The sequence below is a fragment of the Vibrio sp. Vb1337 genome (genome assembly GCF_033338715.1).
Taxonomy (GTDB): Bacteria; Pseudomonadota; Gammaproteobacteria; order Enterobacterales; family Vibrionaceae; genus Vibrio; species Vibrio alginolyticus.
This window is the reverse complement of the sequence record NZ_JAWOTD010000020.1, coordinates 1-57,671: the sequence shown is the minus strand read 5'-3', so window position 1 is coordinate 57,671 and position 57,671 is coordinate 1. Positions and strand designations below refer to the sequence as shown.

54 protein-coding genes (1 of these 54 running past the window's edge) are annotated in these 57,671 nt (G+C 46.5%); 20 read left to right on the top strand and 34 right to left on the bottom strand.

Translation table 11 applies throughout. From position 1 onward, the window contains the following. Positions 1-262, bottom strand: the beginning of a protein-coding gene (locus R7E42_RS19045) for a YifB family Mg chelatase-like AAA ATPase (protein WP_005383862.1). It extends 1,262 nt beyond the left edge of the window; only the first 262 of its 1,524 coding nucleotides appear in the window; its start codon is at positions 260-262; its stop codon lies beyond the left edge, outside the window. A 465-nt stretch (positions 263-727) separates the two neighbouring features. Between R7E42_RS19045 and ilvG the strand changes: the two genes are divergently transcribed. The 5 genes from ilvG to ilvA are packed head-to-tail and all read left to right on the top strand — an operon-like array spanning position 728 to position 7,026. Then, complete coding sequence (ilvG, locus tag R7E42_RS19040) at positions 728-2,374, top strand: acetolactate synthase 2 catalytic subunit (RefSeq protein WP_005378960.1); 1,647 nt, start codon at positions 728-730, stop codon at positions 2,372-2,374. Positions 2,375-2,385: 11 nt separating this feature from the next. Next, positions 2,386-2,670 (top strand): acetolactate synthase 2 small subunit, encoded by a 285-nt coding sequence (gene ilvM / locus R7E42_RS19035; protein WP_005378958.1) that lies wholly within the window; start codon positions 2,386-2,388, stop codon positions 2,668-2,670. Positions 2,671-2,682: 12 nt separating this feature from the next. Next, a complete protein-coding gene (gene ilvE, locus R7E42_RS19030) occupies positions 2,683-3,621 on the top strand; it encodes a branched-chain-amino-acid transaminase (RefSeq protein ID WP_005378953.1) in 939 nt (312 codons plus the stop codon). 13 nt (positions 3,622-3,634) lie between these two features. Then, entirely contained in the window at positions 3,635-5,476 is a 1,842-nt protein-coding gene (gene ilvD, locus R7E42_RS19025) for a dihydroxy-acid dehydratase (RefSeq protein ID WP_005383859.1), read from the top strand. A gap of 2 nt (positions 5,477-5,478) precedes the next feature. Next, a complete protein-coding gene (gene ilvA, locus R7E42_RS19020) occupies positions 5,479-7,026 on the top strand; it encodes a threonine ammonia-lyase, biosynthetic (protein WP_017635600.1) in 1,548 nt (515 codons plus the stop codon). A 54-nt stretch (positions 7,027-7,080) separates the two neighbouring features. Here the strand turns inward: ilvA and punR are convergent, their stop codons facing one another. After that, a complete protein-coding gene (gene punR / locus R7E42_RS19015) occupies positions 7,081-7,983 on the bottom strand; it encodes a DNA-binding transcriptional activator PunR (protein ID WP_017821565.1) in 903 nt (300 codons plus the stop codon). 152 nt (positions 7,984-8,135) lie between these two features. Between punR and punC the strand changes: the two genes are divergently transcribed. After that, the gene (gene punC / locus R7E42_RS19010; RefSeq protein ID WP_115386380.1) at positions 8,136-9,341 is read left to right on the top strand and encodes a purine nucleoside transporter PunC; all 1,206 of its coding nucleotides are present in this window, start codon (positions 8,136-8,138) and stop codon (positions 9,339-9,341) included. Positions 9,342-9,385: 44 nt separating this feature from the next. Here the strand turns inward: punC and R7E42_RS19005 are convergent, their stop codons facing one another. Next, positions 9,386-10,162 (bottom strand): transporter substrate-binding domain-containing protein, encoded by a 777-nt coding sequence (locus R7E42_RS19005; protein WP_005378944.1) that lies wholly within the window; start codon positions 10,160-10,162, stop codon positions 9,386-9,388. A 115-nt stretch (positions 10,163-10,277) separates the two neighbouring features. Between R7E42_RS19005 and R7E42_RS19000 the strand changes: the two genes are divergently transcribed. Further along, a complete protein-coding gene (locus R7E42_RS19000; RefSeq protein WP_064354428.1) occupies positions 10,278-11,018 on the top strand; it encodes an amino acid ABC transporter permease in 741 nt (246 codons plus the stop codon). A gap of 80 nt (positions 11,019-11,098) precedes the next feature. On the opposite strand, the gene glmU is transcribed toward R7E42_RS19000, so the two are convergent. The 23 genes from glmU to R7E42_RS18885 all read right to left on the bottom strand — a co-directional run bounded on the left by glmU (position 11,099) and on the right by R7E42_RS18885 (position 31,348). Continuing rightward, positions 11,099-12,460: a bifunctional UDP-N-acetylglucosamine diphosphorylase/glucosamine-1-phosphate N-acetyltransferase GlmU gene (gene glmU / locus R7E42_RS18995; protein WP_017635597.1), complete on the bottom strand. Its 1,362-nt coding sequence runs from the start codon at positions 12,458-12,460 to the stop codon at positions 11,099-11,101. Positions 12,461-12,609: 149 nt separating this feature from the next. Continuing rightward, positions 12,610-13,032, bottom strand: a complete 423-nt coding sequence (locus R7E42_RS18990; protein ID WP_005378937.1) for a F0F1 ATP synthase subunit epsilon — start codon at positions 13,030-13,032, stop codon at positions 12,610-12,612. Between the two features lie 18 nt (positions 13,033-13,050). Continuing rightward, positions 13,051-14,454: a F0F1 ATP synthase subunit beta gene (atpD, locus tag R7E42_RS18985; RefSeq protein WP_005383849.1), complete on the bottom strand. Its 1,404-nt coding sequence runs from the start codon at positions 14,452-14,454 to the stop codon at positions 13,051-13,053. 35 nt (positions 14,455-14,489) lie between these two features. Next, positions 14,490-15,356, bottom strand: a complete 867-nt coding sequence (gene atpG, locus R7E42_RS18980; RefSeq protein ID WP_005378932.1) for a F0F1 ATP synthase subunit gamma — start codon at positions 15,354-15,356, stop codon at positions 14,490-14,492. A gap of 44 nt (positions 15,357-15,400) precedes the next feature. Further along, complete coding sequence (atpA, locus tag R7E42_RS18975; protein WP_005378931.1) at positions 15,401-16,942, bottom strand: F0F1 ATP synthase subunit alpha; 1,542 nt, start codon at positions 16,940-16,942, stop codon at positions 15,401-15,403. Positions 16,943-16,955: 13 nt separating this feature from the next. Then, entirely contained in the window at positions 16,956-17,489 is a 534-nt protein-coding gene (gene atpH / locus R7E42_RS18970) for a F0F1 ATP synthase subunit delta (protein WP_017635596.1), read from the bottom strand. 14 nt (positions 17,490-17,503) lie between these two features. Further along, positions 17,504-17,974: a F0F1 ATP synthase subunit B gene (gene atpF / locus R7E42_RS18965; protein WP_005378929.1), complete on the bottom strand. Its 471-nt coding sequence runs from the start codon at positions 17,972-17,974 to the stop codon at positions 17,504-17,506. A 74-nt stretch (positions 17,975-18,048) separates the two neighbouring features. Continuing rightward, positions 18,049-18,303 carry a F0F1 ATP synthase subunit C gene (atpE, locus tag R7E42_RS18960; protein ID WP_002540812.1) on the bottom strand — a complete coding sequence of 85 codons (255 nt, stop codon included), beginning with the start codon at positions 18,301-18,303 and terminating at the stop codon, positions 18,049-18,051. A gap of 57 nt (positions 18,304-18,360) precedes the next feature. After that, positions 18,361-19,173 carry a F0F1 ATP synthase subunit A gene (gene atpB, locus R7E42_RS18955; RefSeq protein ID WP_005378922.1) on the bottom strand — a complete coding sequence of 271 codons (813 nt, stop codon included), beginning with the start codon at positions 19,171-19,173 and terminating at the stop codon, positions 18,361-18,363. Positions 19,174-19,181: 8 nt separating this feature from the next. Next, positions 19,182-19,571, bottom strand: coding sequence for a F0F1 ATP synthase subunit I (locus R7E42_RS18950; RefSeq protein WP_005378921.1), 390 nt, complete (start codon positions 19,569-19,571; stop codon positions 19,182-19,184). 189 nt (positions 19,572-19,760) lie between these two features. Further along, positions 19,761-20,642, bottom strand: coding sequence for a ParB/RepB/Spo0J family partition protein (locus R7E42_RS18945; RefSeq protein ID WP_017821562.1), 882 nt, complete (start codon positions 20,640-20,642; stop codon positions 19,761-19,763). Between the two features lie 24 nt (positions 20,643-20,666). Further along, the gene (locus R7E42_RS18940) at positions 20,667-21,440 is read right to left on the bottom strand and encodes a ParA family protein (RefSeq protein WP_005383838.1); all 774 of its coding nucleotides are present in this window, start codon (positions 21,438-21,440) and stop codon (positions 20,667-20,669) included. A 10-nt stretch (positions 21,441-21,450) separates the two neighbouring features. Continuing rightward, positions 21,451-22,086 carry a 16S rRNA (guanine(527)-N(7))-methyltransferase RsmG gene (rsmG, locus tag R7E42_RS18935; RefSeq protein ID WP_206225441.1) on the bottom strand — a complete coding sequence of 212 codons (636 nt, stop codon included), beginning with the start codon at positions 22,084-22,086 and terminating at the stop codon, positions 21,451-21,453. Further along, on the bottom strand, positions 22,086-23,981 hold the full coding sequence (gene mnmG, locus R7E42_RS18930) for a tRNA uridine-5-carboxymethylaminomethyl(34) synthesis enzyme MnmG (protein ID WP_005378901.1): 1,896 nt from the start codon (positions 23,979-23,981) through the stop codon (positions 22,086-22,088). The genes rsmG and mnmG overlap by 1 nt, the downstream gene beginning before the upstream one ends. Positions 23,982-24,458: 477 nt before the next feature. Continuing rightward, positions 24,459-24,893: an FMN-binding protein MioC gene (gene mioC / locus R7E42_RS18925; protein ID WP_005378900.1), complete on the bottom strand. Its 435-nt coding sequence runs from the start codon at positions 24,891-24,893 to the stop codon at positions 24,459-24,461. 100 nt (positions 24,894-24,993) lie between these two features. Beyond that, positions 24,994-26,355 (bottom strand): tRNA uridine-5-carboxymethylaminomethyl(34) synthesis GTPase MnmE, encoded by a 1,362-nt coding sequence (mnmE, locus tag R7E42_RS18920; protein ID WP_158173538.1) that lies wholly within the window; start codon positions 26,353-26,355, stop codon positions 24,994-24,996. Between the two features lie 130 nt (positions 26,356-26,485). Beyond that, positions 26,486-28,108 (bottom strand): membrane protein insertase YidC, encoded by a 1,623-nt coding sequence (yidC, locus tag R7E42_RS18915; protein WP_005383834.1) that lies wholly within the window; start codon positions 28,106-28,108, stop codon positions 26,486-26,488. Between the two features lie 2 nt (positions 28,109-28,110). Continuing rightward, positions 28,111-28,368 carry a membrane protein insertion efficiency factor YidD gene (gene yidD, locus R7E42_RS18910; RefSeq protein WP_005378822.1) on the bottom strand — a complete coding sequence of 86 codons (258 nt, stop codon included), beginning with the start codon at positions 28,366-28,368 and terminating at the stop codon, positions 28,111-28,113. Further along, entirely contained in the window at positions 28,335-28,658 is a 324-nt protein-coding gene (gene rnpA, locus R7E42_RS18905; protein ID WP_005394102.1) for a ribonuclease P protein component, read from the bottom strand. The genes yidD and rnpA overlap by 34 nt, the downstream gene beginning before the upstream one ends. 46 nt (positions 28,659-28,704) lie before the next feature. Next, positions 28,705-28,839 (bottom strand): 50S ribosomal protein L34, encoded by a 135-nt coding sequence (rpmH, locus tag R7E42_RS18900; protein ID WP_005378825.1) that lies wholly within the window; start codon positions 28,837-28,839, stop codon positions 28,705-28,707. Between the two features lie 242 nt (positions 28,840-29,081). Continuing rightward, positions 29,082-29,819 (bottom strand): amino acid ABC transporter ATP-binding protein, encoded by a 738-nt coding sequence (locus tag R7E42_RS18895; protein ID WP_005378827.1) that lies wholly within the window; start codon positions 29,817-29,819, stop codon positions 29,082-29,084. Then, the gene (locus R7E42_RS18890) at positions 29,816-30,487 is read right to left on the bottom strand and encodes an amino acid ABC transporter permease (protein WP_005378829.1); all 672 of its coding nucleotides are present in this window, start codon (positions 30,485-30,487) and stop codon (positions 29,816-29,818) included. Before R7E42_RS18890 ends, R7E42_RS18895 begins: the two co-directional genes overlap by 4 nt. A gap of 114 nt (positions 30,488-30,601) precedes the next feature. After that, positions 30,602-31,348 carry an amino acid ABC transporter substrate-binding protein gene (locus R7E42_RS18885; protein WP_005378831.1) on the bottom strand — a complete coding sequence of 249 codons (747 nt, stop codon included), beginning with the start codon at positions 31,346-31,348 and terminating at the stop codon, positions 30,602-30,604. 412 nt (positions 31,349-31,760) lie between these two features. Between R7E42_RS18885 and dnaA the strand changes: the two genes are divergently transcribed. The 6 genes from dnaA (at position 31,761) to R7E42_RS18855 (ending at position 39,582) form a co-directional block, all read left to right on the top strand. Beyond that, positions 31,761-33,167, top strand: coding sequence for a chromosomal replication initiator protein DnaA (dnaA, locus tag R7E42_RS18880; RefSeq protein WP_005378835.1), 1,407 nt, complete (start codon positions 31,761-31,763; stop codon positions 33,165-33,167). A 63-nt stretch (positions 33,168-33,230) separates the two neighbouring features. Continuing rightward, positions 33,231-34,331 (top strand): DNA polymerase III subunit beta, encoded by a 1,101-nt coding sequence (dnaN, locus tag R7E42_RS18875; RefSeq protein ID WP_005394106.1) that lies wholly within the window; start codon positions 33,231-33,233, stop codon positions 34,329-34,331. Between the two features lie 9 nt (positions 34,332-34,340). After that, positions 34,341-35,420: a DNA replication/repair protein RecF gene (gene recF / locus R7E42_RS18870; RefSeq protein ID WP_005378839.1), complete on the top strand. Its 1,080-nt coding sequence runs from the start codon at positions 34,341-34,343 to the stop codon at positions 35,418-35,420. A 13-nt stretch (positions 35,421-35,433) separates the two neighbouring features. Further along, complete coding sequence (gene gyrB / locus R7E42_RS18865) at positions 35,434-37,851, top strand: DNA topoisomerase (ATP-hydrolyzing) subunit B (protein ID WP_005378841.1); 2,418 nt, start codon at positions 35,434-35,436, stop codon at positions 37,849-37,851. A gap of 343 nt (positions 37,852-38,194) precedes the next feature. Next, entirely contained in the window at positions 38,195-38,611 is a 417-nt protein-coding gene (locus tag R7E42_RS18860) for a GreA/GreB family elongation factor (RefSeq protein ID WP_318072920.1), read from the top strand. A 533-nt stretch (positions 38,612-39,144) separates the two neighbouring features. Next, positions 39,145-39,582, top strand: coding sequence for an Hsp20 family protein (locus tag R7E42_RS18855; RefSeq protein WP_005378857.1), 438 nt, complete (start codon positions 39,145-39,147; stop codon positions 39,580-39,582). A gap of 127 nt (positions 39,583-39,709) precedes the next feature. Here R7E42_RS18855 and R7E42_RS18850 read toward each other — a convergent pair whose 3' ends face one another. The 4 genes from R7E42_RS18850 to glyQ form a co-directional block, all read right to left on the bottom strand. Beyond that, a complete protein-coding gene (locus R7E42_RS18850) occupies positions 39,710-40,963 on the bottom strand; it encodes a valine--pyruvate transaminase (RefSeq protein WP_017635592.1) in 1,254 nt (417 codons plus the stop codon). A 229-nt stretch (positions 40,964-41,192) separates the two neighbouring features. Further along, positions 41,193-43,277, bottom strand: coding sequence for an alpha-amylase (locus R7E42_RS18845; protein ID WP_318072919.1), 2,085 nt, complete (start codon positions 43,275-43,277; stop codon positions 41,193-41,195). 217 nt (positions 43,278-43,494) lie between these two features. Further along, positions 43,495-45,561: a glycine--tRNA ligase subunit beta gene (gene glyS / locus R7E42_RS18840; protein WP_213969039.1), complete on the bottom strand. Its 2,067-nt coding sequence runs from the start codon at positions 45,559-45,561 to the stop codon at positions 43,495-43,497. 13 nt (positions 45,562-45,574) lie between these two features. Next, positions 45,575-46,492 (bottom strand): glycine--tRNA ligase subunit alpha, encoded by a 918-nt coding sequence (gene glyQ / locus R7E42_RS18835; protein WP_005383818.1) that lies wholly within the window; start codon positions 46,490-46,492, stop codon positions 45,575-45,577. Positions 46,493-46,976: 484 nt separating this feature from the next. Between glyQ and R7E42_RS18830 the strand changes: the two genes are divergently transcribed. Continuing rightward, a complete protein-coding gene (locus R7E42_RS18830; protein WP_005378877.1) occupies positions 46,977-47,531 on the top strand; it encodes a TMEM165/GDT1 family protein in 555 nt (184 codons plus the stop codon). A gap of 160 nt (positions 47,532-47,691) precedes the next feature. Beyond that, entirely contained in the window at positions 47,692-47,952 is a 261-nt protein-coding gene (locus R7E42_RS18825; protein ID WP_005378878.1) for a hypothetical protein, read from the top strand. Between the two features lie 44 nt (positions 47,953-47,996). On the opposite strand, the gene tusA is transcribed toward R7E42_RS18825, so the two are convergent. Beyond that, positions 47,997-48,245, bottom strand: a complete 249-nt coding sequence (gene tusA, locus R7E42_RS18820) for a sulfurtransferase TusA (RefSeq protein WP_005378879.1) — start codon at positions 48,243-48,245, stop codon at positions 47,997-47,999. Positions 48,246-48,378: 133 nt separating this feature from the next. Between tusA and R7E42_RS18815 the strand changes: the two genes are divergently transcribed. Both R7E42_RS18815 and R7E42_RS18810 read left to right on the top strand, forming a co-directional pair. Continuing rightward, positions 48,379-48,561 carry a hypothetical protein gene (locus R7E42_RS18815; protein ID WP_005378880.1) on the top strand — a complete coding sequence of 61 codons (183 nt, stop codon included), beginning with the start codon at positions 48,379-48,381 and terminating at the stop codon, positions 48,559-48,561. A 168-nt stretch (positions 48,562-48,729) separates the two neighbouring features. Then, positions 48,730-49,674, top strand: coding sequence for a LysR family transcriptional regulator (locus R7E42_RS18810; protein ID WP_017821924.1), 945 nt, complete (start codon positions 48,730-48,732; stop codon positions 49,672-49,674). Positions 49,675-49,726: 52 nt separating this feature from the next. Here R7E42_RS18810 and R7E42_RS18805 read toward each other — a convergent pair whose 3' ends face one another. The 3 genes from R7E42_RS18805 to fadB form a co-directional block, all read right to left on the bottom strand. Next, entirely contained in the window at positions 49,727-50,707 is a 981-nt protein-coding gene (locus R7E42_RS18805; protein WP_005378882.1) for an MDR family oxidoreductase, read from the bottom strand. Between the two features lie 252 nt (positions 50,708-50,959). After that, a complete protein-coding gene (gene fadA / locus R7E42_RS18800; protein ID WP_006743176.1) occupies positions 50,960-52,135 on the bottom strand; it encodes an acetyl-CoA C-acyltransferase FadA in 1,176 nt (391 codons plus the stop codon). Between the two features lie 14 nt (positions 52,136-52,149). Further along, on the bottom strand, positions 52,150-54,321 hold the full coding sequence (gene fadB, locus R7E42_RS18795; protein ID WP_258480943.1) for a fatty acid oxidation complex subunit alpha FadB: 2,172 nt from the start codon (positions 54,319-54,321) through the stop codon (positions 52,150-52,152). A gap of 261 nt (positions 54,322-54,582) precedes the next feature. Here fadB and R7E42_RS18790 point away from each other — a divergent pair, with 261 nt between their 5' ends. The 3 genes from R7E42_RS18790 to hemG are packed head-to-tail and all read left to right on the top strand — an operon-like array spanning position 54,583 to position 57,247. Then, the gene (locus R7E42_RS18790; RefSeq protein WP_258480945.1) at positions 54,583-55,206 is read left to right on the top strand and encodes a YigZ family protein; all 624 of its coding nucleotides are present in this window, start codon (positions 54,583-54,585) and stop codon (positions 55,204-55,206) included. 46 nt (positions 55,207-55,252) lie between these two features. Then, positions 55,253-56,710, top strand: a complete 1,458-nt coding sequence (locus tag R7E42_RS18785; protein WP_005378893.1) for a TrkH family potassium uptake protein — start codon at positions 55,253-55,255, stop codon at positions 56,708-56,710. Between the two features lie 9 nt (positions 56,711-56,719). Further along, on the top strand, positions 56,720-57,247 hold the full coding sequence (gene hemG / locus R7E42_RS18780; RefSeq protein WP_054577148.1) for a menaquinone-dependent protoporphyrinogen IX dehydrogenase: 528 nt from the start codon (positions 56,720-56,722) through the stop codon (positions 57,245-57,247). Positions 57,248-57,671: the final 424 nt, after the last annotated feature.

Here is a 57,671-nt window from a genome sequence, read left to right as displayed (position 1 = left end):
CCAATGCAATAGGAAGATCAAAACGTCCTCCCTCCTTGGGTAGATCTGCCGGAGCCAAGTTCACGGTGATCCGCTTAGCAGGAAATTGAAAGTTAGAATTAATGATCGCACTGCGTACGCGATCTTTGGACTCTTTTACCGTTGTCTCTGGCAAGCCTACTAAGGTAAACCCTGGCATGCCGTTGCTGATATGAACTTCTACACTAACCGATGGCGCTTGCACCCCGACGCTTGCTCGACTATGAATGATTGCCAGCCCCATACGTTCCTCAATTTTTTTGAACACTCTGTAAACAAATGTTTTATCTAGTTGGTTATGTTATATACCGCGTCCCAATTGAGAGTTAATGTGAAAAAAGAATGACTTTTTGCTTGTCATGCAGCGGAATTGTGTGATACCACTAATGACGCAAACAATTTCGTAGAACATTACACAACATTTTTTAACGAAAAAAGAACGACAGACAGATGAACCTTTTCGCTCATATCAACGCACTGCTAGCCCTGATTATCGTGGTCATTATTGGCACCGCGCGGGGTATTGTGGGCGAAAGGTAACCACAAATTACAAAAAACCCCCGCACTGAAAAGTCCGGGGGTTTTTTTACAACTACAAGTTGTCATCTGTCTAACCCTCGGACAGTTTAACGGGAAGAATGGGAGTGCACATGAAGTGCAATAAATATGGCAATCGCTACGAGCCACAACGTAGCAAAGGAGGTTTACGATGACTGGTGCACAACTTGTCGTAGCCGCTTTAAGACAGCAAGGCATCGAAACCGTTTTTGGCTACCCCGGCGGGGCCATCATGCCAATCTATGATGCTTTGTATGACGGTGGGGTGGAACACATCCTATGCCGTCACGAGCAAGGGGCCGCTATGGCTGCTATCGGGATGGCTCGTTCCACTCAAGACGTTGCTGTGTGCATGGCAACTTCCGGCCCAGGAGCCACTAACCTTGTTACCGGCCTTGCCGACGCTTTCCTTGACTCCGTACCTCTAGTTGCCATCACAGGCCAGGTAGCTAGCTCTCATATCGGTACCGATGCATTCCAAGAAATGGATGTGATCGGAATGTCCCTAGCCTGTACTAAGCACAGCTATCTCGTGACCGAAATTGAAGATCTAGCTCCGACACTTGCCGAAGCCTTTGAGGTCGCAAAAACCGGTCGTCCGGGTCCTGTCATTGTCGATATCGCCAAAGACGTTCAACTCGCTCAAGCACCTACAGACCTTCTTCCTCCATACATAGCACCAGCAATCGAAGATGTCAGCGCTGAAGATATCAAACGTGCGCAAGATGTGCTGGCAGCATCTACTCGCCCAGTGTTGTATGTTGGTGGTGGCGTGCAACTTGCGAAAGCAACCGATGCAGTACGCGAATTTCTTCGCTTAAACCCAATGCCTGCAGTTAGCACATTAAAAGGCCTCGGTACCATTGAACGCCATGATCCTCACTATCTTGGTATGTTGGGTATGCATGGCACCAAAGCCGCCAACCTAGTGGTTCAAGAAGCCGATCTATTGATCGTGGTTGGCGCGCGTTTTGATGACCGTGTGACGGGTAAGCTCGATACGTTTGCACCAAATGCGAAAGTGATTCACATCGACATTGATGCTGCGGAGATTCATAAACTGCGCCACGCCAACGCACCATTACGTGGCGACATCAACACCATTCTTCCTCAGCTAGAGCTGACTCAAGATATCTCACCGTGGGTTCATCACAGTGAAAGTCTGCGCAGCGGCTTTAAGTGGCGTTACGACCACCCAGGCGAGTTAATCTACGCACCGCTACTGCTTAAACAACTGTCTGACATGATGCCAGATAGCTCAATTGTCTCGACCGACGTCGGTCAGCATCAGATGTGGGCAGCGCAACATATCCAGCCACGCGAACCACAAAATTTTATCACTTCTGCTGGCCTTGGCACCATGGGCTTTGGCTTGCCAGCAGCGATGGGCGCTGCAGTCGCACGTCCTGATGATCAGTCTATCCTTATTACAGGTGACGGTTCATTTATGATGAACGTTCAGGAATTGGGCACGCTGAAGCGTCGGCAGATTCCAGTGAAGATTGTCCTTCTTAATAACCAACGTCTTGGCATGGTTCGCCAATGGCAGTCATTGTTCTTTGACGGTCGCCACAGTGAAACCATTCTTGATGACAACCCAGATTTCGTGATGTTAGCAAAAGCGTTCGATATCCCGGGCAAAACCATCACCAAGAAAGAAGAAGTCGAACCTGCTCTCAAAGAGATGCTAGCGAGTGAAACTTCTTACATGCTTCACGTTTTGATTGATGAAGAAGAAAACGTGTGGCCATTGGTGCCACCTGGCGCATCAAACAGTGATATGTTGGAAAATACATAGGAGACAATCGCATGGACAGATATTTACTCGACATCAAAGCCGATGACAAACCGGTACTGTTGGAGCGCGTTCTACGTGTGATTCGTCACCGAGGCTTCGTGATCAAACAAGTCGCTGCTACGCAAAACCACGAAAGCAAAGTAGCCAGCGTCGAGATCATCGTCGACAGCGATCGACCAATCTCGTTTTTGATCAATCAAATAGAGAAGTTGTGGGACGTTCGTAAGGTTGAGGTGCTAAAAATCCGCAACGATGAACTGCCAAATCACAACTTACAACAACACGTAAGTGCATAAGGAAGGCAACAAATGGCAACGAAAACTGCAGATTTCATTTGGTTTAATGGTGAGATGGTTCCATGGGCAGAGGCGAACGTTCACGTTCTGACTCACGCAATGCACTATGGTACATCCGTGTTTGAAGGCGTGCGCTGTTACAACACACCAAAAGGCCCAATTGTCTTCCGTCACCGTGAGCATGCACAACGTCTAAAAGATTCTGCCAAGATTTACCGCTTTCCGATCCCTTTCTCTGTAGAAGAAATCATGGAAGCGACCCGCGAAACGCTGCGCCAAAACAAACTCGACAGCGCTTACATTCGTCCATTGGGTTTTGTCGGTAATGTTGGCTTAGGCGTATGTCCACCAGTTGGCACTGAGATGGATCTAATCATTGCAGCATTTCCTTGGGGCTCTTACTTAGGCGAAGAAGCGCTAGAAAAAGGTGTCGACGCGATGATTTCAAGCTGGAACCGCGCTGCGCCAAACACCATCCCAACTGCGGCTAAAGCAGGCGGTAACTACCTATCTTCACTACTGGTTGGTGGTGAAGCGCGTCGTCACGGTTACGACGAAGGTATTGCGCTAAGCGTAGATGGTTACCTATCGGAAGGGGCTGGTGAAAACATCTTCGTTATCAAAGATGGCGTAATCACCACACCACCAGCAACTAGCGCGATTCTACCGGGCATCACTCGTGACTCGATCATGACAATTGCACGCGATAAAGGCTACGAAGTACGTGAAGCGAACATTGCTCGTGAAGCCCTTTACCTTGCCGATGAAGTCTTCATGACAGGTACTGCGGCTGAGATTGTACCAGTGGCAACCATCGACAAGATTGAAGTGGGCACTGGTAAGCGCGGCCCTATCACTAAAGAACTACAAGCAGCCTACTTTGGCCTATTTGACGGCACCACGGAAGATAAGTGGGGCTGGTTAGACTATGTGTACCCAGAACAGAAGTAAGAAGGATTAGGAAATGCCAAAATATAGATCAGCTACCACCACACATGGTCGTAACATGGCGGGTGCACGAGCACTGTGGCGTGCAACGGGTGTGAAAGAAGAAGACTTCGGTAAACCAATCATCGCCGTTGTAAACTCGTTTACTCAATTTGTTCCGGGTCACGTACACCTGAAAGACATGGGTCAGCTTGTAGCACGCGAAATCGAAAAAGCTGGCGGTATTGCGAAAGAATTCAACACCATCGCGGTTGATGATGGTATCGCAATGGGTCACGGCGGCATGCTGTACTCACTGCCTTCACGCGAACTGATCGCAGACTCTGTGGAGTACATGGTCAACGCGCACTGTGCCGATGCCATGGTATGTATCTCTAACTGTGACAAAATCACTCCAGGAATGTTGATGGCATCTATGCGTCTTAACATCCCTGTTATCTTTGTTTCTGGTGGTCCAATGGAAGCGGGTAAAACCAAGCTTTCTGATCAGATCATCAAACTAGACCTTGTAGATGCGATGATCCAAGGCGCGGATCCAAAAGTGTCTGATGAGCAAAGCGAGCAGATCGAACGCAGCGCATGTCCAACGTGTGGATCGTGTTCAGGCATGTTCACTGCAAACTCAATGAACTGTCTAACGGAAGCACTGGGTCTTTCTCAACCAGGTAACGGTTCTATGCTGGCAACGCACGCAGACCGTGAACAGCTGTTCCTTAATGCAGGTCGTCGCATCGTTGAACTGACTCGTCGTTACTACGAGCAAGATGACGAATCAGCACTGCCACGCAACATCGCTACGTTTGATGCGTTCGAAAATGCGATGGCACTGGATATTGCAATGGGTGGCTCAACCAACACCATTTTGCACCTGTTGGCTGCAGCGCAAGAAGGTGAAGTGGATTTCGATATGGAAGATATCGATCGCCTATCACGCCAAGTACCACACCTATGTAAAGTGGCACCATCTACCCAGAAATATCACATGGAAGACGTACACCGCGCTGGTGGCGTCATGGCAATTCTTGGTGAGTTAGATCGTGCAGGTCTTCTACACAATGATGCGCGCACCGTGCTTGGCCTTTCGATGAAAGAGCAGCTGGCGAAATACGACATCATCCAAACTGAAGACGAAGAAGTACTTAAGTTCTACCGCGCAGGTCCCGCGGGTATTCGTACTACTCAAGCGTTCTCACAAGATTGCCGCTGGGATCGCCTTGATGACGACCGTGCGGAAGGTTGTATTCGTACTATCGATCATGCCTTTAGCCAAGAAGGTGGTCTAGCCGTTCTATCAGGCAACATCGCATTAGATGGTTGTATCGTTAAGACTGCTGGTGTGGATGAGAGCATTCATAAATTCACTGGCCCAGCCGTGGTATTTGAAAGCCAAGAAGACGCCGTAGAAGGCATCTTGGGTGGCAAAGTAAAAGCAGGCGACGTGGTTGTTATCCGTTACGAAGGCCCTAAAGGTGGTCCGGGCATGCAAGAAATGCTTTACCCAACCACTTATCTAAAATCGATGGGCCTTGGCAAAGAGTGTGCACTTCTGACTGACGGCCGTTTCTCTGGCGGCACATCAGGTCTTTCTATCGGCCACGCCTCTCCTGAAGCAGCAAACGGCGGTGCAATTGGCCTGGTAAAAGAAGGCGATATGATTGCAATTGATATTCCAAACCGTTCAATTTCACTCCAAGTGTCTGAACAAGAACTTGCTGAGCGCCGTGCAAAACAAGACGAACTAGGCTGGAAACCAGTTGACCGCCAACGTGAAGTTTCATTTGCACTCAAAGCGTACGCGAGTATGGCAACCAGTGCTGACAAGGGTGCAGTACGAGACAAGTCGAAGCTAGAGGGCTAGCAATGATGGAAGCTCAACCCGAAAAACAAGTGAACCAAACTGGCGCAGATTATCTGCGCCAAATCCTTCGCGCACCTGTTTATGAAGTAGCAACAGTGACGCCACTGCAAGAAATGCCTCGTTTATCTGCACGTATCGGGAATAACGTGCAGATCAAGCGTGAAGATCGCCAACCCGTACACTCGTTCAAATTGCGCGGTGCATACAACATGGTGGCGAGTTTATCTGAAGCACAAAAAGCCGCTGGTGTCATTGCAGCATCGGCAGGTAACCACGCTCAAGGCATGGCGCTCTCTGGTACTAAGCTAGGCATCAAAACCACCATCGTGATGCCTAAAACCACACCAGACATCAAAGTCGATGCGGTACGTGGCTTCGGTGGCAATGTAGTGCTGCACGGCAGCAACTTTGATGAGGCAAAAGCGGAAGCGGAACGCCTTTCTGATCTGCATGGGTACACATTTGTCCCTCCTTTCGATCACCCACTGGTGATTGCAGGTCAAGGCACCATAGGCATGGAAATGCTGCAGCAAAATGGTCACCTTGATTACATCTTCGTCCCTGTCGGTGGTGGCGGTTTGGCTGCCGGTGTTGCGGTACTTGTGAAGCAACTGATGCCAGAAATCAAAGTGATTGCAGTTGAACCTGAAGACTCATCTTGTCTTAAAGCCGCGCTGGATGCTGGTGAACCAGTGGTACTAGACCAAGTCAGCATGTTTGCCGATGGCGTCGCTGTAAAACGCATTGGCGAAGAGACTTTCCGTCTATGCCAGAAGTACATTGATGGCCATATTGCCGTCTCTAGCGATGAAATCTGCGCAGCCGTAAAAGACATCTTTGAAGACACTCGCGCCATTGCTGAGCCTTCGGGCGCACTTGCTCTGGCAGGTTTGAAGAAGTTTGCTGAGCAAAACAAATTGCAAGGTAAGAATCTAGGAACTGTACTGTCTGGTGCAAACACCAACTTCCACGGTCTGCGTTATGTTTCTGAACGCTGCGAGCTTGGTGAAAAACGTGAAGGTCTGCTTGCCGTCACCATCCCTGAGCGTCAAGGTGCTTTCTTTGAGTTCTGTAACCTCATTGGCGGCCGTGCCGTGACAGAGTTTAACTACCGCTACAACGATGACGCATTGGCAAATATCTTTGTCGGTGTGCGTTTGCAAGGCGGTCAGGAAGAGCTAGAACATATCATTCACGACTTACGTGATGGTGGCTACCCAGTGGTTGATTTGTCTGATGATGAAATGGCGAAGCTGCACGTGCGCTACATGATTGGTGGTAAGCCGTCTAAGCCGCTTAAAGAGCGCCTATACAGCTTTGAATTCCCAGAATATCCGGGAGCGCTACTCAAGTTCTTAAGCACACTCGGTACTCATTGGAATATCAGCTTGTTCAACTACCGTAACCACGGCGCTGACTACGGACGTGTTTTATGTGGTTTCGAGTTAGATGAAAGCGATTTAGCTCAGTTTTCTGCACATTTACGTGAACTTGGCTATCAATGCAAAGACGAGACAGACAACCCATCGTATAAGTTTTTCTTGTCATAAAACGCCACATTTCAAATATATCAAAGACAACACCTCGCATTAGCGAGGTGTTTTTTATGACTGTAACCAATCTTTATGTAGCTGATTAGGCGACCCAAGATAGTCCACCATCCACTGGATCAATTTATGATTATCATCTTTGCGCCATACTAAGCAGCAGTGACTGAGCGGTTTATCATCCGGCATGACCTTCTCCACCAGTACACCATCATTGATTAAGGGTGTTGCAATATGACGTGGCATGTAACCCACGCCCACCCCATTTTTTAAACATTCAATCGCACTATACCAATTGGGCAATAATAATCGGCGCTGTTGCGGATAATGGCCAGTATGGCGTTTTGGCAGCACGTTCGAAGTATCATCAAGACAGATCGCCGGAAATTGACTCACAAACTCTTCAGTAAGCACTTGTTGTCGAACGCAAGGATGAGCGGGTGACATTACAAATGCCCAATCTAATACGCCCATATCTTTGACTTCAAAATCTCCCCCAACGGGAACCGCAGATGTCGCGCCAACGACAATGTCGGCTCGACCTTGTGCTATGGCTTCCCAAGAACCATTGAAGACCTCCATATTGATCTGCAATTCAGCAAATTCAAACTCGCGATAAAAATCTTCCACCAAAGGTTTGAGTTTTTCTAACTTCACCACGTTATCTAAGGTCAGCTTTAACGTGCTTTTCCATCCTTGAGCCGCTCGCCGCGTTTGTGCTTTCACCTCTTCCATTTGACGCAGCAAAGAGCGCGCCTCGGCCATAAAAAGTTCACCCGCTGGAGTTAGCTCAACTTTCCTTGGTAAACGTCGAAACAGCACCACATCTAAATCTTGCTCGACCTGCCTTACTCCATAGCTGATGGCTGAGGGGACTTTATGCAATACCTCAGCCGCAGCGGTGAAACTGCCTAAACGGGCAACCGTATCCAGCATTTCCAAAGACGCTTTAGAGAACATGATTTAACCTTTCAAAAAATTTGATTGATAACCAACAATTTTAGCGTTTTATTTTCTCAAAATCGAAAAATAGAATAATAAGGTAAATAAATCAGGGTTGGCGCCAACTGGTGTTGATTAAAAAATGATTAAATAATTTGACTGGTTGAATCATGAAAATCTCAAAACTACAGCTCATTTATCTGGCAGCATTATCGATGCTTGGCTTCGTTGCTACCGATATGTATCTGCCAGCATTCAAAGCGATGGAAATCGACTTTGCAACAGGCCCTGAGCAAATTGCGCTCTCTTTAACGGTATTCCTCGTTGGTATGGCGATTGGCCAACTAATGTGGGGATTGGCATCCGATAAATTTGGCCATCGTAATACACTCGCAGCCGGGTTGGTGCTATTTACTATCGCGTCATTCGGTTTGGCTTTCTGTGATCAAGTATGGCAACTACTCACACTGCGCTTTATCCAAGCTATCGGTGTGTGTGCACCAGCCGTGATCTGGCAGGCTATGGTCATTAAGCGCTACTCAAGCAGTAGCCAACAAATTTTTGCGACAATCATGCCACTCGTCGCGCTATCACCAGCACTAGCACCTCAATTAGGGGTTGTGTTGGCAGATAATTTCGGCTGGCACAGTATCTTTATTACGCTAACACTGGTTGGTGTCTTTTTGGTCTTTGCGACCATGGCACAAAAAGACGAGAAAGCAGAAATCAAACAAACCAGTATATCTGCCGACATCAAAGCGCTACTGAGTTCTAAAAAATACCTTGGCAACGTGTTTATGTTTGCGACGGCTTCAGCTGCATTCTTTGCTTACCTAACTGGGATGCCAGAAATCATGGCGCAACTGGGCTACGAAGCAAAAGATATTGGTTTGAGCTTTATCCCACAAACTATCGCGTTTATGGCTGGTGGCTACTTAGGTAAAGTCGGCGTTCGAAAATTTGGTGATGAAAAGGTTCTGCGCCAACTGATTGGCCTATTTAGTGTCGCGGCATTAATGATTTTCATTGCTTCACAGTGGGAGCTGTCATCGATTTGGCCTATTCTTGCGCCATTCTGTTTGATTGCCGTTGCTAACGGCGCACTGTACCCAATCGTGGTAAACCGTGCACTGGCCAGCGCACAACAGAGCCCTGCAACAGCAGCAGGTCTGCAAAACAGCCTGCAAATCTGTGTAAGTAGCTTCTCAAGTGCATTGGTAGCCGCAATGGCAAGCCAAGCTCAGATGGTTACTGGCATCGCAATCATCATCTGTATGGGTGGGCTGTGGATGGGATACATTCTGTCGAATCGCGAATTATCCAAGCACTTTACGACTCCTGACAACGCCCGAGTCGTGAGTGAAGACGAACTTTAATCGTTCAGATAATAAAAAGAGCCGCGCAATGCGGCTCTTTCTGTTTATAAGCTTTTCAACCCCCATTTCTTGGCAGTCTGCTTAAAAAAGCCTTGAGTCTTTTTCAACTCTACCCAGTGATTGATGTAATTAATCCATACTTGATCGTCTTGCGGCAACAACATAGCAATTGGGGTTGGTTTACGCGGTGCGGTCACTGGCACTATCGCCAACTGTTTAAACTTATCCACCAACGTCGCTGCTTCCACATTGGACGTCACCGATACATCGGCCCTGCGAGCTAGTAGTTCTTGGAAGTCGCGCGCTGGCGCTTCAATAACAATATGCTGAGCAGACGGGAAGAACTCTTTCACCATTTTTTCTTGTACCGTACCTAACGTCGCCGCGACTTTTACTTCTGGTTTATTAAAATCCGCCCAATCAGAAAATTTGGCGAGATCTTTCTTTTGCACCACAGGTACAAAGGCAAGGTAGAAATACGGCTGGCTGTATCCAGCTACTTTCGCGCGCGACATGTTCAGAGATGCGCTGCCAGTAATATCGTATTTGTTGGCGGTAATGCCATTAACTAGCGTCTTCCAATCCGTGGGCACATACTCCACTTTTACACCGAGATCTTTAGCAAGTTCTGTTGTTACATCGATATCGAAGCCACGATAACTGTTTGTCGCGGGGTCTTTCATCGTCATCGGATTCCAATCTCCCGTCGTTCCAACTCGGAGTACGCCATTGTCTAAAATGGATTGAAGACGGCTTTCAGCGTGAGCGACTTGAGTCGCAGCAAGCAAACACATTCCTAGCACTAGTAAAATCTTTCTCATTTTTATTCCCTTAAAAATAATGACCTTATACGGTTTAATAATTAACCTTTATTAGAGCTCTACTGATAACATAGCAGTAACAAAGGAAGTTTTTTAGTTAATTCAGGGAGTAAATGTGACGTTTCGAACTCTATGGCTGTTTTCACTGCTATTACTCACTGGTTGTTCTGATTATCAATGGGGCTGGTATGTACTTGACCCTTCGACGGATCAAGGGCTCACCAATCTAAAGTTTTTAATCGCTGGGTTTAATGACACCATTCAGGTATCACTCCTCAGTATGTTATTTGCGATGAGCTTGGGCCTGATCGTTGCCTTACCCGCTCTGTCGGACTCTGCCTCTCTGAAGTGGATAAACCGTATTTATGTCGAGGTGATCCGTTCAGTGCCAGTTTTAGTCTTACTACTTTGGGTGTATTACGGCATGCCTACACTATTGGATGTCTCACTCAATCACTTTTGGGCGGGTGTTATTGCACTGACTATCGCTGAGAGTGCGTTTATGGCGGAAGTGTTTCGCGGTGGGATACAAGCTATCAGCCGTGGCCAACATGAAGCGGCTGAATCTTTGGGCTTAAGCTATTGGCAAAAGATGCGCTTGGTAATTCTTCCCCAAGCATTTCGACAAATCCTCCCTCCACTGGGCAATCAATTTGTCTACATTCTCAAGATGAGTTCTTTAGTCAGCGTGATTGGTTTAAGCGATCTCACTCGCCGTGCTAATGAGCTGGTGGTGAATGAGTACTTACCCTTAGAGATTTATACCTTCCTCGTTTTGGAGTACTTGTTACTCATCCTATTTGTATCTCAAGCCGTTCGTTGGCTCGAAAACCGTATTGCTATTCCTAGTTACTAACGATGAAGCCTGAGCTAGAAACAACAAAGCCGCTCTTGTTGAACGGCTTTGACAATATAGCGATAGAGTGCAGGTATTGCTTATTTCTGTTTTACAGGACGCTGCCAGCCAGTAATTTTGCGCTCTTTGACGCGAGTAATTACTAACTCACCTTCTTCAACATCTTTTGTTAGTGTCGTGCCTGCACCGATGGTTGCGCCATCAGCGATAGTGACAGGCGCCACCAGCTGGCTATCAGAACCAACAAAAACATCATTACCGATGATAGTTTTAAACTTGTTCGCACCATCGTAGTTACAAGTGATAGTACCTGCACCGATGTTAGTACGTTGACCGATCTCTGCATCACCTAAGTAAGTTAGGTGGTTCGCTTTTGAACCTTCTCCGATGCGCGCATTTTTCACTTCAACGAAGTTACCCACATGGGAATCGTTACGCATTTCAGCACCAGGACGAAGGCGAGTAAATGGACCAACCGTACATTCTTCACCAACCGTTGCACCTTCAATCACACTGTAAGGGCGAACGATGGTGTTGTCGTCGATTTCACAATCTTTCAGTACACAACCCGCACCGATAACTACGTTATCACCCAGTGAAACTTTACCTTCGATGATAACATTCACGTCGATTTCACAGTCCATACCGCACTGTAACTCACCACGCAAATCAAAGCGTGCTGGATCGCGTAGCATGACACCTTGCTCTAGTAGTTTCTGAGCTTGCATTGACTGGAAAGCACGCTCTAGACGAGCAAGCTGTGCGCGGTCGTTGACCCCTTCCACCTCAATGGCATTGACTGGGTGTACTGCCTCAACGGCACGACCTTCATCGTGTGCAGCTGCAATAACGTCAGTTAGGTAGTATTCGCCTTGTGCGTTGTTGTTGTTTAAGCCAGACAACCAACGCTTAAGATCCCCACCAGTCGCAACCATCACGCCAGTGTTGATCTCTTTAATTTGTTTTTGTTCTTCTGTTGCATCTTTTTGCTCAACGATCGCCACAACAGGACCATTCTTACGGATAATACGACCGTAGCCTGTCGGGTTATCTAGAATCACTGTTAGTAGTGCAATACCGCCTGTTGGCTGTGCATCTAATAGGTTTTCAATCGTTTCAGCTGAAATCAGTGGAACATCACCGTAAAGCACCAGTACTTTTTCATCGTCTTCAAACTTCGGAGACGCTTGATCAACCGCATGACCTGTACCTAGTTGCTCCGCTTGCAGTACCCAGTTTACAGGCTCTTCTGCTAGCGTTTGCTGCATTTGATCACCACCGTGACCATATACTAAGTGGATGTTTTGTGCGCCAAGACCTGTACATGTATCAATCACATGTTTTGCCATTGGCTTCCCTGCCAAAGTGTGTAGCACTTTAGGCATGTTTGAATACATACGGGTACCTTTACCCGCAGCAAGGATCACAGCACTGAATTTCATTAATAACCTATTGACGTTCTATTTTAATTGGGCGTTATTTTAAACACCTTGGAAGGATTAGTTAATGGTGGGATGTAAATTTCCAACTAAAATTAATCAAAAAGGCGACCAATTGGCCGCCTTTTTTCATGCAACGTTGCTAATTGAGCTTAGCGACGCTTTTTTGTCAGCTCGATAACTCGTAGCTGAGCAATGGCTTTAGCCAGTTCACTGGCCGCTTGTGCGAAGTCCATGTCACCATGCTGATTCTGGATTTGCTCCTCAGCGCGGCGTTTGGCTTCTTCTGCCTTCGCTGCGTCTAGCTCTTCACCACGGATAGCTGTATCAGCTAGTACAGTCGCTGTACCAGGCTGAATCTCTACCATACCACCAGAAACATAAATAATTTCTTCGTGGCCGTGCTGTTTCACAATACGCACCATACCAGGCTTGATAGCGGTCAGCAGCGGTGTGTGACCATGGAAAATACCAAGTTCACCTTCGCTACCGGTCACCTGAAACGTTTCAACACGACCAGAGAAGATTTTCTTCTCAGCGCTTACTACGTCTAGGTGAAAGGTTATTGCTGCCATATCGCCTCCTAGTTAGCCTTATAGCTTCTTCGCATTCTCAATAGCATCGTCGATGCTACCGCAGTACATAAATGCCTGCTCAGGAATGTCGTCGTATTCACCAGCTAGTAGGCCTTTAAAGCCACGTAGAGTCTCTTTTAGAGGTACGTAAATACCAGGGTCACCTGTAAATACTTCTGCTACGTGGTAAGGCTGAGTTAGGAAACGCTCAATCTTACGTGCACGAGATACAACTTGCTTATCTTCTTCAGATAGCTCGTCCATACCTAGAATAGCAATGATATCTTTCAGCTCTTTGTAGCGCTGAAGAGTCTGCTGAACACCACGAGCAACTTCGTAGTGATCTTGACCAACGACTAGTGGATCAAGCATACGAGATGTTGAATCTAGCGGGTCGATCGCAGGGTATAGACCCATTGCAGCGATGTTACGGTTAAGTACAACCGTTGCATCCAAGTGCGCGAACGTTGTTGCTGGAGACGGGTCAGTCAAGTCATCCGCTGGTACGTATACCGCCTGTACAGACGTGATAGAACCTGATTTCGTTGACGTGATACGCTCCTGGAGTACACCCATCTCTTCTGCAAGAGTTGGCTGGTAACCTACCGCAGAAGGCATACGACCTAGTAGTGCTGATACCTCTGTACCTGCAAGTGTGTAACGGTAGATGTTATCAATGAACAGTAGTACGTCACGACCTTCGTCACGGAAACGCTCTGCCATTGTTAGACCAGTCAGTGCAACACGTAGACGGTTACCTGGTGGCTCGTTCATCTGACCGTAAACCATCGCTACTTTTGATTCTTCAGGCTTCTCAACGTTTACAACGCCCGCTTCCTGCATCTCGTAGTAGAAATCGTTACCTTCACGAGTACGCTCACCAACACCAGCAAATACTGATAGACCTGAGTGCTGTAGTGCGATGTTGTTGATAAGTTCCATCATGTTAACGGTCTTACCTACACCTGCACCACCGAATAGACCGATTTTACCACCCTTAGCGAATGGACAAATTAGGTCGATTACTTTAACGCCCGTTTCTAGAAGTGCAATTTCGTTTGATTGCTCTTCGTAGCTTGGTGCACTACGGTGGATAGAGTAAACCTCTTCCGCACCCACTTCACCACGCTCGTCAATCGCGTCACCTAGGACGTTCATGATACGACCTAGAGTTTTAGTACCTACTGGTACTGAAATTGGAGCGCCAGTGTTAACCACTTCAACTCCACGACGTAAACCATCAGAGCTACCCATTACGATACAACGAACTACGCCACCGCCTAGCTGTTGTTGAACTTCAAGAACTAGACGCTCTTTTGAGTCCGTTACGTTTAGAGCGTCATATACACTAGGTACATTGCTCTGTGGGAACTCTACGTCGACTACCGCACCGATGATCTGTACGATCTTACCTGTAGCCATCGTTAATCCTCTAAACTATTTCGTTTTACCTAAGCTTAAACCGCAGCTGCACCACCAACGATTTCTGATAGTTCTTGTGTAATCGCAGCCTGACGGGCTTTGTTGTACACAAGTTCCAAATCGTCAATCAAACTGGTTGCGTTATCCGTTGCAGCCTTCATCGCAATCATTCGAGCCGCTTGCTCACAAGCAAGGTTCTCAACCACACCTTGGTATACCTGAGACTCTACGTAACGCACTAATAGCGTATCCAGTAGAGGTTTTGGTTCAGGCTCATAGATGTAGTCCCATGAATGCTCACGCTGCATCTCTTCGCTGTCCGATTTAGGCAAAGGTAGCAATTGATCGATCGTTGGTTGCTGAACCATAGTATTAACAAACTTGTTGAATACTACATATAGACGGTCCAGTTCACCTTCATCGTATTTCTTCAGCATTACGCCAACAGAGCCGATTAGGTCTTGTAGGCTTGGATTATCTCCAAGACCAGAAACCTGTGCCGCAACTTTTGCGCCACCATGTTTAAAGAAAGCTGTTGCTTTTGAGCCAACAACGGCTAGCTCAATCTCAGCACCTTTCTCTCTCCATGCTTGCATGTCTGTAACGGCTTTTTTGAACACGTTAATGTTCAAACCACCACACAGACCACGGTCTGTCGAAACGATGATGTAACCAACACGTTTAGCTTCACGCTCTTCTAGGTACGGATGACGGTACTCTAGGTTTGCGTTAGCCACATGACCGATCACTTTACGCATTGTTTCAGCGTATGGACGAGAAGCTTCCATTGCATCTTGAGAACGACGCATTTTTGAAGCTGCTACCATTTCCATCGCTTTCGTAATTTTCTGAGTGCTTTTAACACTACCGATTTTATTACGTATCTCTTTTGCGCCGGCCATCGTTACTCTCCGTTAGTTGGTGGCAGAAACTGCCACCGACCTAATTACCAAGTTTGGGTTGCTTTGAAGTCGTCAGTCAGTTTCTTCAACTGAGCTTCGATTTCATCGTTGTAAGCGCCAGACTTGTCGATCTCAGCTGCTAGTTCAGCGTATTGACCGCGAGCGTACGATAGTAGAGCCGCCTCGAAATCTAGAACTTTGTTAAGTTCTACATCATCAAGGTAACCGCGCTCTGCCGCGAAGATAGTTAGAGCTTGGTCAAATACAGACATTGGAGCGTACTGCTTCTGCTTCATTAGTTCTGTAACTTTTTGACCATGGTCTAGCTGTTTCTTCGTTGCGTCATCAAGGTCAGAAGAGAACTGAGCAAATGCCGCTAGTTCACGGTATGCAGCTAGTGCTGTACGGATACCACCTGATAGTTTCTTGATGATTTTCGTCTGAGCTGAACCACCTACACGAGATACTGAGATACCAGGGTCAACAGCAGGACGAACACCAGCGTTGAATAGCTCAGTTTGTAGGAAGATCTGACCATCGGTAATCGAGATTACGTTAGTCGGTACGAATGCTGAAACGTCACCTGCTTGAGTTTCGATGATAGGAAGAGCAGTCAAAGAACCAGTCTTACCTTTCACTTCACCGTTAGTGAAACGCTCTACGTACTCTTCGTTTACACGAGCTGCACGCTCTAGTAGACGCGAGTGTAAGTAGAATACGTCACCTGGGAATGCCTCACGGCCTGGTGGACGTTTAAGTAGTAGAGAGATCTGACGGTAAGCTACCGCTTGCTTAGATAGATCATCGTAAACAATCAGTGCGTCTTCACCGCGATCGCGGAAGTATTCACCCATCGCACAACCTGCGTAAGGCGCTAGGTATTGAAGCGCTGCAGATTCAGAAGCTGATGCAACTACAACGATAGTATTTTGTAGTGCGCCGTGCTCTTCTAGTTTGCGAACAACGTTAGCGATAGTCGATGCTTTCTGACCGATTGCTACGTAGATAGAGAAAATACCAGAGTCTTTCTGGTTGATGATCGCGTCGATCGCCAGTGCTGTTTTACCAATCTGACGGTCACCGATGATAAGCTCACGCTGACCACGACCGATTGGGATCATTGAGTCAACTGACTTATAACCAGTTTGCACAGGTTGGTCTACCGATTTACGGTCGATTACACCTGGTGCGATCACTTCTACAGGCGAAGTCATTTTCGCTTCGATTGGACCTTTACCATCGATAGGCTCACCCAGCGTGTTTACTACGCGGCCTAGTAGTTCTGGACCAACTGGCACTTCAAGAATGCGGCCAGTACCTGTAACTTTCATGCCTTCCTTAAGGTCAGCATATGGGCCCATTACAACCGCACCAACCGAGTCACGCTCAAGGTTAAGTGCCAGTGCATAACGGCCACCCGGTAATTCAATCATTTCACCTTGCATCACGTCCGCTAGGCCGTGGATGCGGATGATACCATCGCTTACCGATACGATAGTACCCTCGTTGCGAGCTTCACTAACAACTTCGAAAGATTCGATACGTTGTTTGATCAGATCGCTAATTTCCGTGGAATTAAGTTGCATGCTCCAATCCCCATTAAGACTGCAATGCATCGCTCAGGCGGTTCAAACGACCACGCGCTGAGTCATCGATGACTAGGTCTCCGGCTCGAATAATAACCCCACCAAGTAGGGTCTCATCTACACTGCAATTCAGCTTCACTTTGCGTTCAAGACGCTTTTCAAGTTTGCTGCCAATGTTTGCAAGTTGTTCATCAGAAAGCTCTGTTGCTGAAATTACTTCAACATCAATTTCTTTCTCATGTTCTTTTTTCAGAGTAAAAAACTCCGTGCAAACATCAGGAAGGGCCGCTAAACGACCATTCTCAGCCATTACCTTCAAAAGGTTTTGACCGTGCGCATCAACTTGTTCGCCGCAAACTGCAACAAAAATTTCTGCCATTTTGTCAGCAGAAACCGAACCCGTTAGTAGTTCGTTCATTTGTTCGTTTTTGGCCACTTCAGCAGCAAAAGATAACATTTGGCCCCATTGGTCCAACTGGTCTTTCTCTAAAGCAAAGTCGAAGGCTGCTTTAGCATAGGGGCGTGCGATAGTAGTCAAATCAGACATATGCGCCCCCAGACTTAAAGTTTTGCAGTAATGTTGTCGAGAATATCTTTTTGCGCATCTTTATCGATAGAACGCTCAAGGATTTTCTCAGCACCAGCTACAGCCAGAGTAGCAACTTGTTTGCGCAGCTCATCGCGTGCACGATTGCGTTCAGCTTCAAGTTCTGCTTCTGCTTGCGCTAGGATTTTCTGGCGTTCTGCCTGAGCTTCCTCGCGAGCTTCATCAAGAATTTGAGACTTACGCTTGTTCGCTTGTTCGATGATCTCAGTTGCTGTGCGCTTCGCTTCTTTCAATTGATCAGAAGCGTTGGCTTGTGCTAGATCCAAGTCTTTCGCAGCACGTTCTGCTGCTTGAAGACCATCAGCAATTTTCTTCTGACGCTCTTCGATCGCTTGCATCAATGGTGGCCATACATACTTCATGCAGAACCACACAAATAGTGCGAACGAGATTGCTTGACCTAGCAGAGTTGCGTTTATGTTCACAACAGCTACCCCTCTATTTGGACTTAGTGTTAATCAGTGACAAGCGATAATCGCCCGTCCCGAGTTAAAGGTGATTAACCTAGTTGACCAACGAATGGGTTTGCGAAAGTGAATAGTAGCGCGATTACGATACCGATCATTGGAACCGCATCAAGTAGACCCGCGATGATGAACATCTTAACTTGTAGCATAGGAGCCATTTCTGGTTGACGTGCAGCACCTTCTAGGAATTTACCACCTAGCAGTGCGAAACCAATCGCTGTACCAAGAGAAGCAAGACCGACGATAATACCTACGGCGATTGCAGAAAAGCTCAGTAAAGTTTCCATTACTATCTCCAATTTATAGTTGTTGGCTTAGTGCCCAAATAAAAAGCTTTAAAAAAATTAATGATCAGGATCTTCGTGTGCCATTGACAGGTAAACAATTGTCAACATCATGAATACGAAGGCTTGAATCGTAATAACCAAGATATGGAAGATTGCCCACGGTAGTGAACCCATCCATTGTAAGTACCATGGTAGCATTGCCGCACAAAGAATGAATACAACCTCACCCGCGAACATGTTACCGAATAGACGCATACCAAGTGATAGAGGTTTCGCTAATAGCGATACCACTTCAATTAGTAGGTTAAACGGAATCATCAGTGGGTGATTGAATGGATGTAGTGCAAGTTCTTTTGCGAATCCACCTAGACCTTTTACTTTGATGCTGTAGTAAATCATCAATGCAAAAACGCCTAGAGCCATAGCCATGGTGATATTCACATCAGCAGACGGTACAACCTTAAGGTAAGGAATACCTAGCCAATGCTCTGCTGGGTATGGTAAGAAGTCGATAGGAACTAAGTCCATCACGTTCATCAAAAATACCCAACAAAAGATAGTCAGTGCTAAAGGCGCGATCAGTGGGTTGCGTCCATGGAACGTGTCTTTGACGTTATCGGCGACAAATTCAACGATCATTTCTACAGCACACTGAAGCTTACCCGGTACACCCGCTGTTGTTCTCTTTGCTACTTTGTAAAAAATTCCGAGGAAGATTAAACCAGTAAACCAAGAAAAAAACAGGCTATCGATATGTACGTTCCAGAAACTTGTCTCCGACCCTACTAAACCCAACTTGTATAGCGATAGGTTAGAAAGGTGGTGGGCAATGTAACCGGACGATGTTAGCGCTTCACCTGGCGCAGCCATAACTCATCCTATTTTTTGTTGTTAATGAATAGCACTGGTGCACAGATATTAATACCTAGTACCAGCAAATAGGTTAGTTTGAGGGGAACAAGTTCCACCTGCATATACATGTAGGCAACATAGAACAGTGCAACCGTGATGAGAATTTTCAGTACTTCACCCGTATAGAAGGAAGCAGCGATGCGCTTGGCAGCGCGAGCTCCACTAAACATGAAAGCACACAGCGCGAATACTGCATTGGCAACAACAAAAATGCCTCCGCCAATCAGCGCTGAAAATCCCCAGTCAGGATTTATGGCTACCGCCATTCCTGCTGCCACAAAAATAACCGCGCCAGACTGGATCATTAACAATTGCCTTGCGAGCTCTCGTCCTGGTCTAGCTAACGCAGCTACCATGTATTCGTACCTCTAGTAATATCCACTTCGCACTTAACTCTCTGTGCTGGGAAATTGGCGAAAATTATACGTTCAGTTCAACGTAAAGCAATTCGATTGCATCAAAAACTTACAGTTTTGTTTACAAAACGACAACTTTCGCACAAAATTCGATTAATTAGATTAATTGACCTAAATCAATTATCTCATCTAGGCCTCAAGCTTGGCAATTAGTTGGTCCAATTTGTGAGGCTCATCAAGACTTATCGTCAATTTCGCTTTTCCGTTTGCAGAACGGGTCAGAGAAACTTTTGCATCAAGCAGCTGACTCAATTTATGCGACATTTGCTCGGCTTCGGTATCCTCTTGTTGCCCTTTTTGCTCATTTTGTGGGGCTAAGCACTTTTTTACTAACTGTTCGGTTTGGCGAACAGTCATTTGCTTCTTAGCCACTTGTTGAGCTACTTCGACTTGCTGTTCGCCTTCTAACGCTAACAGAGCTCGAGCATGACCCATTTCCAATTTTTTATCTGCAACCAGACCTTTTACATCAACTTCCAACTGATTCAGACGTAATAGGTTACTCACCGTCGTTCTTGATTTACCAATCACATCGGCCACTTGCTGATGTGTCAGCGTGAATTCATCTTGTAGACGCTCAAGCGCTTGGGCTTCCTCAATCACATTCAAGTCTTCACGTTGAATGTTTTCAATCAACGCCATGGCGATGGCGGCACGATCTTCAACTTTTTTCACCAAACACGGCACGCGTTTTAAACCCGCCTGCCTTGCAGCACGCCAGCGGCGTTCACCTGCGATGATCTCAAACTGACCACTTTCGACCTGGCGAACCACGATTGGTTGAATAATGCCTTGTGATTGAATCGAAGCCGCTAGTTCTTCTAGCGCTTCAGGCGCCATGTCTTTACGCGGTTGGTATACGCCCGGCTGCAATTGACCAATCGCTAAATCGGTTAACTCACCGTCTGCCGATAATTCTTGGCTATGCGATGCAATATGCTGTTTTTCACGAGCAAACGAACTGGTCGACAATAACGCATCCAGTCCTTTTCCGAGACCACGCTTAGACATGGGATTGAATTCCTTAGGTTAGAGTTAAACTGGGATTTCTTCGCGGCGGAGCATTTCGCCCGCTAGAGCAAGATACGCTTTGGCACCTGCGGAGTACTTATCGTAGTACATTGCAGGCTTACCGTGACTTGGTGCTTCAGCCAAACGAACATTACGCGGAATGACAGTACGGTAAACTTTATTCCCAAAGTGTTTTTTAAGTTGATCGGATACTTCATTCGATAAGCGGTTGCGTGGGTCGTACATGGTACGCAATAAACCTTCGATTTTGAGGTTTTCATTCACAACAGCCGCTAACTTGCTGATTGTATCCATAAGAGCAGTTAAACCTTCTAACGCAAAGTATTCACATTGCATCGGCACCAGCACAGAGTCAGCTGCCGCCATCGCATTGATTGTAAGAAGGTTTAGAGAAGGAGGACAATCAATAAAGATGAAATCATAGTTATCGCGAACTGAGGACAATGCATTTTTTAGACGCACTTCACGAGCGAAAACTTCCATCAATTTGATTTCTGCCGCGGTGACGTCGCCGTTCGCCGCGATCAAATCATACTTCCCTGTTGTTTGGGTACAAACGACTTGATCGAACGGTGTATCTTCGACCAAAAGATCGTATGCGGTGGCGTCGACCATATACTTATCCACGCCACTGGCCATCGTAGCATTGCCTTGCGGGTCGAGATCGATCACCAAAACCTTGCGCTTTGTTGCCGCCATCGAAGCCGCTAAGTTAATGCACGTTGTTGTTTTGCCGACCCCACCTTTCTGGTTGGCGATTGCTACAATTTTACCCACGATTACCTCGCTAATTTCCCTTGCGCGATAAGATTACTAGATGACGATCACCTTCCAACTCAGGAACAGCCAAAGATATGATCTCTGTCACACTGCACCATTCAGGAAGCTGATCCATTTCATCTTTAGGGTGCTGTCCTTTCAGCGCTAGAAACACCCCGTGCTCTTGTTTCGGCAAATGGTGGCACCATTCCACCATGTCTATCATTGAAGCAAAAGCTCGACTCAAAACGCCATCAAATTTTTCTTCAGGTTGGAATTCTTCGACACGACTTTGAATTGGTGTCACGTTTTTCAGCCCTAATGTGTGCACAACTTGCTTGATAAAACGGATGCGTTTGCCAAGACTGTCGAGCAAAAAGAAGGTTTTCTCAGGGTTCATGATTGCCAAAGGGATGCCCGGTAACCCCGGACCAGTACCAACATCAATGAAGCGCTCACCGGGCAGGTGTGCGCTTACAACGATACTATCAAGAATATGTTTCACTAACATATCAAGCGGATCACGTACCGATGTTAAATTGTACGCTTTGTTCCATTTGTCGAGCAGTTCGACATAACCAACTAACTGCTCTCGTTGCTGTTCTGACACTTCCAAATCGGTTTTCGCGATCAGTGAATCCAGCTTTGTTCGCAATGCGCTCATTATTCTTCCTCACCTTTCTTCAGCAAACCATGCTTTTTCAAGTGAACAAGTAGAATAGAAATTGCAGCAGGCGTAATACCAGAAATGCGTGATGCAATACCGATGCTCTCTGGTTTGGCCTCGCTCAGTTTAGCAACGACTTCGTTTGATAAACCTTTTACATCGCGGTAATCCAAATCAGCAGGTAACTTGGTATTTTCGTGACGCAGTGATTTTTCGATCTCTTCCTGCTGACGCTTGATGTAACCGTCGTATTTCACTTGAATTTCAACTTGCTCAGCCGCTTGCTGATCTTCAAGTGCAGGAGCAAACGCTTCAAGTTGCGTCAGTTGCGAATAAGTGATCTCTGGACGACGCAGAAGATCCTCACCACTCGCTTCACGGGCCATTGGGGTTTTCAGCAGCTTGTTCAGCTCATCAACACCCTCTGACTTCGGATTCATCCACGTTGCTTTCAAACGCTGACGCTCCGTTTCCATATTGTTGATTTTCTCGTTAAAGCGAGCCCAACGAACATCATCAATCAAGCCTAGCTCGCGCGCTTTTTCCGTTAAACGCAAATCGGCATTATCTTCACGAAGTAGCAGGCGATATTCCGCACGAGAAGTGAACATGCGGTACGGCTCTTTGGTACCCATGGTCGATAAGTCATCAATCAACACGCCCATGTAAGCTTGGTCACGACGTGGGCTCCAGCCTTCTTTGTCTTGGCTAAACAAGCTTGCGTTTAGGCCCGCCATCAAGCCTTGCGCTGCGGCTTCTTCGTAGCCAGTCGTGCCATTAATCTGGCCAGCAAAGAACAAACCATGGATGAACTTCGTCTCGTACGTTTGCTTCAAATCACGTGGATCGAAGAAATCGTATTCAATCGCATAACCTGGGCGAACGATGTGTGCATTTTCAAACCCTTTCATTGAGCGCACGATTTGTACTTGCACATCAAATGGCAAGCTGGTCGAGATACCATTAGGGTATAACTCGTGCGTGGTTAGGCCTTCTGGCTCAATGAAGATTTGGTGGCTGTTTTTGTCAGCGAAACGCATCACTTTGTCTTCAATAGACGGACAGTAACGAGGACCAATACCTTCAATCACACCTGCGTACATTGGACTACGATCCAAGTTACTACGGATCACATCGTGAGTTTGTTCATTGGTGTGGGTAATGAAACATGGAATCTGACGCGGATGCTGTTCACGTTTGCCCATGAACGAGAATACAGGCGTTGGGTTATCACCGTGCTGAGCTTCTAGCACTGAAAAATCAACAGTACGAGCATCAATGCGCGGTGGAGTACCTGTTTTTAAACGATCCACACGGAACGGCAGTTCACGCAGTCGATCCGCTAATGCGATCGATGGTGGATCCCCGGCACGACCACCAGACGAGCTTTCCATACCTATGTGGATCTTACCACCAAGGAAGGTACCCACGGTTAGCACAACGGCTTTCGCATGGAAGCGAAGTCCCATTTGAGTTACCACACCAACTGCGCGATCTTGTTCAACAATCAGATCATCAACTGACTGCTGGAACAACGTTAAGTTAGGCGCATTTTCTAATGCATTACGAACGTACGCTTTGTACAGAGCGCGATCGGCTTGAGCTCGAGTTGCTCGTACTGCAGGACCTTTGGAGGCATTTAGTGTACGAAACTGAATACCTGCATGGTCGATGGCTTCAGCCATCAAACCGCCCATAGCATCTACTTCTTTTACTAAGTGACCTTTACCAATACCACCGATCGCCGGATTACAAGACATCTGGCCTAATGTATCGATGTTATGGGTAAGGAGAAGCGTTTTTTGTCCTGTGCGTGCAGATGCGAGCGCGGCTTCCGTTCCTGCGTGTCCGCCACCGACAACAATGACGTCAAAGTTTTCGTGATAAAGCATGAACTGACCTCAGGTATTCAAAGGGATTTAATGGACAGATAAAGGAGCAGTATTTTACCTGCTTTATGCCAGAGAGAAAAACGTTTTCTCGTTTTATCCGTTTTAAGCTTCAAGATAAATATATATAAGATCTATATATATGATCTTTTATTAGATCTACTATTAGGATCGACCATTTCTGTGGATAACCTAAAAATGATCAACAAGATCATGGATCTTCTTTGGATCATATCTTGTGATCATGATTGGATCAGATCGAGGATTACCTGGGATCAAAAGTGGTGGTTATACACAGGGGGTAAAATTGATCAAAGTTGTTATTGGGATAACTAAAGGAAAATCACTGGATCTTATTGTAGTTATCCACAGTTTGTTTGGTTGGTTTTTGAGCGGTTAAACAAAATAATTTGGTGGGAGTTATTCACATGGGAGAAAACAGAGCCGAATTTCGACTCTGTTGAAGGGAAAGTCGTGAGTTTAAAAACGTTCGATATTCTCTTTTAACCACATCTCTGCAGCGTCTTCTGGCACATCATGGCTCAGTACATCGATTTTAAAGCAATCTGCGAGAGGGGTTGCACCAATATCCTCTAATAAATCATAAGCGTGTTGACCAGCGGCACAGAACGTATCGTAGCTAGAGTCACCAATCGCAATCACCGCAAATTTTACATCAGTCATTTTTGGCGGTGTATTTTGTAATGCTGCGATAAAAGGTTGGATATTATCAGGATACTCACCAGCTCCATGTGTAGAGGTGATCACCAACCACGTACCTTGATTTTCGATATCACTGAGGGAAGGCTGGTTGTGGATCGTTGTTTCAAATCCATTCTCGTTGAGTAGATCACTCAGGTGATCCCCTACGTATTCTGCGCCACCTAACGTGCTGCCTGTAATAATGTGGATCATACTTCTTCCTTATTGAATGCGACGGCTAAAGCTCATGGATGGCTTGCCGTACAAAAAGAAACGCGGTGTGAGTTAAGCTCAGCACCGCGCGTTCGATTATTTACTTCCCGATACAGAATGAAGAGAAGATTCGTCCCAGTAAGTCGTCAGAACTGAACTCACCGGTAATCTCATTGAGATGTTGTTGGGTGATGCGTAGCTCTTCAGCCAATATTTCACCTGCCATATAGCCTTCAAGCTGCTCCTGGCCTATTTGAAGGTGCTGTGCGGCACGTTCTAATGCATCGAGATGACGACGACGAGCCATAAACCCACCTTCACTGTTGCCAGAGAAGCCCATACACTCCTTGAGATGATCTCGCAGAGCTTCAACCCCTGCACCAGTCTTCGCTGACAAACGGATAAGAGTAGGGTTATTGACGTGGCAGATCCCCATATCTTCACCCGTTTGATCCGCTTTATTACGGATCACCGTTATGCCAATGTTGTCTGGTAGGCGATCCACAAAATCTGGCCAGATATCTTTCGGATCGGTGGCATCGGTTGTTGTGCCATCTACCATGAACAACACGCGGTCTGCTTGGGCTATTTCATCCCACGCACGTTCGATACCGATTTTCTCTACTTCATCGGAAGCATCACGCAAACCTGCTGTATCAATGATGTGCAGAGGCATGCCATCAATATGGATATGCTCACGCAGTACATCACGCGTGGTTCCTGCGATGTCGGTTACGATTGCAGACTCTTTACCCGATAGTGCGTTCAGTAGGCTTGATTTGCCCGCGTTTGGACGACCCGCAATCACGACTTTCATCCCTTCACGCATAATAGCGCCTTGGTTAGCTTCTTTGCGCACCGCATCTAGGTTGTCGATGATGGCTTGTAGGTCACCAGCCACTTTACCGTCGGCCAAAAAGTCGATCTCTTCTTCAGGGAAGTCGATGGCTGCTTCAACATAGATACGCAAATGAATCAGCGACTCAACTAAGGTATTAATGCGGCCTGAAAATGCGCCCTGTAAGGATTGCAGTGCCGATTTTGCGGCTTCTTCAGAACTGGCATCAATGAGGTCTGCGATCGCCTCGGCTTGAGCGAGGTCGAGTTTATCGTTCAGAAATGCGCGTTCAGAGAACTCACCAGGGCGAGCAGCTCGAATACCATCTATACCTAGAATGCGTTTTATCAGCATATCCATCACGACAGGGCCGCCATGGCCTTGCAGCTCAAGTACGTCTTCACCGGTAAATGAGTGTGGGTTAGGGAAGTACAGTGCGATGCCCTGATCAAGCACAGTGCCATCTTTTGACTTAAACGGCAGGTACTCTGCGTAGCGGGGCTTTAGTGTTTTGCCAGTGACTTCTAACGCCACTTGGTTGGCTTTAGGGCCAGAAACTCGAATAATACCGACACCGCCACGACCAGGCGCGGTCGCTTGAGCGACAATCGTATCTGTAGTCATAATTTTGCCTTTTGAGCTGGGCTATAGGGAAGATACCTAGGGAGCCATCACAATTAATTAGCTGAATTGTAATCAGCCAAAAACAAAAAGGCGACCTTTTGGCCGCCTTTCTCAATCATTTCCTAAAAGGTTACTTGCTGTGTAAGCCTTTTTTCTCTAATCCTTTGTAGATCAGAGTTTGCTGGATAAGCGTTACGATGTTCGACACCAACCAGTACAGAACGAGACCTGATGGGAAGAACAAGAAGAAGAAGGTAAACATAACCGGCATAAAGGTCATGATCTTCTGCTGCATTGGATCCGTTACCGTTGTCGGGCTCATCTTCTGGATTAGGAACATTGACGCACCCATCAATAGCGGCAGGATGTAGTAAGGGTCCTGCGCTGAAAGGTCATGAATCCAACCGAAGAATGGTGAGTGACGTAGCTCTACCGATTCCATTAGCGCCCAGTATAGTGCGATGAAAATAGGCATCTGTAGGATAAGAGGTAGACAACCACCTAGTGGGTTCACTTTCTCTTTCTTGTACAGTTCCATCATTTCTTGGCTCATGCGCTGACGGTCATCACCGATGCGCTCACGCATAGCTTGCAGCTTAGGCTGAAGCATACGCATTTTCGCCATAGACGTGTATTGCGCTTTTGTTAGTGGGTACATTGCACCACGAACGATGAAGGTCAGACAGATGATTGCCACACCCCAGTTGCCAACAAAGCTCTGGATGAATGAAAGCAACATATGAAGAGGCTTCGCAATGAACCATAACCAGCCGTAGTCCACTACTAGGTCTAGGTTAGGTGCCACTTCTGCCATTTCATCTTGCAGTTTTGGACCAACCCAAAGTGTTGCTTCAAACTTAGCCTGATCGCCTGTTGCGATAGTTTTGTTCGGCATACGAACGCCGATGTCGCCTAGGTTGCCAATTACACGAGTGTATAGGTTAGTACCTGGTTCGTTACGTGGGATCCAAGCTGCGGCAAAGTAGTGCTGAATCATTGCTGCCCAACCTTGGCCATCGGCTAGGTTAAGAGACAGGTTGCGATCCTGCATATCATCAAAGCTGTACTTCTTGTAACGCGTATCTTCTGTTGAGTATGCGCCACCACGGTAAGTAGGCATTGTGATGCTACCACCATCGTCCATTAGGTTTTGACGTAGGTGAGCGTACATACCAAATGTTGCGTTGTTGCCTGAGTTGTTCACTACATCGTATTCAACATTAAGCGCGTAGCTGCCGCGTTTAAAGATGTAAGTTTTGGTGTATTCGATGCCGTTTGCAGTGAATGTCATCGGAACGCGAAGTTCATCTTGACCGTCAGCCATTGTGAAGCTGTCTGCACTTACGTTGTAGTGAGGGCGATTTGTGCTGCTCAAGTCGATACCTTGAGGACCCACTAGACCGCTTTGAGCGATAAATTGGTGACCTTGAGCGTCTTTAAGCAGAACAAAGGAATCTGATGAATCTAACTCAGCAGAGTATTCGTTAAGGTTGGCATGTACCACATCGCCACCAACGGTGTCGATCGACAGAGTTAAAACATCAGTCGTTACTGTGATAGTTTTTGCAGAAGCTTGCTGTTGACCAGGAACTGGGTCAAGTTCATCAGCAAAAGATGGTGCAGGTAGAGTGCTGCTTGATTGAGCCTGTTCAACTGCTTGAGGTTCTGGATTCTTTGCAACTTGCCATTGTTGAAACAGCAAAAAAGAAACCAGGGCCAAACCGATGAGCAGGATATTACGTTGAGAATCCATCGTTAGTTATCTCTGTCTTGTTTTTGGACTGGTGGAACGGGGTCATACCCCCCTTCATTCAAAGGGTGGCATTTTAATAGACGTTTGCCTGATAACCAACATCCTTTTACAAAACCGTGAGCTCTCAAAGCTTCTAGCGCGTAAGTGGAACAGGTTGGTGTGAACCGGCAACGAGGACCAATCAAAGGGCTGATAAACCAGCGATACAGATAAACGAGCCCAATGGCTATCCACGTGAAGGGCGAGACAGGCGTTGCCATAGCTTATCAAACAACTTAAAAATTTCCTCATTGCTTAAATCTTGCGCGCTTTTCTTCGCAATCACAACAAAATCTTTGTTTGGAAGCTGATGTTGATTGTTACGAAAGCTTTCACGAGCCAAACGCTTAAATCGGTTACGACCGACAGCCGTTTTGATTTGCTTTTTGGGAACCGCTAAACCTAATCGTGGGTGAGAAAGTTTGTTATTGCGAGCAATGATGGTGAAATGAGGCGAGCCAGCTCGATGAGCTTGCTGGAAGACGTTTTGATAATGCTCGGGAGTTAACAAACGTAACTCCCGATTAAACGCGTACGTGTTCAAAATAAACTAGCGATTATTTTGATAGGCGCGCACGGCCTTTTGCACGACGTGCGTTGATAACTTTACGACCGTTCTTAGTTGCCATGCGAGCACGGAAGCCGTGAGTACGCTTGCGCTTTAGAACTGTAGGTTGAAAAGTGCGTTTCATGATAATTACCTTTACTGATCAGTAGTTTTAGGTTCTTGTTAAACCCGGCGTGGGTATTTGCTTTCTTATATAAAGAAGCTCTTTATATAGAGAAGGACAACCGACGCCTCTCAACAAAGAGGCGGAATTGTAATCACACTCACATAATGTGTCAATGACTCAATGAGTACGAAATTCCGGCCGGGCGATTATACGTAGTGTGAGTAAAATCTCAAGGATCAATCGATCCTGATGCTTGATCGTTACTCTATTCCTACTTGGTTAAGGAATTTTTTCAAACGAGGATCTTGTGGATTATCGAAGATATCCTGTGGAGAACCTTGCTCAACGATATTGCCTTCCGCCATGAAGATCACTCTATCAGCTACTTCTTTCGCGAATTGCATCTCGTGCGTCACCACCAGCATGGTTTGATGCTGATTAGCTAACTTCTTCATTAATGAGAGAACTTCACCGACCCATTCAGGATCCAGCGCAGAAGTTGGTTCGTCAAACAACAGCAGTTCTGGTTGCAGCGCCATCGCTCGGCCGATACCCACACGTTGTTGTTGGCCGCCAGATAATGCCGCTGGATAACTATCGCCTTTATCCCCAAGGCCGATGTCATCCAGAATTTGTTGCGCTCGTTTGAGAGCATCGGCTTTTTTCCAACCTCGAACGGTCACTAGACCTTCGGCAATGTTCTGGCGCGCATTCATGTGGGCAAACAGGGCATAGTTTTGGAACACAAAGCCAGTTCGACGACGCAGCGCTAATACTTCGGCTTTAGTGTGTTTTTGAGTATCAACGGAGATGTCATCTATCGTGATACGACCTTCATCTGCTTGTTCTAGAAAGTTCACCGTACGCAGCAAGGTTGATTTACCCGTACCACTTGAGCCGATAATCACGATGATCTCACCTTGCTTAATATCGAGGTCGATGCCTTTCAGCACTTCAGTCTCACCAAAACGTTTGTGAATATTTTCTAACTTAATCATCGTACGTACGCCTTATTCAGTTTTGCTTCTGCCCAGATTTGTACGCGAGTCAGAATCACCACCACGCCCCAGTAAATAAGAGCAACCGCAAGGAAAGCTTCAAAGAAACGGAAACTTGATGAGGCTTCCATCTGTGCTTTCGCCATGATTTCGGCCACACCAAGCGTGAAAGCGAGAGACGTTGACTTGATCATATCGATGAAGTAGTTCATCAATGAAGGCAGTGCGACACGTGTTGCTTGAGGTAAAATCACTCGGCGCATTGCTTGGGATGTCGTCATACCGACCGATAAGCTCGCTTCCATTTGGCTGCGATCAATGCCAATAATGGCGGCACGAATACTTTCCGCCATATAAGCGGCAAAGTGCAGCGTTAAACCGATAACCGCTGCTGAAAAGGCGTCGATACCGACCATCAATGGAAAAATTTGCGGTAAGCCGTAATAAAGCAGGAAAAGCTGAACCAACAGTGGGGTGCCACGGAAGAAGCTGATGTACAGTTGGCTTAATTGATCCAGAACTGGCAGTTTAAATACGCGAATATTGGCTAAAATGACGGATAAAATCAGCGAAAACACCAATCCCCATGTCGCCATTTCCATGGTTGTGCCAAGATATTTCAGCAATATCGGCAACAGTTCCAACATGTAATTAAAGTCAAATCCCATACGGCTTACCTAAAGGCTAGAGAAAAGAAAAGGTGGAAAACAAGTTCCACCTTTACGTAAGTTTATTTTAGTCCGAGAGTGATACCACTTTGCGGCCTAAAGTACAAAGAGTTCTTATTTCGTGATGTCAGCGCCAAACCACTTCACGGAAATTTTCTCTACTGTACCATCTGCGCGCATCTCAGCCAGTGCTTTGTTTACTTCTTCTTGCAGCTTACGACCTTTCTCGTTGTCAACGAAAGGCCATGCGTTTTGAATGGTCTCAAACGGTTCGCCTGCCAATTCCAGAGGAAGGCCAGTTTTCTTAATCAGCTCTAACGCAGAAAGACGATCCATTACAAATGCATCTGCACGACCGAGCGCCACGTCATGTTCGATACCTGTGTCGTACGTTTTAATGTTGATCTTGCCATCTTTGTCGTATTGACGCAGCAGTTGTTCAAAGTTAGAGCCTAGGTTCACCGCAACGGTTTTGCCCGCAAGATCGTCAACACCTTTGATGCTGTCGTTGCCTTTACGCACGGTAATTTGTGCGCCATCTACAACGTAAGGGTCAGCAAATAGGTATTTAGCTTTACGCTCATCAGTCATGGTGATTTGGTTGGAGATCGTATCGATACGACCAGTTTCTAAAAGACCAAATAAACCAGAGAAGTTGGCTGTTACGTATTCGATTTTGTAATCGTTACGTTTACCGATTTCATCCCACATGTCGACTTCAAAGCCTTGTAGCTTGTCTTGCTTTACAAAAGTAAACGGGAAGTAGCGACCTGACATACCAACTTTGACTTCAGTAGCGGCTTGTACGGTTGCTGCCGACAGTGCAATGGCTGCAACGGCAACCTTAATCCAGTTTTTCATAATACATCTCCATAATTTTATGGTTGGAAATACTACTGTTAGTTAGCTCAATTAAATAAATAACCAAGAGCAATAACCTAGACCTGTGAGTTATTAGATAATAGAAGAAGAATGTTAAATGTGACGAAAATGCGAACTGAACCTAGCGAAATGATCGACAAAATCAGCATTGGGAATAAAATAATACACAGACTTATCACCAATCGCTCGATCTTGTGAATTTTGCCCAATTGTGGATCGTTGTGTGGGCAAATTTGGGGCAAGGTGTGTTGATCTCATCAAGTTTGCAGAAATAATTGTGAATAACTTGGATCTTATTCACTGGATCGTCGATCAATCGCTGGCGATCTTGGTTATCAACAGGTAAAATTGCCAGTCTTTTCCGATAATTCAATTACTCAGTGGGGGCACCGTGTCATCTTCGCTTTGGCTGCAATGTTTGCAGCAGCTTCAAGAAGAGCTACCAGCTACAGAATTCAGCATGTGGGTTCGTCCGCTACAAGCGGAGCTCAATGACAATACTCTCACTCTATTCGCGCCAAACCGCTTCGTGTTGGACTGGGTGCGTGATAAGTATCTGAACAATATTACTCGCTTACTGCAGGAATACTGTGGTGGCGACATTCCTAACTTACGCTTTGAAGTGGGGAGCCGACCTGTCTCTGCTCCAAAACCAGCGCCGACACGTACGCCTGCAGATGTGGCTGCGGAGTCATCTGCACCTGCGCAATTACAGGCGCGTAAGCCAGTACACAAAACCTGGGATGACGACGCTCAAGCGATTGCGGCTATCAATCACCGCTCAAACATGAACCCAAAACACAAGTTCGACAACTTTGTTGAAGGTAAGTCGAACCAACTGGGTTTGGCTGCGGCGCGTCAGGTATCGGATAACCCAGGTGCAGCTTACAACCCACTATTCTTATACGGCGGCACGGGTTTGGGTAAAACCCACTTATTGCATGCGGTGGGTAACGCGATTGTGGATAACAACCCGAACGCAAAAGTGGTCTACATGCACTCAGAACGTTTTGTGCAAGACATGGTGAAAGCGCTGCAAAACAATGCGATTGAAGAATTCAAACGCTACTACCGCAGCGTGGATGCGCTCCTTATCGATGACATCCAATTCTTTGCTAATAAAGAACGTTCACAAGAAGAATTCTTCCATACCTTCAACGCACTATTGGAAGGTAATCAGCAGATCATTCTAACGTCTGACCGTTATCCTAAAGAAATTAATGGCGTTGAAGATCGTCTTAAATCTCGCTTTGGTTGGGGTCTTACTGTTGCGATCGAGCCGCCTGAGCTTGAAACGCGTGTGGCGATCTTGATGAAAAAAGCTGAAGATCACCAAATCCACCTTGCTGATGAAGTGGCATTCTTCATTGCCAAGCGTCTGCGTTCGAACGTTCGTGAGCTAGAAGGTGCACTGAACCGTGTTATTGCGAACGCGAACTTTACTGGCCGTCCAATTACGATTGATTTTGTTCGTGAAGCGCTGCGCGATCTGCTTGCTCTACAAGAGAAGCTTGTGACAATCGATAACATTCAAAAGACAGTGGCGGAATACTACAAGATTAAAGTAGCGGACTTGCTGTCTAAGCGTCGTTCTCGTTCTGTAGCGCGTCCTCGTCAGCTGGCTATGGCGTTAGCAAAAGAACTAACCAACCATAGCTTGCCTGAAATTGGCGATGCGTTTGGGGGCCGCGATCATACGACCGTACTTCATGCTTGTCGCAAGATTGAGCAGCTGCGTGAAGAGAGCCACGACATTAAAGAAGATTACTCTAACTTGATTCGCACCCTGTCTTCGTAATCGGTTAGAATAACGGTATTCTAAGCAAATCATTTATTGAGCTGACAGCGTAAAGAGCCAAGCATGAAATTTACCATTGAACGTAGTCATTTAATCAAACCGCTACAGCAGGTTTCGGGCGCTTTAGGTGGCCGACCAACCCTGCCAATCCTGGGTAACCTACTTCTTAAAGTAGAAGAGAACGTATTGTCGATGACGGCAACCGATCTTGAAGTAGAGTTAGTAAGCAAAGTGACGCTAGAAGGTGATTTTGAAGCGGGCAGCATTACCGTTCCTTCGCGTAAGTTTCTCGATATCTGCCGTGGTTTACCGGACGATGCGATCATCACATTTGTATTAGAAGGTGATCGTGTACAAGTTCGCTCTGGTCGCAGCCGTTTCTCGTTGGCAACGCTTCCTGCGAACGATTTCCCTAATATTGAAGACTGGCAAAGCGAAGTGGAAGTATCACTGAGCCAAGCTGATTTACGTACGCTGATCGACAAAACTCAGTTCTCGATGGCGAATCAAGACGTTCGTTACTACCTCAACGGCATGTTGTTTGAAATTGACGGCACCACGCTACGCAGCGTGGCGACGGACGGCCACCGTATGGCGGTATCGCAAACTCAGCTAGGTGCGGACTTTGCGCAGAAGCAAATCATCGTGCCACGCAAAGGTGTGCAAGAATTAGTAAAGTTGATGGATGCGCCAGAGCAGCCCGTAGTACTTCAGATCGGTAGCTCCAATGTTCGTGCTGAGGTGAATAACTTTACTTTTACCTCTAAGTTGGTTGATGGTCGTTTCCCTGACTACCGCCGTGTATTGCCTCAGAGCACCAATAAGACACTAATAGCAAGTTGTGACGAGTTGCGCCAAGCCTTCTCTCGTGCTGCGATTCTTTCCAACGAAAAATTCCGTGGCGTGCGAGTGAATCTGGCTGATACTGAAATGCGCATAACCGCGAATAACCCAGAACAAGAAGAAGCGGAAGAGATGCTTGATGTAACCTTTGAAGGTGACGCCATCGAAATCGGCTTTAACGTAAGCTATGTGCTTGATGTTCTGAACACGTTGCGTTGTGAAAATGTACGTGTGTCGATGTCGGATGCTAACGCTAGCGCGTTGATTGAAAATGCCGACGATGACAGTGCCATGTACGTGGTGATGCCAATTCGTCTATAAGCCAACTGAATGCCTCTTTCTCGTCTCATCATTCAGCAGTTTCGAAACATTAAAGCCTGTGATATTGAGTTATCAGCAGGCTTTAACTTTCTTATCGGGCCGAACGGCAGCGGTAAAACCAGTGTCTTAGAAGCGGTTTATCTGCTCGGGCATGGCCGCTCATTCAAGAGCTCTCTCACCGGACGAGTGATACAAAATGAGTGTGACGAACTGTTTGTTCATGGTCGTTTTTTGAACTCGGATCAATTTGAGCTACCTATCGGCATTAATAAGCAGCGTGATGGCTCAACAGAGGTTAAAATAGGCGGTCAATCTGGACAAAAATTAGCGCAGTTGGCACAAGTTCTGCCTTTGCAGTTGATACACCCAGAAGGGTTTGATTTACTGACAGATGGCCCTAAACATCGTCGTGCGTTTATTGATTGGGGCGTGTTTCATACCGAGCCCGCTTTTTATCAAGCATGGGGAAGGTTCAAGCGCCTGAACAAGCAGCGCAACGCGTTGTTGAAAACCGCCAATAGTTATCGTGAGCTCAGTTATTGGGATCAGGAAATGGCAGGATTGGCTGAAAACATCAGCCAATGGCGAGCAAGTTACATCGAGCAGATGAAAACCGTCGCAGAAACTATCTGTCAGACATTTTTGCCAGAATTTGAGATCCAATTGAAGTATTATCGTGGCTGGGATAAAGACACTCCATACCACGAGATACTAGAAAAGAATTTTGAGCGTGATCAGGCATTGGGATACACCTTTAGTGGCCCAAACAAAGCTGATTTGCGCATTAAAGTGAACGGAACGCCCGTTGAAGATGTTCTGTCACGCGGTCAATTAAAACTCATGGTGTGTGCATTGCGTGTAGCGCAAGGGCAACACCTGACAGAGATGGCCGGTAAACAATGCATTTACCTAATTGATGACTTCGCGTCGGAATTAGATAGCCAACGTCGCAAGCGTCTTGCTGACTGCTTAAAAGAGACGGGCGCACAAGTATTTGTAAGCTCTATCACTGAAAGCCAAATCGCCGATATGTTGGACGATAACGGTAAATTGTTTCATGTGGAACATGGCAGGATAGAGTCAAACTAGAAGAGAGAAACTCATGTCTGAAAATTACGATTCATCGAGTATTAAGGTACTGAAGGGTCTGGATGCGGTACGTAAGCGTCCAGGAATGTACATCGGCGATACGGACGACGGCACCGGCCTTCACCACATGGTTTTCGAGGTGGTGGATAACTCAATTGATGAAGCGTTGGCAGGTCACTGTAAAGACATCGTTGTGACAATTCATGAGGATAACTCGGTTTCCGTTAGCGATGATGGTCGTGGCATTCCAACAGAAATCCACTCAGAGGAAAATGTCTCTGCAGCAGAAGTAATCATGACGGTTCTTCACGCGGGTGGTAAGTTCGACGATAACTCATACAAAGTATCGGGTGGTCTTCACGGGGTAGGTGTTTCAGTAGTAAACGCACTATCAGAGAAAGTTGAGCTAACGATTCATCGTGGTGGCCATATCCATACGCAAACCTACCGCCATGGTGAGCCTCAAGCGCCACTAGCCGTTGTGGGTGATACGGATAAAACCGGTACACAAATTCGTTTCTGGCCAAGTGCCGAAACGTTCTCTAACACTGAGTTCCACTATGACATTCTGGCGAAACGCCTGCGTGAACTGTCATTCCTGAACTCTGGTGTGTCGATCAAATTGGTTGATGAACGTGAAGCGGACAAACATGATCACTTCATGTATGAAGGTGGTATTCAAGCGTTCGTTGATCACCTAAACACCAACAAAACGCCAATCATCGAAAAAATCTTCCACTTTAACTCTGAGCGTGAAGACGGCATTTCAGTTGAAGTGGCGATGCAATGGAACGATGGTTTCCAAGAGAACATCTTCTGCTTTACCAACAATATCCCACAGCGTGATGGTGGTACTCACCTTGCTGGTTTCCGTGCTGCGCTAACACGTACATTGAACAGCTTTATGGATAAAGAAGGTTTCTCGAAGAAAGCGAAAACAGCGACTTCAGGCGACGATGCGCGTGAAGGTCTAACTGCGGTTGTTTCGGTGAAAGTGCCTGATCCTAAGTTCTCAAGCCAAACAAAAGACAAACTGGTTTCTTCTGAAGTGAAATCAGCTGTTGAGTCTGCAATGGGTGAAAAACTGTCTGAGTTCTTGATTGAGAACCCGACAGAAGCGAAGATGGTTTGTTCGAAAATCATCGATGCAGCACGTGCTCGTGAAGCAGCGCGTAAAGCTCGTGAAATGACGCGCCGTAAAGGTGCACTAGACCTAGCTGGCCTTCCAGGTAAACTTGCAGACTGTCAGGAAAAAGATCCGGCACTCTCTGAACTATACATAGTGGAGGGTGATTCGGCAGGCGGCTCCGCAAAACAAGGCCGTAACCGTAAGAACCAAGCGATCCTACCGCTAAAAGGTAAGATTCTTAACGTAGAAAAAGCACGTTTCGACAAGATGCTATCTTCTCAAGAAGTAGCAACACTGATCACCGCACTAGGTTGTGGTATCGGTCGTGACGAGTACAACCCGGACAAGCTTCGTTACCACAACATCATCATCATGACCGATGCCGACGTCGATGGTTCGCACATCCGTACGCTACTGTTGACCTTCTTCTACCGTCAAATGCCAGAGCTTATCGAGCGTGGCTATGTGTACATCGCTCAGCCACCACTATACAAAGTGAAAAAAGGCAAACAAGAGCAGTACATCAAAGATGAAGAAGCGATGAACCAATACCAAGTATCATTGGCTCTGGACAATGCATCGCTACACGTAAACGCAGAAGCACCTGCACTGGCAGGTGAAGCACTAGAGAAGCTTGTTCAACAGTACAATGCGGGTATTAAACTGGCGGAACGTATGAGCCGTCGCTACCCAAGTGCTTTGGTAAACGAGTTGATTTACACTCCTCGCCTAACGCCAGAGCAATGCCATGACGCATCAGTTGTGGAAGCTTGGACGAAGCAGCTTATTGAACAGCTGAATGCGAAAGAAGTGGGTGCAAGCCAGTACAGCTACGAAGTTGAGCAGCACGAAGAGCTAGGCTTAAACTTGCCTAAGATTGTGGTTCGTACTCACGGTGTGACGCACGAACATGCAATTAGCATCGACTTCCTAAACTCGAAAGAGTACGGCAAGTTGGCTGATCTATCAGAAGCACTTGATGGACTTCTGGAAGAAGGCGCGTACATCAAACGTGGTGAGCGTACTATGCCAGTGGCAAACTTTGCAGAAGCACTTGACTGGTTAGTGAAAGAGTCAATGCGTGGATTAAGCCGTCAGCGCTACAAAGGTCTAGGTGAGATGAACCCAGACCAACTTTGGGAAACCACCATGGACCCAGAAACTCGTCGTATGATGCAGGTAACGATTGAAGATGCGGTAGGCGCAGATCAACTGTTCACTACGCTAATGGGTGACCAAGTAGAACCTCGTCGTAACTTCATCGAAGAGAACGCACTGAAAGTAGCGAACCTAGACGTATAACGACACTGTTCGTGATAGTAAAAAGCAGCGAGAAATCGCTGCTTTTTTTGTTGTACCACCAGCTAAAATCGCCACTTTCTGCTAAAGCGGATGTTTTTCTGGTACTAACTGCCAACAACCCGATCAAGCCTACCATTTTATTTCTGTTTTCTTTTTTTCTCGCCATTTTGTTCGCTTGAGCGTTTTTGCTTTCTTTTTTCTGCTCGCTATAGTGCTGAAGAGCTGATGAATAAGGAGACTAAGAAAATGGTGATGACTTTCCTGAACTAAGCCGGAAGTGATGCACTTCCGGTTCAATGCACTGAATTTATTTGTAAGACAAGGCATTAAGAAGGAAATAATCATGTTTGAACGCTGGTTCTCAGCGTACTGCTTGGCGCTGCGAACTTGGTGGTTAACCAGTCGCTTTTTAACCTATCAATCACCACTAAGGTTGTTATCGCTATTTGAAACCTGCGAGCAACAAGCCCATTGCCGTAACCGAACTCGTATTGCGGTTGGGGACACGGTTCGCTTAGTGGATGTTGAACGCGCCTATCAATATCGCATGACATTGGTCAGCTCGCGCAAGGGGCAACCCATGACAGGTATGCTCGCGGTCGATTCTTATTTGGGGTCTCGACTGTTAGGTCGAGCTAAAGATGATGCGCTCGAAGTGGAAATTTTTAATCAGCGACGCTGCTTTGTGATTACTGAAATTGTTCATCAATCGCAACCACCAGCTCAGAAAATGCTGTGTGGTTGTCTGTTGTGCCAATAAATAGAGGTGAAGTCATGAGTAAGAAAGAAAAGAAACAACCGCAGTTGAGTCTAAAAGAAAAGCGCAAACTAAAGCAGGAAAAGGCGGCAGAAAAGGGCGTTGTAAAAGCGCGTAAATCCTCCCGCAAGTAAAGTGTAGATTGAGCCCTCCAGAACGGCGGGCTTTTTATCACTGATCGCGAAGTGATGAGGAACTAAGCTGTTCAAGGGGATAGTGGATGCTTTAAAAATTTTTTATTTTTTCCCTTGAAAGTCATTTTTGACGACCTTATATCTAGTTATGAAGAGGGTGACTGGCTTGCTAGAGACTAGAAGACCAGCCCTCTGAAATCGCTAAAACGAGATCGCTCAGAAGAGGATATGGCGTTTTAGCACACAACTTAAACCTTTAGATTCAATATCATGTCTCCGAGCCAAACCAAGGCCAGTGGAATGATAAGAATCTCTTAGTTCGGCGTTGGTTTTTGCATAAACACGCCAGTAGGATGGAACTCATCTGAACTAAGACTATTGCTTAATTAAGAGGATAGATTTATGCGTAATGTAGATTTCTCACCACTATACCGTAATGCAATTGGCTTTGATCGTCTGCTAAACCTGATGGAAGCGAATACAGCGAAAAATACTTCTGGCGGTTACCCTCCATACAACATTGAGCAAAAAGACGAGCACAACTACCGTATTACTATGGCCGTTGCTGGCTTTGCTGAAGAACAGCTCGATCTGACTCAAAACGAAAACATGTTGATTGTGAAGGGCGAACGTAAAGCAGAAGAAGGCAAAAACTACGTTTACCAAGGTATTGCAGAACGTGATTTTGAACGTAAATTCCAGCTAGCGGATTACGTAAAAGTCGTGGGTGCATCAATGGAAAACGGTCTGCTTCATATCGATTTAGTTCGTGAAATCCCTGAAGCCATGCAACCACGTAAGATTGCTATCGGTGGCAACAACCTGATTGAGAACAACTAATCAGTTAACCACCCGGTTATAGAATGAGAAAGAGCGCCATATGGGCGCTCTTTTTAGTTTGGGGGTTTTCAAATCCGCTATTTCAAAGCCGTAATTTCAAAGAGAAGAACGGCTGAGTTCAATCCGTCTATTTACCTTCGCGGTAAGCCTTTTCCACTTCTTCAGCGATAATCGCAATGCCTTTTTGCATCATCTCATCATCTTGAACGTAGTTCATACGCAGGCATTGGTGCGCGTGATCCCACTCGTCTTGCTGACCAATAAAGAAATATTCACCAGGGACAATCAATACGCCACGCGCTTTCAAGCGTTGGTACAGTTCCATTGTTGTGATTGGCAGTTCATCAAACCATAACCACAAGAAGATAGCGCCTTCCGGCTTGTGGATGCGGAATCGCTCATCGGTAATTGCTTGTTGGAGCAGTTCAACCGCACGTTGTGATTTTTGCTTGTAGAACGGCTTAATCACCTCTGAACTCAGTTTAAGCAGATCACCTTTGCCAATTATATGGTTTGCCAGCGCTGGACCAACACTGCCCGGCGCTAGGCTGATGATGCCGTTCATATTGGTTAACGCTTGAGTGATTTCTTCACTCGCAATCACAATGCCACAACGCACGCCCGGTAAACCAAGCTTAGATAGGCTCATGCATAGGATGGTGTTTTCATTCCAGAACGGTTCGACATCTTCAAAGATGATGTTCGGGAAAGGTAGACCGTAGGCGTTATCGATGATCAGTGGGATGTTGTTCTCACGTGCTAGCTTGTCCAGCTTACGTACTTCTTCATCTGTCAGTACATTACCCGTTGGGTTAGTTGGGCGAGACGCGCAGATTGCCGCAACAGAGTCGTCGACGGCGAGTTGCTCAAAATCGACGTGGTATTTAAACAGGCCGTTATCTAACAGCTCGATTTCTGGGTGGTAAGAGATAAAGATATCTTCATCAATGCCAGCATCACCATAACCGATGTATTCAGGCGCGATAGGCAGTAGCACTTTCTTGTGCGAACCGTCTGGCTGTTTACCTGCCAACAAGTTGAACAAGTAGAAAAAGCCACTTTGGCTACCGTTAGTTAGGCTGATGTTTTTTTCGGAAATATCCCAGCCGTAAGTTTCACGGAATAACTGAGCTAGCGCTTTGACGAACGCGTCTTTACCCTGCGGGCCATCGTAGTTGGCGAGGGCGGCGACGAGCTCCCCACTGGCGAGCATTTCCTCACTGGCTTGGTGAAAGTAATCGAGCATGGCAGGAATGGCGGCAGGATTACCTCCACCGAGCATGATGGCACCTGGTGTGCGCAGACCATCATTCAAATCGTCCATTAACTGCGTAATACCTGAATACTGATTAAATTTTTCACCAAACTTTGAGAACTGCATGCTGACTTATACCTAATTCATTGTGATTGCTTTGTGTATGTTTATGCCGATGTTTTATCGGCTTATCGAGTAATCCTTGACCTTACCTCAATGTGTAATTAACGCAAAGTGTGAATTAAGCCGAAAAAGAAAAAAGTGCGTCATCAGACCAGAGGAACGAGACAAACGGGCAAAAAGAACAATAAAAAAGGGAAGCTTATGCTTCCCTTGCTGGTGGAGAGAGTGTGATTTACTCACCGGTGTAAACAATCAGCACCTTGTCGTCTTGGTATTGGCGTTCGAACGCGTAGTAACCTTCTTGGTTGCGAGTGATGTGCTTACCTTGAGCAACTGCTGGGTGGCGTTTACGGAATTCACCCAACTTTTGCCAATGTTGCAGTAGATCTTCTCGCTCGCCATGAATCTTGTCCCATGGCATATCTGAGCGTGTGCCTTGGTGGGCGTCTGAACCAGTAATGCCAAAATCACGAGCTATCTCATCACCGTAATAGATCTGTACTGCACCGGGAGCCAGCATCAGAGCATTTGCTGCACGTGCTTGGTCATCAAAGCTGCGGCTGCGCGCTGACCAAAACAGCTGTGTATCGTGTGAAGACAAGTAGCTCAACACGTTGAACTCAGGATCGGTATTGATGCGCTCTGCATAACGGCGGTAATCATTATCAAGTTGAGCGAAACACTTCAGTGCTTTTGGTGCTACGTCAGATTGGAACTCGAAGTTGATGATGGAATCGAAGCCGTTATCGAAATACGGGCTTTTCACCACGCTGTGTGCCCACACTTCACCCGTCATCCAGAAAGGTAAGTCATCCAAGGCTTTGTCCGGGTTGTTTTGCTTCCACTGGGCAAGCGCTTGGGTGGTGCTGGCTTTCAGCTCTGCCCACGCTTCCATTTCAACGTGTTTTGCGGTGTCGACACGGAAGCCGTCAATGCCGTAGTCACGTACCCAATCGGATAACCAGGTAATCAGGTGTTCACGTGGGGTTTGCAGCTCATCTTGCGCATTGGTGTCTTTATTGCGGAAGAAGTTTGGTAATCCGGTTTTCTGAGTCGATTCGGTTTTGAGATCCGGTAGGTAGTTCAAAGACATGGTGATGTCGTTGTAGCCCGGAGCATCGTAGTCGCCAATGTCGGTGCGAATCCAGTCTTTGCCCCACCATTTATCCCACGCTTCGCTATCACCGTATTTGATGTAGTCGTTGAAGCTGTGCCAGCTTTGTCCTGATTTTGGCTGCCAGTCGGTCCATTTTTCACCAAGGACTTGTTTGGCTTCTTGGTCATCAAGGTAAAGCTGACCAAATCCGAATTCCTGCATGTCTGCTAATGTCGCATAACCTGTGTGGTTCATGACTACATCCCAAATCACGCGGATACCTTTCTTGTGGGCGGTATCGACGAAGGTTCTGAGTTCATCTTCGGTACCCATGTTGGCATCAAGCTTGGTCCAGTCTTGATGGTAGTAGCCGTGGTAGCCGTAGTGCTTAAAGTCGCCTTTATCGCCGCCGCCAACCCAGCCGTGGATTTGTTCCAGTGGTGAGGTTATCCAGATAGCATTCACACCAAGTGATTCGATGTAATCGAGTTTTTTCGTCAGACCCGCTAAGTCACCACCGTGGAAGGTACCAATCTCATATTTTCCGTCTTTACTGCGACCGTAGCTGTTGTCGTTGTCAGGGTTGCCATTGTAGAAGCGGTCAGTCATGACGAAGTACACTGTTGCGTTATCCCAGCTGAACGGTTTGTCGGCTTGCTGTTCAACTTCTTCTAGCAGCAATAGACCTTGGCTCATAGGACCCGGCTGCATGGTGACGCTGCCATTGGCGACTGTGGCTTCTTGTCCGGTTAAGGCATCACGAACGACAGTGCCATCATTAAAGGTTTGAGTAACGTTGATGGCTTTTGGCGCGTCAGTTGCGACAGGGCAAGAGTAGGTGATGTCCTGACTCTGTTTTGGTTTGATTTTTACCGTCAGCTCATTGGTGGTTGGATTGAGCGTAAATTGATAGGTATTGGCTTTGAAGATGCGCAGCGGCATTTGTGCATCAGTGGCGCAGTTATCCATTTTTAATGGACGATTGAATTTGATGCGATCTTCTTCTGCTAGAGCAAAGCTACTGCCACAGCTTTGCTTGCTGTCAGCAATAGTAAAGTTATAACTGCCTTTTTCGAGTTTTTGCTCGGCGACAAGTAAGCCTTGTGAGTTTTCCTCAAAAACAGCGGTGTCATCATCAACGCTTAATACGATGGCATTTTCTGGTATCTGGCTGCAGGCGCTCAGTAGACCGATAGAGAGTGCGAGAATTGTTTTTTTCATTGTGTCCTTCCCCCGAATAAACAGTCCAGTTATAGCAAAACTGTGCCTCTACAATCCGAGCTCTACACCAACAAGTTAAACGCGTCTCACCCTACAAATTTTCGCCTTGTTCACAAAATGAATAATAAGCGTCACCTTCATCGGTTTGAAGGCAACAAAAAAGGGAAGCATCTGCTTCCCTTTTACTTATTTCTTAATCACTTCGAAGAGTAATGAATTACTTTTGAAGCAAAGAAATGTCTGCGATCTGTAGGAACAGGTTACGCAGGTTGTTCAGTAGTGTCAGACGGTTCTTCTTAAGTGCTTCGTCGTCTGCCATTACCATTACGTTATCAAAGAACGCATCAACTGGTTCACGTAGGTCTGCTAGCTTGCTTAGGGCTTCTTGGTAGTTACCTGTAGCAAATGCTGGCTCTAGCGCTTCTGTCATTACTTCAACGCTTTCTGCTAGTGCTTTCTCTGCGTCTTCTTGTAGAAGTGCTAGGTCGATGTCTGCTGCTAGTTCGCCGTCGAATTTCGCTAGGATGTTACCTACACGTTTGTTCGCTGCTGCTAGAGACTCTGCTGCTTCTAGTTCACGGAAGTGAGAAACCGCTTTAACTCGTTGGTCGAAGTCTGCTGGCTTAGTCGGACGACGAGCTAGAACTGCTTGAATGATGTCTACACTGAAGCCTTCGTCTTGGTACCAAGCACGGAAACGACCAAGCATGAACTCGATAACGTCTTGCTCAACGTTGTCGTTGGTTAGGCGATCGCCAAACAGTGACTTCGCTTTCGCTACTAGGTCAACAAGATCTAGGTTGTAGCCGTATTCAACGATGATACGTAGTACACCTAGAGATGCGCGGCGTAGTGCGAATGGGTCGCTGCCTTTAGGCGCTTGACCAATACCGAAGATACCTACGATAGTGTCTAGCTTGTCTGCCATTGCAACTGCTGTTGAAACGCCGTTTGATGGCAGTTCATCACCTGCGAAACGAGGCATGTATTGCTCGTTCAGTGCTACTGCAACTTCTTCTGCTTCACCGTCGTGGCGAGCGTAGTGCATACCCATCACACCTTGAGTATCCGTGAATTCGAATACCATTGAGGTCATTAGGTCACATTTTGCTAGTAGACCAGCACGCTTTGATTTCTCAACGTCAGCACCGATTTGCTCAGCAATGTAGCCAGCAAGCTCTGTGATGCGGTCTGTTTTGTCTTTGATCGTACCTAGTTGCTTTTGGAAGATCGCTTGCTCTAGTTCAGGCAGACGGTCGATAAGCGGACGCTTACGGTCTGTATTGAAGAAGAACTCTGCGTCAGCAAGACGCGGGCGAACCACTTTCTCGTTACCTTCGATTACGTAACGAGGCTCTTTTGATTCGATGTTCGATACGAAGATGAAGTTAGGTAGTAGCTTCTTGTTTTCGTCGTAAACAGGGAAGTATTTTTGGTCACCTTTCATGGTGTATACCAACGCTTCAGAAGGCACTTTTAGGAACTCTTCTTCAAACTTCGCTGTTAGTACCACTGGCCATTCAACCAGAGACGTTACTTCTTCTACTAGGTCATCTTCTAGGTCAGCGATACCGCCAACCGCTGCTGCCGCTTTTTGTGCGTCAGCTAGGATGATTGCTTTACGCGCTTCGTAATCTGCCATTACTTTACCGCGCTCTTCTAGGATCGCAGGGTATTGTTCAGCAGAATCGATAGTGAACTCTTGCTCACCCATGAAGCGGTGACCACGGATAGTACGGTCTGAAGCGACACCAAGGATCTCGCCTTCGATTAGGTCGCTGCCCATTAGCATGGTTAGCGTCTTAACTGGACGGATAAATTGAGTCGTTTTGTTGCCCCAGCGCATTGGTTTTGCGATAGGTAGGTTTGCTAGTGCTTTCGCTGCAAGTTCAACGACGATCTCAGACGTTGGCTGACCTTTCACTTCTTGCTTGAACAGTAGCCATTCGCCTTTGTCTGTAACCATGCGCTCTGCTTGGTCAACCGTGATGCCACAACCGCGTGCCCAGCCTTGAGCCGCTTTTGTTGGGTTGCCTTCTGCGTCAAATGCTGCAGAAACCGCAGGACCACGCTTTTCAACGATTTTGTCAGACTGGCTTTCAGCCAATGCTGCGACTTTAAGCGCAAGACGACGAGGTGCCGCGAACCATTTCACGCCTTCGTGAGCAAGCTCAGCGCCTTTTAGTTCTGCTTCGAAGTTTGCTGCGAATGCTTCAGCTAGTGTGCGAAGTTGCGTTGGTGGTAGCTCTTCTGTACCTAGCTCGATTAGAAATTCTTTTGCCATGTTACTCTACCCCTTACGCTTGTTCTTTCTTACACATTGGGAAGCCAAGAGCTTCACGCGATGCGTAGTATGCTTCTGCAACTGCTTTAGTCAGGTTGCGGATGCGTAGGATGTAACGTTGGCGTTCAGTTACTGAAATCGCTTTACGTGCGTCTAGTAGGTTGAATGCGTGACCAGCTTTTAGAATGCGCTCGTAAGCAGGTAGTGGCAGTGGCTTTTCAAGCTCAAGCAGCTCTTTACACTCTTTCTCGCACTGTTCGAAGAAACCAAATAGGAATTCCACGTCTGCGTGCTCGAAGTTGTAAGTTGATTGCTCTACTTCATTTTGGTGGAAGATGTCACCGTAAGTCACTTTGCTGCCGTCTGGTGCGATGTTCCAAACGAGGTCGTAAACAGAGTCTACTTCTTGGATGTACATTGCTAGACGTTCGATACCGTAAGTGATCTCACCAGTAACTGGCTTACACTCAAGACCGCCAACTTGCTGGAAGTAAGTAAACTGAGTCACTTCCATGCCGTTTAGCCAAACTTCCCAGCCCAGACCCCATGCGCCTAGTGTTGGGTTTTCCCAGTTGTCTTCTACGAAACGGATGTCGTGTACAAGAGGGTCAATACCAAGAACTTCAAGGGAGCCAAGGTACAACTCTTGAATATTGTCAGGCGATGGTTTTAGCGCTACTTGGAATTGGTAGTAGTGCTGAAGACGGTTAGGGTTTTCACCGTAACGGCCATCAGTAGGACGACGTGAAGGTTGTACGTAAGCTGTCGACATTGGCTCTGGGCCAAGCGCTCGTAGACAGGTCATTGGGTGAGAGGTACCCGCACCCACTTCCATATCTAGCGGTTGAACAATGGTACAACCATTTTGAGCCCAATAATCCTGCAGCGCGAGGATCATTCCCTGGAAGGTTTTGATATCGTATTTTTGCATAAGTCAGGTTCGCGCGATTCTCTTGTTACTCGTTAATTCGTCATCTATGCCGAGTTTTTCAACTCTAACAACGGCGATAAAGAGTAATTACGGTTGAATAAATTAACAATCTAGTATAACCAGATATTGAGCATGGGAGTAGAGCTAATCTTGATTAATTCGTGGGCGATTTTCTCCTTTAATGAATTTTTACCGCGTTATCTGCTGTATTTTTCCTAAAAGGGAGTTTTTGCCTGCTTTGGCTCTTGAGAAGCGCAACAAAGGTGGCTAGAATTGCGCCTGTCTTTGGGGAGTAGCTTACCTGATGAAGTTTCTGTTTCATCTGGTTCGTCCGTCAACATAATTGGTGCAAAATCACCATGGCGTTCGAGACTTGAAGCCTTTCAAGTTTAGCAAGACCTTAGACAAATCATCACGAACCGGGGTAGGGGCGTGAGGTTTGTCTTCGGTTAAAAATAATAATCCCTGCCCCAATGAGCATGTCGTGAGCGTTTTAGCTATTTCAATTACTACTGTAGCGTTAGCAGAAATTGGCGATAAGACCCAATTGCTATCTCTATTACTCGCAAGTCGTTACCGAAAACCAATCCCAATTATTGCAGCAATCTTTTTGGCAACTATTGCCAACCACGCTTTGGCTGCATGGTTAGGTGTGGTTGTCGCAGACTATCTATCACCTGAGATTTTAAAGTGGGTGCTGGTGGTCAGTTTTGTCGCGATGGCGGCTTGGGTTCTGATCCCGGACAAACTGGATGATGACGAGCAGATTTCTAATCGAGGCCCATTTATTGCCAGCTTTATCGCGTTCTTCGTTGCGGAGATAGGCGATAAAACTCAGATCGCCACTTCCATTTTAGGGGCGCAATACGCGGATGCGTTAAGTTTGGTGATTATCGGTACCACCATCGGTATGCTGCTGGCGAATGTTCCTGTGGTCCTGATTGGTAAATTGTCGGCCGACAAGATGCCTTTAGGGCTGATCCGTAAAATCACCGCATTTTTGTTTATTGCTCTGGCAATAGGGGCTGCACTGTTCTGATTTTTTGCACGTGAAATGATGTGAGTTATCAATCATTAGTGGCGTGCTGCGCGAGTTCAAACTCTGACTCTAAATCGTTCCGTTGCGTGACGGATGACATATAAGTGTCATACTTGTCATGGTAGTTTAATGGTGTGAATGATAGCGAGAGGGCAAGTTTATGCTTACACGTTACATGGGGATGTCCCCGAAGAGTCAGAGTTATTTATTCACTTTTGGTTTAGCGCTGTGTTTACTAGCGATGGTGCTAACTGATATGTGGTTACCGATTGTAGCAGGATCGTTCGTTCTTACTGGATTGACAGTAGAAGCGTGGATTCGTGTCGCTCACATCATTCCTATGCATGAAGAGATGCGGGCAATGAAGAAACAACTTAACAAGCTCCAATCAGAAGTTCGCACACTCGAATACGACGAATAAACAAACGGCAGCCAATATAGGCTGCCGTTTTTAGTTCGACCAGATTATTCCAATCCTTTCTTGATCAGGTACTGATACGGAACTTGCTCCGTTTGTGCCGCAACTAATTGGTGGTCCATAAAGCGGCAGAAACTCGGAATGTCTCGAGTCGTGGATGGATCGTCTGCTTTGACCAGCAAAATCTCACCATCTTGCATGTTGCGAATTGTCTTCCTGACCATCATCACTGGCTCTGGGCAGCGCAGTCCTTCCGCCTCTAATGTCTTGTTTGCCAGTTCAGGATTAAAGCTCATAGTGTGATTCTCGTAACTAACTGAGCGTTGAATTTTACTTTCGTTGAAAAAATATTCAATAACCACTTGGCAAACCGAATTTTTTGTTTTACCTTAAATTAACAATTTGGTAACAACTGGCAAGGGAGAGGCAATGTTAACAGCGTTAGACAGACTTACGATTTACTCAGTGCTGTGTTTTATCTCGTTTTGTGCATTGGTACTCAGGACGCCAGCTGACACCTCTTTGACGCCTCTTGTAGGCATGGTTGCCACTATTATTGGGATTTGGATCGAGATGCGCAGATGGTCTGGCGCATCTGAGCAAGAAAATTAGCGCTTCTTGCTTGGATCAGAATGCTTTTAATAACGCTCACCTATTTTTTACCGACACTTCATTCCGACACTATCCCCATTTTTCTTGGGCTTCCCCGCTGAAAGGCGGGATTTTTTTTGCCTAAAGAGTACAATTTACCCAAACACATACAAAATAAGTGGCTAATTCGTGGAACTGGAAGATATCTATCGCCGAGATTTAAATTTACTGGTTGCGTTGCGAGTACTGATAGAGGAAAACAGTGTCAGTAAGGCAGCAACACGTCTGAACTTGAGTCAATCGGCAATGAGTCGTGTGCTTGGTCGTCTGCGTGACTTATTGGGAGATCCGCTGTTTACTCGTCAGGGACAGCATTTGATCCCAACTCAGAAAGCGTTAGAGATCGATCGCTCATTGGGCGAGCCATTAGAGTCTTTACGTCAGTTGTTATCTCCGGTTGAGTTTGACCCATTGCAATGCGTGCAGACTTTCAACATCGTGACCACCGACTATGCCATGCAAACGATCTTACCGTTCGCTTTGCCGAGAATTTACCAAGAAGCGCCAAACGTGTCTTTCAACTTCTTACCACTGCAACACGACCGTTTATCAGATCAGCTCACTTATGAAGGTGCAGACTTAGCGATTTGTCGCCCGACAGGCCCGGTGGAGCCTCTACGCAGTGAAGTGTTGGGGCGAGTGGGGGTGCTGTGTATGCTTTCAAAACAGCATCCATTAGCGAATAAAGAAATGAGCTTGGATGATTATCTGAGTCATCCACATGCCATGATCGCCATTAGTGATGGTGTTAAGGCACTGATCGAACAAGCTTTGATGGAGAAACCTAAGCGTAAAATGGTTCTGCGGGCTTATCATTTAGAAGCCGCATTGGCGATCATGGATACCTTGCCAATTATCATCACAGTACCAGCGGATTTGGCGTATCTGGTTGCCGAGCGTTATGACTTGGTGGTGAAACCATTACCATTCCAATTCACGCCGTTTGAATACTCGATGATTTGGCATGCGCGTTGCGAACATTCTCCCGCTCAAGAATGGTTAAGAACGATTGTGCGTGAAGAGTGTAGCCGTCTGATAGCTAAACGTATCGAAGATATGGGACTGAACTGCTAACAAAAAAGAGCCAGCAATGCCGGCTCTTCGTCTATTTACACTGAGTCAGTGTTTATAGCTTGATAACCACACGACCCGTTACTTGACCGTTGGTGATGTCTTCTGCATATTTCGGTGCTTCAGCAAGAGCAACTTCAGTACACGCTTGCTCGAAGTAGCTGTCTGGTAGTAGCTCGACCAGCTTTTCCCATGCAGCGATACGTTTCTCTGTTGGGCACATTACTGAGTCCACACCTTGTAGGCGAACATTACGTAGGATGAACGGCATCACTGTGGTTGGTAGATCAAAACCACCAGCAAGACCACAAGCTGCAACTGCACTGTTGTAATCCATTTGCGCCAATACTTTTGCTAGTACTTTGCTTCCTACAGTATCAACCGCACCTGCCCATACTTGTTTTTCAAGCGGACGTGCTGGTTCTTCAAATTCAGTACGGTCGATGATGCGGCTAGCACCTAGTTTTTCAAGTAGCGGGCCGTTTTTCTCTACACGACCTGTCACTGCAGCAACTTTGTAGCCAAGCTGTGCTAGAAGCGTTACTGCGACTGAGCCTACACCGCCACTTGCGCCAGTTACTAGGATTTCGCCATTTTCAGGTTTGATGCCTGCATCAAGCAGTGCTTGAACACATAGCATGCCAGTGAAGCCCGCTGTACCAACCATCATTGCTTTCTTGCTGTCTAGACCTTTTGGTAGTGGTACTAGCCAATCTGCTTTTAGACGAGCACGCTGAGACATACCACCCCAGTGGTTTTCACCCACGCCCCAGCCAGTAAGGACAACTTTGTCACCAGCTTGGTAGCGGTCGTCTTCTGAGCTTACTACCGTACCTGCTAAGTCAATACCTGGCACCATCGGGAAGTTACGGATGATTTTACCTTTACCTGTGATCGCAAGGCCGTCTTTGTAGTTTAACGATGAGTAATCAACGTCAATCAGAACGTCGCCTTCAGGCAGTTGTGTTTCATCGATTTGCTCGATGTTAGCGATAGTACGTTTGTCTTCTTGATTTAGAACTAGAGCATTAAACATAAGGTTCTCCGATTGTGCGGTAGCATGACTCTGGGTCACATGCAGCAAGATATCAACTGGTCTAAGTGTATGTCTTCTTTGTCTATGAATAAAATGAAACTTGAGCATTTAATGTATGCTCTTCATGCATGTTTGATGTAAAACAAAAAGGGCGACATCAATTGTCGCCCTTAAGTGTAATACTAAAAATTTTAGTACTAGTTCATTTGCTTATGATTGTTGGCTCGATCACTACAACAACGTCTTGAACTGTTATGGTCGTTCAAATACTGTCGCAATGCCCTGACCCAAACCGATACACATGGTGGCCAGACCGTATTTCGCGTCTTTCGCTTCCATTAGGTTGATCAACGTTGTTGAGATACGTGAACCAGAACAGCCTAGTGGATGACCCAATGCTATCGCACCACCGTTAAGGTTGACCTTCTCATCCATAACATCAAGCAGGCCTAAGTCTTTAGCACACGGCAGAGACTGCGCGGCAAATGCTTCGTTTAGCTCAACCACATCCATGTCTTCAATTGAAAGACCGGCACGCTTGAGCGCTTTTTTCGTCGCAGGTACAGGACCGTAACCCATAATAGAAGGATCGCAGCCCGCAATGGCCATGCCTTTAATACGTGCACGAATCTTCAAGCCAAGTTCATTAGCTTTCTCTTCACTCATGATCAACATCGCTGATGCACCATCGGACAGAGCCGATGATGTACCGGCTGTTACTGTACCGTTTGCAGGGTCGAACACTGGGCGAAGTTGAGATAGACCTTCAACGGATGTTTCAGGGCGAATCACTTCATCGTAATCTAGAGTGAACAGGGTGCCGTCAGCGGCGTGGCCTTCAATTGGTAGAATTTCGTTTTTAAAACGACCCTCTACGGTTGCTGCGTGCGCACGAGCGTGAGAGCGAGCGGCAAACTCGTCTTGTTGCTCACGGCTAATGCCATGTAATTTACCAAGCATTTCAGCCGTTAAGCCCATCATGCCCGCAGCTTTTGCTACGTTCTTTGACATACCTGGGTGAAAGTCTACACCGTGGTTCATTGGCACATGCCCCATGTGCTCAACGCCACCAATTAGGCAGATTTCAGCATCGCCAGTCATGATGGCACGTGTACCGTCGTGAAGCGCTTGCATTGATGAACCACACAAGCGGTTCACCGTCACGGCGCCAATTTCAATCGGCAGGCCCGCGAGTAGCGCGGCATTACGTGCAACGTTAAAGCCTTGCTCTAGTGTTTGCTGTACACAGCCCCAGTAGATGTCTTCAATCTCGCTTGGGTTCACTTGTGGGTTACGCGCAAGAATGCCTTTCATTAGGCGCGCAGATAGATCTTCTGCTCGTGTATGACGGAAAGCACCACCTTTAGAGCGACCCATTGGAGTACGTAGACAATCGACTACGACAACATTTCTTGTTTGATTAGTCATTTTAGAATCCCTCCTTAGATAGAACCTTGCTGTTGTGCACCGTAAAAGCTTTCACCTTTCGCCGCCATATCAATCAGCATTTGCGGTACTTGGTACATCGCACCTAGCTCGGCGTGTTGTTTTGCCATTTCAACGTATTCAGCAATACCCACGCTGTCTAGATAGCGGAATACGCCACCGCGGAATGGAGGGAAACCAAGACCATAAACCAATGCCATATCTGCTTCCTGCGGAGTCGCGATGATGCCTTCTTGTAGGCACAGCACCACTTCGTTGATCATTGGAATCATCATACGTTGAATGATGGTCTGATCGTCAAAGTCCTGCTTATCGGCACAAACGTCAGCAAGTACCGGTAAGATCGCTTCGGAGAAGGTTTTCTTCGGCTTACCTTTTTTATCTATGGTGTAGCTGTAGAAGCCATTACCATTTTTCTGACCATATTTGTCTGCTTCGAACAGTGCATCAATCGCATCACGACCTTGTTTACCCATACGCTCAGGGAAACCGTCAGCCATCACAGCTTGTGCGTGGTGCGCGGTATCAATGCCGACTACGTCAAGCAAGTACGCCGGTCCCATCGGCCAGCCAAACTTACGCTCCATGACTTTGTCGATTTTCGTAAAGTCAGCACCATCACGAAGTAGCATGCTGAAGCCGCCAAAGTATGGGAACAATACGCGGTTAACGAAGAACCCTGGGCAGTCATTAACGACAATTGGTGATTTGCCCATTTTCGCAGCATACGCCACAACACGATTGATGGTTTCATCAGAGGTGTGCTCACCACGGATGATCTCAACAAGAGGCATACGATGCACTGGGTTGAAGAAGTGCATACCACAGAAGTTTTCTGGGCGTTTTAGTGATTTTGCCAATAGGTTGATAGGAATCGTTGAGGTGTTTGAGGTGATAACGGTGTCGTCACCGACATGGGATTCAACTTCACTTAAAACTGCTGCTTTTACTTTCGGGTTTTCAACGACAGCTTCAACAATCACATCAGAGTTCTCAATACCTGCGTAATGTAAGCTCGGTGTGATTGACGCTAAAATACCCGCCATCTTAAAGCCATCAATGCGACCGCGAGATAAGCGTTTATTCAGCAGCTTAGATGCTTCAGTCATGCCTAGGTCGAGCGACGCTTGTGCGATGTCTTTCATCAAGACTGGCACACCTTTTAGCGCTGATTGGTAAGCAATGCCGCCACCCATGATACCTGCACCTAATACGGCTGCACGTCGCGTGTCTTTACTTGCTGACTTCGCTGCTTTTTTCGCAATGCCTTTGATGTATTGATCATTAAGGAATAGGCCAACGAGTGATTTTGCTTCTTCCGATTTAGCCAGTTTCACGAAGTGCTTACGTTCAATGTCTAACGCTTCATTACGTGCAAAGCGAGCACCTTCTTCAATCGTGATAACGGCTGTCATTGGGGCAGGGTAGTGAGGACCTGCTTTTTGTGCCACCAGACCCTTCGCCATGGTGAAGCTCATCATTGATTCAAGCTTACTCAGCGTTAGCGGAGATGTTTTCTGTGCTCGGCGTGCTTGCCAGTCAAGTTTCTCGTTAATTGCAGAGTTAAGAGTTTGTAGTGCTGATTCGTATAAAGCATCAGTCTCTACAACTGCATCGAGTAAGCCAATTTTCAATGCTTCATCCGCACGGCATGCTTTACCTTGGGTGATGATTTCCATTGCGCTGTCTGCGCCAATAACGCGAGGCAAGCGTACACAACCACCAAAGCCAGGCATGATTCCCAGTTTCGTTTCTGGTAGGCCGATGCTGGTGGTTTTGTCACCAATACGCATGTCTGTTGCTAGCACACATTCACAACCGCCACCAAGAGCGTGGCCTTTGATCACTGAGATGGTCGGAACGGGTAAGTCTTCTAATTTGTTAAAGATGCTATTAGCAAATTGCAGCCATTGGTCGAGCTCGGCATCCGTTTTAGCAAACAGACCTAAAAACTCGGTAATGTCTGCGCCTACAATGAATGCGTCTTTATCTGAAGTGAGCAACAACCCCTTGAGGCCTTGATGGGCAATGAGCGCATCAAGAGCTTTATCTAGCGATTCTAATGTCGCTAGGTCGAGTTTGTTGACGGATTTTGGAGAGCAGAAGCTTAGCTCTGCAATACCATCTTGTATTTCCTTTACCTGTAGGGTTTCGGCTTGGTAAATCATTGTCTATCTCCATGACATACAATCGTGGATTGTCTGTATACCTATTTCAACGACGCCGTGTACCTCGGCAAATAGGTATCGAGGAAGTCGTTTTATTTTTGTTCTGGTTTGACCAGTAAAGTTAGTTTGGATCGTGGATTGTTTAATTTCAATACATTTTTTAAACAAGTGTTTAACATTGTGCGCTGTGGCAGATCTTATGCGACGGGTAAATCACACTCGTGATAGACTTCAGGCAAATAGACATGAATCCATAATCCTATGAATGACAAGCCTTATCTGATTCCAGCAGAGCCCGCTCAATTTGAAGAAGAAATTAAAAAGAGCGTCTTCATTACTTATTTGTCACACACGCCAAGTATCGAAGCTGCAAAAGCATTTGTTGATCAAATCAAAGCTAAACACGCTGATGCCAGACATAACTGTTGGGGCTTTGTTGCTGGTCGCCCGGAAGATTCAATGAAATGGGGCTTTAGTGATGATGGGGAGCCGTCCGGAACAGCAGGCAAACCAATCCTGGCGCAGCTGTCTGGATCTGGGGTGGGGGAGATGACGGCTGTGGTCACGCGATACTCTGGTGGAATCAAGTTAGGTACAGGCGGCTTGGTTAAAGCGTATGGGGGTGGGGTTCAACAAGCGCTCAAGCTGCTTCAAACTATTGAGAAAAAAATAACCACAAAGCTCAGACTAACGTTAGACTATGGGTTTATGCCTATCGCACAATCAATCATGCCGCAATTTGGCGCGATAGAAGTCGAGGCTGAATACAGCGATCAGGTCGTATTAGTGGTGGAAATTGAGCTTCGAGAAGTGAGCGCGTTTACCCAAGCAATCATCAATAAAAGCGGGGCAAAGGCAATTGTCACTCCGCTAGACGGACAATAATGAAAAACAGGAAGCAACAGGGACAGCTTCGCTAGTCAATTTATCCATGCAATTTCGTTCAATTATTCGAATCGTCGGGCTACTGCTCGCACTCTTTAGTGTCACTATGCTTGCGCCAGCACTCGTTGCGCTGATCTATCGAGATGGTGCTGGTGTGCCTTTTGTCACGACATTTTTTGTTCTGCTGTTTTGTGGGGCCGTTTGTTGGTACCCAAACCGCAGGTATAAGCACGAGCTTAAAGCTCGAGATGGCTTTCTTATTGTCGTCTTATTCTGGACAGTACTTGGCAGTGCAGGCTCGATCCCCTTTCTCATTGCTGACAACCCGAACGTCTCAGTGACAGATGCGTTTTTTGAATCGTTTTCTGCTCTCACGACGACCGGGGCGACCGTTATTGTTGGTTTGGATGAGTTACCTAAAGCGATTCTATTCTATCGACAGTTACTGCAGTGGTTCGGCGGTATGGGAATTATCGTATTAGCGGTGGCGATTTTGCCAGTACTTGGCATCGGTGGTATGCAGCTTTACCGCGCCGAGATCCCAGGTCCAGTCAAGGATACTAAAGTGACGCCGCGCATAGCAGAAACTGCTAAGGCGCTTTGGTACATCTATTTGAGCCTGACTATCGCCTGTGCTTCGGCTTTTTGGTTAGCTGGTATGACGCCATTTGATGCCATCAGTCACAGCTTTTCCACCATTGCCATTGGTGGCTTCTCTACCCACGATGCCAGCATCGGATACTTTGATAGTTACGCGATTAACCTGATTACGGTGGTTTTTCTGCTTATATCTGCATGTAATTACACACTGCACTTTGCTGCATTTGCATCAGGTGGCGTACATCCCAAGTATTACTGGAAAGATCCTGAGTTTCGCGCCTTCTTGTTTATTCAAGTGCTGCTATTTATCATTTGCTTTCTATTATTACTGAAACATCACTCTTACACATCGACATACGATGCTTTCGATCAGGCTCTGTTCCAAACCGTATCAATATCCACAACAGCGGGCTTTACGACAACAGGTTTTGCGGATTGGCCGCTCTTCTTACCTGTGCTGTTATTGTTCTCTTCCTTTATAGGTGGTTGTGCTGGTTCAACAGGCGGCGGCATGAAAGTGATCCGTATCCTGCTTCTTACCTTACAAGGTGCGCGTGAACTAAAACGTTTAGTCCATCCACGCGCGGTTTACACCATCAAAGTAGGTGGCAGTGCCCTACCGCAACGTGTTGTCGATGCGGTTTGGGGTTTCTTCTCCGCATACGCATTGGTATTTGTGGTTTGTATGTTGGGGTTGATTGCAACAGGAATGGATGAGCTCAGTGCGTTCTCGGCGGTGGCTGCGACTCTGAACAACCTCGGTCCTGGCTTGGGAGAAGTGGCGCTTCACTTTGGTGATGTTAACGACAAAGCAAAATGGGTATTAATAGTTTCTATGCTGTTTGGTCGTTTGGAAATCTTTACCTTACTTATTCTACTTACGCCGACGTTTTGGCGTAGCTAAGGGGAAATCGTGGCAAAAGCATTATTTCTATACTCTTCCCGCGAAGGGCAGACTAAAAAAATTCTCCACTATATAGATGAACAACTTCCAGACTTCGATTGTGAGCTGGTGGATTTACATAATGTCGAGACGATTGACTTCAGCCAATACGACAGAGTATTGATAGGCGCCTCTATTCGCTATGGCCATCTTAATAAAAAGCTATACCAGTTTATTGAGCGAAACCTCAATCAATTGGAGCAAAATAAAGTGGCATTTTTCTGCGTAAACCTAACCGCTCGTAAAGAGGACCAAGGAAAGGATACACCTGAAGGTAGTGCCTACATTCACAAGTTCCTAATTAAGTCGCCTTGGAAACCAACGCTAATCGGTGTTTTTGCTGGTGCACTTTATTACCCACGTTACAGCTGGTTCGACAGAACTATGATTAGGTTCATTATGTCGATGACGGGTGGCGAAACTGATACGACCAAAGAGGTGGAGTACACCAATTGGGAAAAAGTGGCTCTTTTCGCAGATAAATTCAGAGAACTGTAGAAATAACGTGCTCTTTTGACCGCTTTTGATGCAAATTTATCCGAACGATAAAAAAATCAAAAAAAACGAGAAAAAGGGCTTGCCAATGTGATCGCAATCTCTATAATGCCACCTCGCTGACACGGCAACGCTTCGAAAGAAACGAAGTCGAGGTTAGCAAGCCAAATTAGCCAAGCGGAAACGCTTGAAGAAAGTTTGAAAAAAGTGATTGACACTAAACTTTAACTCGCTAAAATGGCCGTCCTGTTTTGAGGAAAGCTCAACAGGAAAGCTCTTTAACAATATAGACCTATCAATCTGTGTGGGCACTCGTTGATGATAATCCAAATAGTTTCTTCGGAAACAATTTAGGTTTCAATGATACGAAGTGACCATTGAATCTTCGGATTCAGCACAGTCAATTCAAACATTACTTTATGTAATG

What these genes read in the sequence shown, in the direction of transcription:
- R7E42_RS18890 (WP_005378829.1), bottom strand. Translation starts at nt 30,487, where the DNA reads ATGGGATTTGACTTTAATTACATGTTGGAACTGTTGCCGATATTGCTG.
- ilvG (WP_005378960.1), top strand. Translation starts at nt 728, where the DNA reads ATGACTGGTGCACAACTTGTCGTAGCCGCTTTAAGACAGCAAGGCATC.
- R7E42_RS18990 (WP_005378937.1), bottom strand. Translation starts at nt 13,032, where the DNA reads ATGGCAGCAATAACCTTTCACCTAGACGTAGTAAGCGCTGAGAAGAAA.
- R7E42_RS18805 (WP_005378882.1), bottom strand. Translation starts at nt 50,707, where the DNA reads ATGTTTAATGCTCTAGTTCTAAATCAAGAAGACAAACGTACTATCGCT.
- ilvD (WP_005383859.1), top strand. Translation starts at nt 3,635, where the DNA reads ATGCCAAAATATAGATCAGCTACCACCACACATGGTCGTAACATGGCG.
- R7E42_RS18950 (WP_005378921.1), bottom strand. Translation starts at nt 19,571, where the DNA reads ATGGTAGCTGCGTTAGCTAGACCAGGACGAGAGCTCGCAAGGCAATTG.
- rsmG (WP_206225441.1), bottom strand. Translation starts at nt 22,086, where the DNA reads ATGAGCGCATTGCGAACAAAGCTGGATTCACTGATCGCGAAAACCGAT.
- mioC (WP_005378900.1), bottom strand. Translation starts at nt 24,893, where the DNA reads ATGATCCACATTATTACAGGCAGCACGTTAGGTGGCGCAGAATACGTA.
- R7E42_RS18895 (WP_005378827.1), bottom strand. Translation starts at nt 29,819, where the DNA reads ATGATTAAGTTAGAAAATATTCACAAACGTTTTGGTGAGACTGAAGTG.
- ilvM (WP_005378958.1), top strand. Translation starts at nt 2,386, where the DNA reads ATGGACAGATATTTACTCGACATCAAAGCCGATGACAAACCGGTACTG.
- ilvA (WP_017635600.1), top strand. Translation starts at nt 5,479, where the DNA reads ATGATGGAAGCTCAACCCGAAAAACAAGTGAACCAAACTGGCGCAGAT.
- R7E42_RS18785 (WP_005378893.1), top strand. Translation starts at nt 55,253, where the DNA reads ATGCAATTTCGTTCAATTATTCGAATCGTCGGGCTACTGCTCGCACTC.
- dnaN (WP_005394106.1), top strand. Translation starts at nt 33,231, where the DNA reads ATGAAATTTACCATTGAACGTAGTCATTTAATCAAACCGCTACAGCAG.
- R7E42_RS18860 (WP_318072920.1), top strand. Translation starts at nt 38,195, where the DNA reads ATGTTTGAACGCTGGTTCTCAGCGTACTGCTTGGCGCTGCGAACTTGG.
- fadB (WP_258480943.1), bottom strand. Translation starts at nt 54,321, where the DNA reads ATGATTTACCAAGCCGAAACCCTACAGGTAAAGGAAATACAAGATGGT.
- R7E42_RS18815 (WP_005378880.1), top strand. Translation starts at nt 48,379, where the DNA reads ATGTTAACAGCGTTAGACAGACTTACGATTTACTCAGTGCTGTGTTTT.
- atpA (WP_005378931.1), bottom strand. Translation starts at nt 16,942, where the DNA reads ATGCAACTTAATTCCACGGAAATTAGCGATCTGATCAAACAACGTATC.
- ilvE (WP_005378953.1), top strand. Translation starts at nt 2,683, where the DNA reads ATGGCAACGAAAACTGCAGATTTCATTTGGTTTAATGGTGAGATGGTT.
- R7E42_RS18885 (WP_005378831.1), bottom strand. Translation starts at nt 31,348, where the DNA reads ATGAAAAACTGGATTAAGGTTGCCGTTGCAGCCATTGCACTGTCGGCA.
- yidC (WP_005383834.1), bottom strand. Translation starts at nt 28,108, where the DNA reads ATGGATTCTCAACGTAATATCCTGCTCATCGGTTTGGCCCTGGTTTCT.
- R7E42_RS18850 (WP_017635592.1), bottom strand. Translation starts at nt 40,963, where the DNA reads ATGCAGTTCTCAAAGTTTGGTGAAAAATTTAATCAGTATTCAGGTATT.
- R7E42_RS18945 (WP_017821562.1), bottom strand. Translation starts at nt 20,642, where the DNA reads ATGTCTAAGCGTGGTCTCGGAAAAGGACTGGATGCGTTATTGTCGACC.
- glyS (WP_213969039.1), bottom strand. Translation starts at nt 45,561, where the DNA reads ATGGCAAAAGAATTTCTAATCGAGCTAGGTACAGAAGAGCTACCACCA.
- atpH (WP_017635596.1), bottom strand. Translation starts at nt 17,489, where the DNA reads ATGTCTGATTTGACTACTATCGCACGCCCCTATGCTAAAGCAGCCTTC.
- glyQ (WP_005383818.1), bottom strand. Translation starts at nt 46,492, where the DNA reads ATGCAAAAATACGATATCAAAACCTTCCAGGGAATGATCCTCGCGCTG.
- tusA (WP_005378879.1), bottom strand. Translation starts at nt 48,245, where the DNA reads ATGAGCTTTAATCCTGAACTGGCAAACAAGACATTAGAGGCGGAAGGA.
- R7E42_RS18845 (WP_318072919.1), bottom strand. Translation starts at nt 43,277, where the DNA reads ATGAAAAAAACAATTCTCGCACTCTCTATCGGTCTACTGAGCGCCTGC.
- mnmG (WP_005378901.1), bottom strand. Translation starts at nt 23,981, where the DNA reads ATGCTTTATCACGAAAACTTTGACGTCATTGTTGTCGGTGGCGGACAC.
- punC (WP_115386380.1), top strand. Translation starts at nt 8,136, where the DNA reads ATGAAAATCTCAAAACTACAGCTCATTTATCTGGCAGCATTATCGATG.
- R7E42_RS18825 (WP_005378878.1), top strand. Translation starts at nt 47,692, where the DNA reads ATGCTTACACGTTACATGGGGATGTCCCCGAAGAGTCAGAGTTATTTA.
- punR (WP_017821565.1), bottom strand. Translation starts at nt 7,983, where the DNA reads ATGTTCTCTAAAGCGTCTTTGGAAATGCTGGATACGGTTGCCCGTTTA.
- fadA (WP_006743176.1), bottom strand. Translation starts at nt 52,135, where the DNA reads ATGACTAATCAAACAAGAAATGTTGTCGTAGTCGATTGTCTACGTACT.
- yidD (WP_005378822.1), bottom strand. Translation starts at nt 28,368, where the DNA reads ATGGCAACGCCTGTCTCGCCCTTCACGTGGATAGCCATTGGGCTCGTT.
- R7E42_RS18855 (WP_005378857.1), top strand. Translation starts at nt 39,145, where the DNA reads ATGCGTAATGTAGATTTCTCACCACTATACCGTAATGCAATTGGCTTT.
- atpE (WP_002540812.1), bottom strand. Translation starts at nt 18,303, where the DNA reads ATGGAAACTTTACTGAGCTTTTCTGCAATCGCCGTAGGTATTATCGTC.
- atpD (WP_005383849.1), bottom strand. Translation starts at nt 14,454, where the DNA reads ATGGCTACAGGTAAGATCGTACAGATCATCGGTGCGGTAGTCGACGTA.
- R7E42_RS19005 (WP_005378944.1), bottom strand. Translation starts at nt 10,162, where the DNA reads ATGAGAAAGATTTTACTAGTGCTAGGAATGTGTTTGCTTGCTGCGACT.
- glmU (WP_017635597.1), bottom strand. Translation starts at nt 12,460, where the DNA reads ATGAAATTCAGTGCTGTGATCCTTGCTGCGGGTAAAGGTACCCGTATG.
- atpB (WP_005378922.1), bottom strand. Translation starts at nt 19,173, where the DNA reads ATGGCTGCGCCAGGTGAAGCGCTAACATCGTCCGGTTACATTGCCCAC.
- mnmE (WP_158173538.1), bottom strand. Translation starts at nt 26,355, where the DNA reads ATGACTACAGATACGATTGTCGCTCAAGCGACCGCGCCTGGTCGTGGC.
- R7E42_RS18790 (WP_258480945.1), top strand. Translation starts at nt 54,583, where the DNA reads ATGAATGACAAGCCTTATCTGATTCCAGCAGAGCCCGCTCAATTTGAA.
- atpG (WP_005378932.1), bottom strand. Translation starts at nt 15,356, where the DNA reads ATGGCCGGCGCAAAAGAGATACGTAATAAAATCGGTAGTGTTAAAAGC.
- rpmH (WP_005378825.1), bottom strand. Translation starts at nt 28,839, where the DNA reads ATGAAACGCACTTTTCAACCTACAGTTCTAAAGCGCAAGCGTACTCAC.
- gyrB (WP_005378841.1), top strand. Translation starts at nt 35,434, where the DNA reads ATGTCTGAAAATTACGATTCATCGAGTATTAAGGTACTGAAGGGTCTG.
- recF (WP_005378839.1), top strand. Translation starts at nt 34,341, where the DNA reads ATGCCTCTTTCTCGTCTCATCATTCAGCAGTTTCGAAACATTAAAGCC.